We start from the raw sequence: 57,350 nt of genomic DNA, 5'->3' as shown, positions 1-57,350 counted from the left end.
ACCGCCATATGGGTGGTAAAGACCTTTCTGACCAGGTTGACGGCGTGGAATATTTAATAGAAAATCACGGAATAAACCCTGAAAAAGTCGGGATCTATGGTGGAAGTTATGGTGGTTTTATCACTTTAATGGGAATGTTTACCGAACCTGAAACTTTTAAAGCCGGTGCTGCATTAAGATCAGTAACCGATTGGGCCCATTATAATCATGGCTATACTTCTAATATTTTAAATGAACCGGCAGCTGATCCTATTGCTTACAGAAGGTCTTCTCCCATTTATTTTGCTGAAGGATTAGAAGGGGATCTATTGATCGCCCACGGAATGGTAGATGTAAATGTTCATTTTCAGGATGTGGTTAGGCTTTCTCAACGTTTAATTGAATTAGGCAAAGAAGACTGGGAAATGGCAATTTATCCCGTAGAAGATCACGGTTTTGTAGAACCCAGCAGTTGGACCGACGAATACAGAAGAATTCTTGAATTGTTCAACGAAAGCCTTTTAGACTAATGGATATTGAATTTGTAAGAAACCAATTTCCGGCGCTGGAAAGGGAATTCACTTTTATGGATAATGCCGGCGGGTCACAAACTTTAAAGAAAGTAGCAGAACGCATCAGTGGGTATTTGTTACATCATAATGTTCAATTGGGTGCGTCGTATAAAGTTTCCAGGGAAGCAGGAGAAAAACTCACCTACGCCACCAAACAGGTAAGTAAATACATAAATGCGGGCAGACCCAAAGAAGTGGTAATTGGCCCTTCTTCTTCTATGCTCTTACGAATTTTAAGTATTTGCATAAGCAAGCAATGGCAGGAAGGCGACGAGGTAATTGTCACCAACACAGATCACGAGGCAAATGTTTCTCCCTGGACAGATTTAAAGGAAAAAGGGATAAAAGTAAAAGTCTGGAAGGCAAATCCTGAAAGCCTTGAATTGGAAATAAGCGACCTCAACAAATTGTTGACCAAGCGCACTAAGTTAGTAGCCGTAACCCACGCTTCTAACATTTTAGGAAGTATAAATCCTATTAAAGAAATTGCAAAAACCGTGCATAAGGCTGGCGCGCTTATTTGTGTAGATGGAGTTGCTTACGCACCTCATAGACGTGTAGATGTTAGAAAACTGGATATAGATTTTTATGTGTTTAGCTGGTACAAAACCTATGGCCCACATTTAGCGGTGATGTACGGAAAGTACAATCAGTTGTATAAAATGGATGGTATAAACCATTATTTTTTTACGAAAAAAGATGTGCCTTATAAGTTCCAACCCGGAAATTTCAACTTTGAACTCACTTATAGTTTACTGGGAATTACAGAATATTTTGACCAGTTATTCAAGCACGAATTTCCCAGGGAGAAAAAGGTAGATTTTCAGCAAAAAATGGATAAGATCTTTGAACACATAGGGCGCCACGAAGAGCGAATTAGCAAACCCCTAATTAATTATTTAGCTGAACATCCAGACATTAAAATTATTGGTAAAGAGACTGCCGATAGGGAAAAAAGAGTACCCACAATTTCATTCGTACACCATAAAATGAAAAGCGATAAAATTGTTGAAAAAGTAGATGATTATCGTATCGGGATTCGGTTTGGAGATTTTTACGCTAAAAAATTAATTGAAGACGCAGGTTTAAAAGAAAAGAACGGCGTGGTAAGAGTTAGCCTGGTGCACTACAACTCTCTTGATGAAGTAAAAAGATTGATTTGGGTTTTAAAGAAAGTGATTTAGTACGTTTTTAAGATTTCGTCATTGCGATTCAAACCGGGATCGCAATGACAAACCTCTTCAATATTGAAACCACTAATTAAATATCTCTGAGAAAAGTCAAACTAGTCTAAAGCTTGCTTCAAGTCGTTTATTAGATCTTCTTCATCTTCAATTCCTACGCTTAACCTAATAAGGGAATCTACTACTCCGGTTTTTTCTCTTTCTTCTTTCGGGATAGAAGCATGGGTCATACTTGCAGGATGTCCGGCCAGAGATTCTACGCCACCAAGCGATTCTGCCAAAGTGAACACTTTTAAGTTTTCTACAATCTTTGTAGCACTTTCCAGGGTGTTTTCTTTAGTGGTAAAAGAGATCATTCCTCCAAAACCTTTCATTTGCTTTTTCGCGATATCGTGATTGGGATGATCTTCAAATCCGGGCCAGTAGACCTCTCCTACTCTTGGGTGTAATTTTAAAAATTTTGCCACTGTTTCTCCATTTTCACAGTGACGCTGAATTCTAAGATGCAGCGTTTTTATTCCGCGTAAAACCAAAAAGCTGTCTTGCGGCCCGCAAATAGCACCGCTCGCTTTTTGAATAAAGTAAAGTTTTTCAGCTAAGTCTTCATCTTTCACCACCAGGCTACCCATTACCACATCACTATGTCCGCCTAAATATTTTGTAGCGCTGTGCATTACAATATCGGCTCCCAGTTCTAGAGGTTGCTGTAAATAGGGAGTAGCAAAGGTGTTATCAACCGCCAGCAATAAATTGTTTGCTTTCGCGATTTTAGAAACCGCTTCAATATCAATAATATTCATCATCGGGTTAGTGGGCGTTTCTACCCAAAGCAGTTTAGTATTTTCGTTGATGTATTTCTCAATATTGCTAGCTTCACCCATCCCGATAAAGTGGAATTTAATTCCCATCTTTTCAAAAATGGAAGTAAATAACCGATAAGATCCGCCGTAAAGATCGTTTGTGGTTATAATTTCATCCCCGGGTTTAAAAAGCTTTAAAACTGCATCTATTGCCGCAAGACCAGAGCCAAATGCAATACCAAATTTACCATTCTCAATACTTGCCAAGGACTTCTCAAGGGCGGTTCTTGTAGGATTTGCACTTCGCGAATATTCAAATCCTTTATGGCCACCAGGTGTACTTTGCGAATAAGTAGTGGTTTGATAGATTGGCGGCATTACAGAACCGTATGCCGGATCTATATTTTCCTGGCCTCCATGTATTGTTTTGGTATTAAATTTCATAAGTCTTCGGTTTATAGCAAATGTAGCAGGCTCATTGTGTTTAAGCAAAATAGGTTTATCTTTATTCAAGTATTTAACAGCCTTTTATATGTTTCAAAAATTAGTTCCTATTATAGCGATTTTTCTCTTATTCACCTCCTGTCGCGACGAAAAAACGGACACCCGGGTAAAACAGGTTAAGGGTGATACCGAAGCTTTAAGCTTTTACGACGAAGGTCTCTTACCAAAAGATTTTGAAGCGTGTAAGAATGCAAAATGCCCTAAAATTAGGGTGAATTATTTACAGTTTAGGGAAGATCGTGAAGCTGCGCGGGCTATGAATCGATACAATGAAAAAATCCTTACTAAAATATTTAATAATACTGAAGAAGACACCAATGCCGAGAATATAAAAGCGGCGGTTCAGGAATTTATTAATGATTACCAGAATTTTAAAAATGATTTCCCATATTCTCAAGCGGGTTATGAAGTAGAGATCTCGCAAGCTGTAATAAGCCAAACCAAAGAGCTTTTAACGCTGGAAACCGATTTTTATATCTTTACCGGGGGCGCTCATGGGTATGGCGCTACCAGGTATGCAAATTTTAATATTAAGTCTGGCGAATTGCTAGAAAAAGACGATTTATTTTCTAACCTCGAGGCTTTTAAAGATTTTGCTGAAAAAGAATTCAGAAAAAAATATAAAATTCCGGAAGGAGAAAACATCAATGCTAAAGGATTTTTCTTTGAAAATGATAAATTTGCGCTTCCAGAAAATATAGCCGTTACCAAAAATCGGGTGATTCTGGTCTATAATCGCTATGAAGCTGCCAGTTATGCAGAAGGAGAATTGAAATTATCTATTCCGAAGAACAAAGTAGCACAATGGCTTATTTACTAAACTAAACCACCATGAATAAAGTTTATCACCTCTCAAGCTGCAACACCTGCCAAAAGATTTTAAAGGAACTGAATTTGCCAGCTTCTTTTGAGACTCAGGATATCAAAGAAGAAGAAATCACCAAAGAGCAACTGGAAGAGATGGAAGCGCTTGCAGGAAGTTATGAAGCTTTATTTAGCCGAAGGGCACGTCTCTATCGCGAAAGGGAACTGAATAAAAAAGAGCTTTCTGAAGCTGATTATAAAGAGCTCATTCTAGATCATTATACGTTTCTAAAAAGACCGGTGATTCTCAATAATGATGAAATTTTTATAGGTAATTCCAAGAAAACCGTTGCGGCGGCCAAAGCAGCCGTGCATGGATAACAAACGTATTTGGGCCATCTTCGCAGCCATTGGCGCAAGTGCGATCTACGGACTCAACCACACGATTGCCAAGGGCGTAATGCCTACTTATATTGAACCTTTTGGATTTATTTTTTTAAGGGTTTTTGGTGCAGCTATCCTATTTTGGGGAATTAGCTGGCTGGGACCCAAAGAAAAGATTGCTACTTCTGACTGGCCAAGAATTTTAGGCTGTGCCGTTTTTGGAATGGCAATTAATATGCTGTTTTTCTTTAAAGGCCTAAGCCTCTCTACCCCTATTAATAGTTCGGTAATTGTAACGCTTTCACCGGTTATGGTGCTTATTCTGGCTTCTATTCTAATAAAGGAGCGCATAACTTTACTCAAGACCCTTGGAATTATTGTTGGTTTAGCGGGTGCTTTGGTGTTGGTGCTTTTTAGCACCGATAGTACCGTAAGCGCGCCCAACATTCCTTTGGGTAATATTCTTTTTATAGTAAACGCATTTAGCTACGGACTTTACCTCATTTTGGTAAAACCACTTACAAAAAAATATCACGCGCTTACTTTAATGAAATGGTTATTTTTTATAGGAGTTCTTATAAATTTCCCTATTACCATTGGTGAATTCACCGAAGTAAACTGGGCAAGTTTACCATTTGATGCCATTTGGAAAATGGCTTTTGTGGTAGCAGGAACCACCTTTTCCACCTATTTACTTAATATTTATGCTTTAAAACAACTTTCGGCCTCCACCATAAGTGTATTTATTTATCTCCAACCACTAATCGCGATTACGTATGCGATTTTGACCGGCGCCGATGAGCTTAATATGGTAAAAGCAGTAGCAGCAATTTTGGTATTCGTAGGGGTTTATATGGTGACGAAAAAGAAAACCGAAGTTAGGGCATAGTTTAATCTTCCAGTTTTTTCGCTAGTTTACACAGGTAATTTTTATTGGCTTTTATTGCTGAAAGTGGCGCTGTAAAGGTGCTAACCCTACCTATCGCCGGAAAACTTACTTTTCCTTTCGCTATTGAATTGGCAAGGAGTATTTGCAGATAATTATAAGTAAGAATGAATTGTTGTAATAGATTAGTTTCTTTTCTACGGAAACCCAGTTTTTCTGCAGTCCTGTCGTTAAGAATATAGCTTGTGCCTTCCAGGGTGATTTTTTCTGCCTCTTTTTCGCTGAAGGATTCACTAAGCTTTACCAGCCCTAAAATATATTGGCTAAGAATAAATCTTATACGCTGCTTTCCCTTCCAATTTCTATCAATCATATAATAGTAATCAAACAAAGTTCCACCGTGAATAATGATTCTTCCATTTTTCTCTTTTTCAGTAATGAAAAGGGGAGTGTAATAGATAAGGTTACCTTTTTTTCTACCTTGAGGCATATCTATAAAAGGTGACAGGACCGTAAGGATTATTAGAGCTATAAAAAGTGGCAAATAATACCATTCAAGGAATAAAGCGATGAGTACAAATGCCAAAAATACCAAAAAAGCAATCCCGGAAAATCTAAGGATCTCCCGGGTTTGTTCTTTTTCTGATTTTATGTAAAAACTATGTTTTTTGATATGGAAATTTAAGTATTTCTAAAGAAGGAAACATTAAAATCCTATTTTTTCCGGATTTAAATGTTGTGGTTTTTTTCCAAACTTTCGGGTATCTTCTCTGGTCAAAATTTTAAAATCATCGGTATGGCTCAAGCTGTCCAAATTATCATGCAGGGCTTTTGGAAGTTTTGTGAGTTTTCTTTCTTTTAGATCTATCCACGCACCCATCATCTCACAGCTGGCAAAATTTTGACCATTTTCGTCATAAAAATTATGCAAAAATTCAAAGTACATCCCGTCTTCGGCAAGGCCTTTCAATTGTAAGGTTACTTTTATAGGTTTACCGGCAAAAACTTCTTTAAAATAATAGATATGCTCATAAAAAACAACCGGCCCAATATTCTCTTTAGCAAGATCCTCCTGGCCAAAACCGTTTTCCATTAAAAAAGCCATCCTGGTATGGCTCATAAAATTCACATAAGCCGTATTCGCCAAATGTCTGTTTGCATCTATATCACTCCAGCGTATTTCAAATTCTTTGGTATACATTTTCTTCTTATTTTTTAATAAAACTAAGCATAAATATTATGCATGCATAATTATTTCAAAATTTTAAGAGACCAAATGAAGGTTTAACGCGGTCTTTGGAAGCAAATTTGTTCAAAGTCAATTTGTAACAGATTTAATATCTCGCAGAATTATCAACAAGATTGTTCACTTAGCATAATACTGCTTAACTTTGCCCGCTATGCCTATACTCAAAACCGAATATAAAGCTCCCGGGATTTTTAAAAACCCTCACGTATCCAGCATTTATGCTGCCACTTTGCGAAAAGTAGACTTTAGTTTTCACACTACAGATCGCATAGAATTAGGAGATGGAGATTTTTTAGATTTAGAGCGTGGTTTCTATTCTCCTAAAAATGATAAAATCATTATCCTGCTTCATGGTCTTGCGGGAAATGCAAACCGTCCTTATATGTTGGGAATGGCAAAGCAATTCCAGAATAACGGCTGGGACGTGGCTTCTATGAATTTTAGAAGTTGCAGCGGGGAAATGAACCGGCTTTATCGCAGTTACCACGGCGGTGCAACCGAAGATCTTCAAGCGGTAATTAAACATCTTCAGCAGGAAAATCAGTATAAAGAAATCGATTTGATTGGTTTCAGTCTTGGGGGGAATTTACTACTTAAATATTTAGGCGAGCAAAAAGGTATTCCTTCAGAAATTAAATCGGCAGTGGCTATTTCTACGCCCTGCGATCTTGGTGCGTCCCTGGAAGAACTTAACAAAACACATAACTTCCTATATTCGAAACGTTTTCTAAAAAATCTGAAAAAGGAATTACAGCTTAGGCAAACCCATTTTCCTGAAAAAATTAGCAAAGAAGAAATCACACAGTGCAATTCACTGCTGGCCATAGATGAACTATACACCAGCAAAGCCCACGGATTTAAAAATGCTTCAGATTATTATAAAAAATGCAGCTGTATAGGTTTTTTACCAAATATCACTATTCCCACGCTGCTGTTAAATGCCAAAAATGATTCCTTTCTTTCCCCGAATTCTTACCCGACGGAAGTAGCAAAAAATTCGGAATTTCTTCATTTAGAAAGTCCTAAACACGGTGGGCACGTAGGTTATATTCAGCATAATAAAGCCTATTATCACGAAGAACGAGCCCTGGAATTTATCACTCAGGTTAAACTAGCATAAGCCCGTGGCAAAAGGCAAATTTCAAAATCAATAACTTCAGAATCTGCAAAATACCCTTTTCCCGGCTTTGCCCTGCTATAGAATTGATTATCTTTGCACAAGCTTAAAAATCACTCATGATTCAGTCAATGACAGGTTTTGGGAAAAGCATAACGCAGCTCCCATCCAAAAAAGTAACCGTTGAAATCAAGTCGCTAAACAGCAAAAACCTTGATGTAAACGCCCGAATTCCTTCGCAGTACCGCGAAAAAGAACTTCAGCTAAGAAATACAATTTCAAAATCACTTACTCGCGGAAAAGTAGACTTTTCCCTTTATGTAGAGGTGACCGGCGAAGAAACTACGGCCTCTGTAAACCGGGGCGTGGTAAAAAATTATATGCAACAGCTGAAAAGTATTGTTGACGGCGATGAAACTGAACTACTAAAAATGGCAGTGAGAATGCCCGATGCAGTTACTACCGAAAGAGATGAAATTGACGAATCTGAATTTAAAGCGATTGAAGACGCAGTGATTGAAGCTCTGGAAGAGATCAATCAATTTAGAAAAGACGAAGGCGAAGCTTTAGAGAAAGACCTGAAACTTAGAGTGAATAATATTGGCGCCTTGCTTCAGGAAGTTTTAAGAATTGATCCAGAAAGAGTTGATGCTGTAAAAGAACGACTAAGAAAAGGAATTGCCGATCTTAAGGAGAATGTAGATGAAAACCGTTTTGAACAGGAATTGGTTTACTACATTGAAAAATTTGATATTACCGAAGAAAAAGTAAGGTTAGAAAACCACCTTGCTTATTTTAACGAAAGCATAAATTCGCCGGATTCTAACGGTAGAAAACTTGGCTTTATTTCTCAGGAAATGGGCCGTGAGATCAATACGATTGGAAGCAAATCTAACTATGCACCAATGCAACAATTGGTGGTGCAAATGAAAGATGAGCTTGAAAAAATTAAAGAACAACTTTTAAACGTACTCTAAATGAGCGATGGTAAACTTATCGTCTTCTCGGCACCTTCAGGATCGGGAAAAACTACGATAGTCCAACATTTGTTGAAACATAAAGAGCTTAACCTTGAATTTTCGACCTCGGCTACTTCGCGTGCTCCAAGGGGAGAAGAAAAAGACGGACAGCATTATTACTTTCTATCTTTAGAGGACTTTAAAAAGAAGATTAAAAACGACGAATTCCTGGAATGGGAAGAAGTATATCGCGATAATTTTTACGGCACCTTAAAAAGCGAAGTAGAACGCATTTGGGCCAATGGAAAAAACGTGATTTTTGATATTGATGTAGTTGGCGGATTGGATATAAAAAACATCTATCCGGAGAAAACCCTGGCGGTTTTTGTAAAGCCACCAAGTATTGAAGAGTTAAAAATAAGATTGAAAAAGCGTAAAACCGAAACCGATGATAAAATAAGCATGCGTGTAGCTAAAGCCTCTATTGAGCTGGCTACAGCACCGCAATTTGACTTTATTATAGAAAATCATCATTTAGGCACCGCGCTTAAGGAAGCTTACGATCTTGTTGCAAGCTATGTAGGCGTAAAAAAGGAAGATAAAGATGAATAGGAAAGTAGGTTTATTTTTCGGGACCTTCAATCCTATTCATATTGGTCACCTTATTATTGCCAACCACATGGCCGAATTTTCAGATTTGGATGAGGTCTGGCTAGTGGTTACCCCCCATAATCCGCATAAAAAGAAAAATACGCTTTTAGAAAATCATCACCGCCTGGAGATGGTTTATAAAGCCTGCGAAGGTTATGAGCATTTAAAGCCTTCTAATGTAGAGTTTAGCCTGCCACAGCCCAATTATACCAGTACCACTTTGGTACATCTTCAGGAGAAATATCCCACTAATGAGTTTTGCCCAATTATGGGAGAAGACAATCTGAAAACCTTCCATAAATGGAAGAATTACGAGGTGATCTTAGAAAACCATGAAATATACGTGTATCCCAGAATTTCTGGAGGCAAGGTTGAAAATGAATTTAAAGATCATCCTAAAATTAAACGGGTAGCAGCACCGGTGGTAGAGATTTCATCTACTTTCATTAGAAAATCTGTAAAGGAGGGGAAATTCATTAAACCCATGTTACCAGATTCGGTTTGGAATTATATTAAACTGATGAATTTCTTTAAATAGTCGTTGAATCTTTAAAAAACAAAAGACTGTTTAAAAATCTCATTTTAGCTGTTCGGGTTAGCTGATTGAACCTACTTTTTTCATTGTGGAACTACAAGCTATAGGACGTCGACTGCCCTCAATATAACAACCTCAAAAACTTTAAACAGTCTTTAATCCTTATTTCTGCTCCAGGCGTGGAATTCGTAAAACCTGCCCGGGATATATCTTATCAGGATCTTTAAGCATTGGCTTATTAGCCTCAAAGATCAGCGTATATTTATTAGCATCACCGTAATGTTCTTTCGCTATTTTGCTTAAATTTTCGCCTCGTTCTACGGTGTGAAAACTAGCTTCTGGCGCTTCAATTTTTACAGCTAACCTGTCGTCTACCTTCGCGATACCTTCAGAATTACCAATTACAAGCACTATTTTTTCACGAATAGCCTGGGAATCTGCCAGTCCATAAACTGTAGCGGTATTTCCTTCAATATTAATTACAGGATTTTCTACGCTCAAATCAAGGCCTTTTATAGTTTCCAGAAGTTTCTCTGCCGCTTTCGCATTCTCCTTTCTTACTATTTCCTTTTTAGCCTCTGTTATTTCTATATGTTCTTCTTCCTTCTCTTTTTCCTTTCCAAAGATTTTCTCTCCGGCATCTTTTATAAATGAAAATATTCCCATAAGTCTGATTACTAAGTTAGTAAAAAGAAAAGTACGAAAGAATATTTGTGTTCAGCATATATGAAATCCTAAATTTTTGTTAGATTTTTCTTACGTGTAAGGAATAGAAAAACAAAAACCGCAAACAACAATTTAATTGTGTGTTTGCGGTTTTCAAACTAAATAACCAACCAAAAAAACTAAGAAAATCCGTCTTCTTCTAAAAGAAGGACTCGTCGTCTATAAGACAACGCTCAAAAACCTCTAGAATTGCCACAGATATAATTTATATATGTTAAATTTTTATCGGTATTTCTTAGATATTCTGCAAGAAATATGTTTATAAGCCCTGTCTCTTTAGATATACTTAGAAATTTGTTTATTTTTGAATTACAGAAAACCAACCTATGGATAAATCTCCAAAGTTTGCCGTGATTGGCGGAGGTAGCTGGGCTACCGCAATTGTAAAGATGCTGAGTGAAAATGTAGATACCATTTATTGGTATATGCGTAGTAATTATGCTATTGAGCATATTAAAAAACAGGAACACAACCCAAATTATCTTAGCTCGGTTGAGTTTGATATTAACCAGTTAGAACTTAGCAGTGATATTAATAAAACGGTAGCAGCAGCAGACTTTCTTATTTTCGCTATCCCATCGGCTTTTGTAAAGAGAGAGTTAGATGCTTTAACGGTTTCCCTGGAGGATAAGATTATATTTTCTGCTATTAAAGGAATTGTTCCTGAAAGCAGCCTAATTGTAGGAGAACATTTTGAAGAATATCATCACGTGCCGGCCGATAATATTGGGGTGATCACAGGGCCTTGTCACGCCGAAGAAGTAGCCCTGGAAAGGCTTTCTTACCTTACCATTGCCTGTACCGATGAGAAAAAGGCGAAGATCCTGGCTGATAATCTAAGCAGCGAATACATTAAGTGCAAATTAAGCGATGATGTAACCGGAACCGAATATGCAGCAATGCTGAAGAATATCTACGCCATTGCCGCCGGGATTGCACATGGATTGGGTTATGGAGACAACTTCCAGAGTGTGTTGATGAGTAACGCTATAAAAGAAATGAAACGCTTTATTAAGAAAGTACATAGTATGAAGCGTAACATAAACGATTCTGCTTACCTGGGAGATCTTCTGGTAACCGGATATTCTGTATTTAGCCGAAACCGTATGTTCGGGAATATGATTGGGAAAGGCTATACCGTAAAAAGCGCCCAAATGGAAATGAGTATGATTGCCGAAGGTTATTACGCTACCGAAAGTGCTTATAAAATAAATAAAGATAAAGGCGCTAAAACGCCTATAATTAACGCTGTATATGGGATTCTTTATGAAGGAAAAAACCCTAAAAAAGTAATTAAGAAACTGGCAGAGAAGCTTACTTAAACCTGTTATTCGGCTAAAACCCCTTTATTCGGGATGATAGGAATTTCACGTAAAGCTTTTTCGTTTACGGTATTTTTCCTGAATAAATATTTCTTTTCAAACATTTTACCATCAGCAAAAAAAGTAACCTGAAACTGGTTATTCAGGGCGAGTACTTCTTCCTGGATAAATTCAATTTTAGCAAAAGACTTAGAGGGAAGCTTTTCCAGCTTATGGCGTATAACAGAGGTTTCTTTCTTATTATCATAGCCTTTACTTACAATTAAAGCCATCTCAATAGCTTCGTCCCTATCGTTTATAAGATAAGCATTCCACTCATCTACTTTAAAAGACTCGTTATAGACCTTTACAGCCGCCACATAAACGTTTTCTACCTCAGGTATGTCAATATCTTTCTTCACTAATCTTCAATCTTATTTTTAGCCCATTTAAACAATCCCCATAAGATTAGTGCAGCAATGCCCAGTAAAATAGCACCCAGTGCTAATTCAATTATTTCTACTGCAACTAAAATAATAATAACCGCAAGGGCTAGAATGCCAAAAATGATCAATCCTGTTTTTTTCATAATTATAATTATTTATCGTTCCAGTTTTTGCAGAAATCGTCTTTTAGAATGAGGATTTAAATTGCTCCAAAAATCTAATATCGTTTTCATAGAACATTCTAATATCGCCAATTTGATAAAGCAACATCGCGATACGTTCTATTCCCATCCCAAAGGCAAAGCCTGAATACTCGGTAGGATCTATATTACAATTTCTAAGCACATTTGGGTCTACCATTCCGCAGCCCATAATTTCTAGCCAACCGGTTCCTTTAGTAATTCGGTAATCGGTTTCGGTTTCCAGACCCCAGTAAATATCTACCTCAGCACTTGGCTCGGTAAATGGAAAATAAGAAGGTCTTAATCGAATCTTAGATTTTCCGAAGAGTTGCTTTGTAAAATAAAGCAGGGTTTGTTTTAGATCTGCAAAACTTACGTTCTTGTCAATATAAAGTCCTTCCACCTGATGAAAAATACAGTGGGAACGTGAAGAAATCGCTTCATTTCTAAAAACCCGTCCCGGAGAAATTGTTCTAATTGGCGGTTTGTTATTTTCCATATATCGCACCTGTACTGAAGAGGTATGGGTACGCAGTAAAATATCTGGATCTGTTTGAATAAAAAAGGTATCCTGCATATCTCGCGCCGGGTGATATTCCGGCAGGTTAAGCGCGGTAAAATTATGCCAGTCGTCTTCCATTTCAGGTCCTTCAGAAACATTGAAGCCAATGTTAGAAAAGATCTCGATAATCTGGTTTTTAACGATAGAAATAGGATGTCTTGAGCCAATTTCAATAGGTTCTCCCGGTCTTGAAAGATCACCGTAAACTCCCTTTTCTTCCTGCTTGCTTTCCAGGTTTTCTTTTAAGTCAGTAACTTTAGCTTCAGAAGCCTTTTTAAGAGCATTAACCGCCTGGCCAAATTCCTTTTTTTGCTCGTTAGGCACTTCCTTAAAAGAGGCGAAGAAATCGTTTAAAATTCCCTTTTTTCCCAGGTATTTAATTCTGAAGGCCTCTACTTCTTTAGCCGATTCGGTTTTAAAAGCTTCTACTTCAGCTATATGTTGCTTAATTTTATCTATCATGAGATCCTTTTCTTTTCAGAAGGGCAAATTTAGTAAAAATGTAGTTTTAGGCAGCACGCGGCGCCTTTAATCTATGTACTCGTTATTGATAAAATAATTCACAATGGCTTCTTTCATTAAAACCGATTGCTCACCGGCTTTAAGCGTGGGTAATTGCTCTAAAATCTTATAATGTGGCCAGCCTTCTTCATCAAAATAATCAAATTCATAGTAACCGTATGGTTCCAGCAAACGGCAAATAGCAATATGCATTAGATCTATTTTATGGTCTTTTTTGAATTTTCTGTGAGGCTGCCCTAATTCCTGAACGCCAATTACATAAATTATCGCATCCAGATCCATTGATTCTCCATCGGCAAACTGGTTAGAAAGCTTTTTTTGCAAACCATCCCATCTACCTTTCAAATTTTCGTCTCGTGTCATGTCCGCAAAGATAATATCTTCCTTTTTGAATTTACCCCCTTGAGAGACTTAAAATGTTTAGCTAGCTTCTTAGTAAAACAGCAGTTCTTTTCACTTTAATCTACCCGAAATTTGCCACAGGTATTTTACTATATTTGAAACATGAATACAGTAGACATCGTCCTGGCCTTAATTCTGCTTTATGGGCTCGTTAGAGGATTTTTTAGAGGGCTTTTGGCCGAGATCGCTTCCCTGGTTGGCATTGTAGCCGGAATTTACGGCGCTATCCATTTCTCTTATATTTTAAGCGATTTCTTTTCTGAAAATATGAATTGGGATTCAGAATATGTAAACCTAATCGCATTTGCCATCACGTTTGTTCTTATTATTTTTCTAATCTCGCTGGCCGGAAAGATCTTAACCAAAATGGCCGGTTTTGCAGCGCTAGGTATCGTAAATAAACTACTAGGTGCCGGTTTTGGATTATTAAAAATGGCTTTTATAGCCAGTGTAATAATTATGTTTTTTGCAGCTACCAATGAGGAAATAGAACTGGTTAGCAAAGAAAAACTTGAAGAATCAAAACTTTACGCTCCGGTTAAAGTTATTGCGCCGGCAGTGCTTCCTTCAATTTTAAGAGAAGCCAGGGAAAGAGACCTACTGGATGATGAAAGTGAACTTTTTGAAAATAAAAAAGAGGAAGTCTAACCTGTAGACTTCCCCTTTATAAAAATTAACTTTTAGCTTTCAGGTTTAAAGTGGAACATCTAAGCCAAAATATCTCCTAAAGCTATCAGGATTTATAACTTCACCTTTACCGGAAACTAGTTTAATGGTAATATCCTTACGTTTTGCTTTTACAGCAAATTCATCTAGAATTTCCAAAACATCATAATCCAGTACCTTGGTCTTCCTAACATCAATTAATACGGTAGAACCATCTGGTATATCGTTTAATTCTCTTAAAATCGCACCTTTATTCAAGAAAGAAAGCTCCTCTGCAAGCGTAATTTTATAGTTACCATCGTTATTGTCATAACCTTCTTTATGTAAGAAGTGAGAGTTTTTATAGCTATTAATTAAAATAACACCTATACCAACTGCCAGACCAAGTCCAATTCCCATTAGAAGGTCTAAAAATACCACCCCAAGAATAGTGATTATAAAAGGAAGAAATTGTCCTTTTCCTAATTTAAACATTTGCTTGAATAAAGCCGGCTTAGCCAACTTGTAACCTACCAGCAGAAGAACCGCGGCAAGTACAGCCAAAGGAATCATATTCAATACAGTTGGAATAGCAATAATGGAGAAAAGGATAAGAAAACCGTGTAAAATGGCAGACATTTTTGTTCTACCACCAGATTGAGCGTTGGTAGAACTTCGCACAATTACCTGTGTAACCGGCAAACCACCAATAAGTCCAGATATCATATTACCAGCTCCCTGTGCATATAGCTCACGGTTGGTGTTGGTTGTTCTTTTTAACGGGTCAATTTTATCTATAGCTTCAACACTTAATAAAGTTTCCAAACTGGCAACAATAGCAATAGTTACTGCAACAACCCATACTTCAGAATTAGCTATCTCAGCAAAGTTAGGCATAGAAAATTGCCCAAAGAAAGAGGCGGCACTCTCTGGCACCGGTACACTTACTAACTGAAAATCCTGGATTCTAAAAGCTGGACCATCTACTACAAGATAGTAAACTACTCCCATAGCAACGGCTACTAGAGGTCCCGGAACAATGCTGAATATTTTACTCTTTTTTGTAAGAACTTTTTCCCATAATAGTAAGATTGCCAGGGCAACAAGAGTGATTAATATACTACCATAGTGAAGGTTATCAGCAATTTTACTTAACGCAGAACCAATTCCACCATCAATAGAAAAAATTTCTAGATCACTGGAAAAGCCCAAAACGTTTGGAATTTGTGAAATTGCAATGGTAATACCTATACCGGCGAGCATACCTTTAATTACCGAGGAAGGGAAATAATACCCAATAATCCCGGCTTTTAAAGCTCCCATTACTATTTGAAGAAGTCCGGCTATTACCACAGCTACCAAAAATATTTCATAGCTGCCAAGTGATTGAATGGCGCCTAAAACAATTACTGCAAGGCCGGCCGCGGGACCACTTACCCCAAGTTGAGAATTTGAAATACTACCTACTACGATACCTCCAACCATACCGGCAATTAAACCGGCAAATAATGGAGCTCCACTGGCAAGTGCAATTCCTAAACACAACGGAATGGCTACAAAAAATACTACAATACTTGCCGGGAAATCTTTATTAAGATGTTTAAACATATAAAACGCTTTATTAAGTTGAGATCAATTTCTTCAGGAGTTTATATTCCCTGAAGTTCTTTTTTGGATTGATCTCTGTAATCTAATTTTTAAATAATCGAATAGAATTTTTGACACACAAAGACATAAATGCCAAAGTGATTTCACTGCAAAATGTTGCCGAAAGTTTATAAAAATTCAGTAAAAGTTAAATTAGATTAAGCGCTTTTGGGCGGGGGGCAAATAATATCCAGAAATACTATTGGGTAGCTTTCTGTGTAAATGTCTTCGGTATGAGTATGTTCCTGTAGATAATGTATGCTGGCGTAATTAGAATGATGTTCCTCCAGATTAAATTCCAGATTGATCTCATTTTTTGAAGAACTTTCTTCTTCATTCACGTTAAATGCAAAAGAAACATCTACAGAATTATCAATATAGGCTACAATACTTGGCGTTGCTATAAACGCCATAAATACGAAGGTTAGTATGTAGGCCAATCTTTTCATAGCGGCAAAAATAATAAGAAATGCTTCTAATTAAAAAGAAAAACTCATACTTTAATGTTAAACTAATATCAATATTTCTTATAGTCGCTTCAAATTATTATTTTCTATCCATCCCTGTGTACCGTTTGGAAGCTCTATTTTCACCCATTCCTGGTAATCTTCCAACACCCTTGTTTTAGTACCGGCGTGAAGACTAAATGCAGCCTCTCCTCTTTGTGATGGCTCATTTTTTACCGGAGCTTCTTCAGCAAAAATTATAGCAAATTGATTATTAAACTGAATTTCCTGTTGCTGAAATGCAAAAAACACTGAAATACCACCTAGTAGAAAAGCAAAGATTGCCACTCCAAAGAAGATCCGCTTTTGTAAAGAATTTCGACTGAAATAATAAAGCAAAAATAAAATAACAAAAGTTATGGATAAGGCGATAGCCAGGTAAGCCCAGGTATTATAGGAAAAAGTAGAAATAAAACTATTAATCTTCTTCTGAAAACCGGTTTCTTCGTTCACCGGAATATCATCAATAGTCATGCTTCTTGCAAATTCTATGTTGTTTTGCACATCTTCATCGGTAGGATCTAACTGAAGCGCCTTCTCAAAATAATAAATGCTGGGGGCTACATTATTTAATTTATAATGTGCATTCCCAAGGTTATAATAAACCGCCACCGAGGTCTCCCCGTTCTCAAGGATCTTTTCATATTTGGTTATGGCAGTTTCAAAATCGTCGTTTGCATATGCATCATTAGCTTCTTCAAAAAGCTCTGGGTTTTGAGCCTGCGCCAAAGACGATAAAAATAGGAGTAATATAAATACCTGTTTTTTCATATTACAAATCTTTGTCAAGTTTGGAAATTACTTTCACTGCCTTATCGTAATCGTCGTGCTGTGCAGTATTTGATGCCGGGGTGTAGCGGGCAAATTCGCAACTCTTTAATACCTCGATAAATTCGGTTGAAGTTTCATCAGCAACATTTTTTTCTTTTAATATTTCTGAAATCCTTTCCTTACTCATTTCGGCAGTTTGGATATGCAATTTCGCCTTCAAATAATTATGCATTGCCCGTTCTAGCGACTCGTAAAAGCTTTGCTGATCGCCAAGGTTCTTCTTCGCTTCAGAAAGATATTTTCGCGCCAGCTTATCGGCTTTCTTTCTCCTGTTTCCGGTAACATCAGCTGCTTTAGCCTCTCTCCTTTTTCCGAATAAAATAAATAGCGGAATGGCTGCAAAAGGTAAAAACAAAGAACCCCAAAAAGTCCAGGACCTAAAAAATGCCTGCTGATCTAAAGGTTTTAAATTGGTATTTGTTTTTATAAACCTGAATTGCTCTGAAGGCAGGTTAACAGATTGCCTGGTATTACCAGCAACAGCATTTCCTCCAGTGGCTGGACCTTCTTCCACATCTATCACAATTTCCTGGGAAGAAAGGGTTTTATAGGTTTCGCTCTGAGGATCAAAATAAGAGAAATTAAGCGGTTTAATTGGATATTGGCCCTTACGTGTAGGCACAATAGTATAACTATCTATAATACTTCCCTGTTTCCCGTTAAGCGTTGTGGTAACGTTCTCTTTTCTTTCAGGACTATACATTTCTAAAGAAGATGGTACTTCTAAAGCCGGTAACTCAAATAAATTTAAATTTCCGTTTCCTCTAATTTCCACTTTAGCTTCCAAAGATTCTGAAGCTTTCAGCTTCTCCTTGGTGGTACTCACATCCATACTAAATTTGCCAACCGCACCGGTAAATCCCGCCGGTTTCCCATCTGGCAATGGTTTAACATCTATGGTCCTGGTGCCGGCAGCAACTGTTTTATTTATAGTTTTGTAAATTCTGCTTCCAAAAATATCTCTCCGGTCACTGGGCACATCTACCGAAACCGACAAAGTAAGTGGCTCCAGTTCCAGTTCTCCCGTTTTCTGCGGATAAAGCACTGCTTTTTTAAGTACTACATAACGATAGGGCTCTCCCCGATATTCGCCATTTTCCGGTCTTAATTCTCTTATTTCGATATTTTGACTCCAGAAATCTGAAAATTTAGGACTGTCTACTTCCCGGAAATTACTAACACTAATTCGCGGACTCACATATAGCTTATAAACTACTGTAATACCTTCGTTTAAATAAGGGGTCGCATCAGAAACCTCTGCCACCAAATGCAGATTATCTGAAGCTATTAATTCTGAATCATCGCCATCGGTAGGTTTTTCTACTGCAGCAGTAACTTCAACATCTACCGGTGTAGTTTTATAGATCTTATCGTCTACGGTTATTTCTGCCTGGGCAATGGTTTTTCTTCCCCGTGAATTTGGTTGCAGGTAATACGAATAGGTTTTGGAATACGTACGGTCGCCATTAATCCAACGGTTACTCACCGCCTGGTTAGGGCCGCCCACTACGGTAAACCCATCAAAAGAAGGTGGCCGGAAATTATCGCCGTCCTGGTTCATTTCAAAATCTACCCTAAGGCGTTCGTTCACCCCAAGTTTGTCCTTGCTCACTTTGGCCTCGAACCTCACCTGGGCCTGTAAACTAAGGCCGGCAAAAAATAAAATGCTAAGTATTAAAAATTTCAACTTCATCTATAAAATCCTTTTCTTTAAGATAAGTATGATTTTGGAAAGAAATGTATCAAAAATTTTACCAATCTTTTTCAGATTTCACTTTGGCACCTTTTTGTTTTTCTGCATTTATTTTATCCTGCACTTTTCTTTCTTCGTTATTCATAGCCTCTAACAAACTCTGTATTTGCTCTGGAGACAACTGTCCTTGCGTGGGTTGCGGCTGGCCTTGTTGTGGTTGTTTTTCCTTTTCTTCCTGGTCACCCTCGCCATCTGGCTGCTCTTTCTCATCCTGATCGCCTTCCTTCTCTTCCTGATCTTTCTCTTGCTGATCCTGATCTCCTTCATTCTCCCCTTCGCCACTTTGATCTTGTTGATCCTGGTTCTCTTTATTTTCCTGGTCCTGATTCTTCTGATCTTTGTTTTCCTGATCCTGATTTTCATTATCGCCACCATCCTGATTCTGGTCTTGCTGCTGTTCTTCCAGCATTTTCTTGGCTAGCGCCAGGTTGTAACGGGTCTCATCATCGGTAGGGTTATTCCTTAAAGCATCTTTATAAGCGTCTACGGCTTCCTGATACTTTTTTTGCTTCATATAAGCATTCCCAAGATTATGATTGGCCTGGTGTTTTGCCTCTTTAGTATCGGCAACCTCAGCAGCCTGCTTAAAACGTTGTGCGGCTTGCGGTGTATTTTCTCGGGTGTAATACATATTTCCCATATTATACCGCGCAGCACTACTCTCTGGATCTTTAGCTATCGCTTTTCTATAAGCGGCTTCTGCTGCCGGGAAATTATTATCTCCCAGCGCTTCATCGGCTTCCTGCATAAGTTGCAGTGCTTCTTTCTGGGCCTTTTCTCTTTCCTTATCATTTTGTTGCTGAGCACCAACTTGAAATGAAAATAACAAGCCAAAAATTACAAATAAACCACCCCGAAGAAAGCTCATTAAGTATTCCGAAAAAAAGGAATATTTGAATTTCGAAGCAAGCCCCGAAGCATTTAACCCACGATTATCGAGTAATATGTTTGCTGAAAAACCTCTCATTCTATCACTCTTCTGTTTTTCTCTTTTCGTTGAATAAATTAAGTCTTCTTATCCAGCCGGTTTTTCGTTCCAGCATAAATATGTCTAGCAACAGTAATAAAATTGCCAAACCAACAAACCACTGAAACTGCGATTTATAATCGGCAAATTGTTTGGCTTCAAATTCTGTTTTTTCAATGGTAAGCAACTCTTCCTGTACTTTCTCGGTGACTTCTGCGGTTACACTTCCGTCAATATACTCGCCATTAGCTTCTTCAGCAATTTCCTGGAGTATTGCAGGATCCAGTTTGGTAATAACCGTTTCTCCCTGGTTGTCTTTCTTATAATTCTGAACTACGCCATTTCTTTTTATAGGAATTGGTCCGCCTTTGGTTGTTCCTACTCCAATAGTGTAAATTCTAATCCCAGCTTCTGCAGCCTGCCTGGCCATGTCTTCAATGTTTCCACCGTGATCTTCACCATCACTAAGTATGAACATCACCCTATTGGTTTGCTGGTTATCGTCAAAAAAGCCGGTTGCAAGGTCTATCGCGTCTCCAATTGCCGTTCCTTGTGAGGAGATCATATCGGTATTCAAACTCTCCAGGAACATTTCAGCCGAGCCGTAATCTGTGGTAATTGGTAACTGCGGAAAAGCACTGCCGGCATAGGCGATAATCCCTACACGGTCACTTCCTAAATTGCCAATTATTTGCCGAACTAATTGTTTAGATTTTTCCAAACGATTTGGCGCAATATCTTCGGCCTCCATACTTTTAGAAACATCTACAGCAAAAACAATATCTACACCTTCACGCTTTACGGTTTCTAATTGCGATCCTATTTTAGGGTTAACGAGTGCTAAAACCAAACCAGCCAGAGCAAATACAATAAATAAAACCTTTAAAAATGGCTTAAATGAAGACCTGTTTGGTGATAAATAACCTAGAAGTTCTGGCTTAGCAAATTTAGAACGGGCACGTTTTTGCCATATTCTAAAAACAAGATACAACAGCAGTACCGCCGGAATAAGCAGTAAAAGCCATAAATATATTTTCTCTTCTAAGATCATTAAACTTCCTTTCAGATTTTAAATAAAGCCTTTAAATACAGTATATCTCAAGACCACTTCAAAAAGTAGCAACCCAAGCGCCAATAGCACATAAGGCCTAAATTTTTCGGTATAATTATAATATCTGAATTCTTCAATTTCAGATTTTTCGAGGCTGTCTATTTCTTCATAGATCTCCTCCAGTTTTTCGTTATTGGTAGCCCTAAAATATTCTCCGCCGGTATCTGCGGCAATTTGCTGTAATAGCGCTTCGTCAATTTCTACTTTTTGCACGCCATATTGAAATCTTCCGTTAGGCAAAATTCCTACGGGAGTTAATGCATTACCATTACTTCCCACCCCAATAGTATAGGTTTTAATCCCGAATTCTACTGCCAACTCACTGGCAATTTTAGGATCTATAAACCCTGAATTATTCACCCCATCGGTCAATAAAATAATCACCTTGCTTTTGGCATCACTATCTTTTAACCTGTTCACAGAAGTTGCCAAACCAGAACCAATTGCCGTACCGCTTTGCAGAACATTACTGTATTCAATTTCTTCTATGGCCCTTAAGGCTATACTTTTATCGCTAGTAATTGGAGTTTTGGTGAAACTCTCACCTGCAAATAGCACCAGGCCGATTCTATCGTTAGGCCGATTTTCAATAAATTCTGCGCCAACTTCTTTTACAGATTCGAGTCGGTTTGGCTCAAAATCCCGAGCCAACATACTTGCTGAAACATCTATAGCCATCACGATATCTATCCCTCGAATATTGCTGCTTTGGGTAGTAACATCTACTGTTCTTGGCCTGGCCATAGCGGTAATTAACAGCGCTAAAGCCAGTAAGCGCAGCACAAAAAGCACGGGTTTTAATTTTGAAAGCAGCGATTGCTTTACTTTAAAACCTTTTACGCTAGACATTTTAAGCTCTGGAGTTTGCTGCTTACGTTTCCAGAAATACCAGGCCGTTGCCGGCAAAAGCAGCAATAACAGCCAGAAAAACTCCGGATTTTCGAATGTATAATTAGCAAACATTAATTAGCCTGATTTTTTAATTGAACCGAACTCTCTATACGTTGTGAAATCTCTTCGGCATATTCATCATCTTCATTAAACACTACCATAATTTGCTGAAAACCGCCGTTCGCAGCAAAATTTAGAATGGCATATTCCTTTTTAATTGGCCCGCCGGTTAACGGATTCTCAAGATCAAAAGTTCCAAAAACCTTTATTCCTTCAGTATTATTTATAGTAGAAAAATCTTCCTGTTTCATTATGATATTTCGGGCGCCCTGGGCTTCTAAAGACTCATAAATACCATCTACTGCTTTTTGCAAATCAAAATCAGCTTGCGGATTCACCGGACCGGTGATCAATAAAGTATATAAATTACCTTCCAGGGTTCCCGCGTCAAAAGTCTCGCTTCCCAGCAACATTTCCTGGAGTTCGTCATCACGATCTACCGTTTTTCTTACCAAAACTTCAGGCGTAGTGATGGTCACTTGTGGCGTACCGTATTCACTTCTAATCCAATCGCCTTCCAGTAATTCTTTGGTTTCATTCCCTAAAACTGAATCCTGTACATAGTCAAAGCCTTTGGTATTCACCAAAACGGTAATAACTATAATGGCTAGGACCACAATTCCGCCAAGGACAGCGATAATCTTATTTCTTCTTTTTCGCCTTAATTTTTCCTTTCGGTAATTTTCATCCTGCATCAATTCCTCCTCTGTCGGTTCGGGAACCACCTGCCTAATGTCTTTAATAAGATGCTCTACTTTGGTACGATCGCTTTTTGCAGTGATCACATCGGGTCTTGAATTGGCAAATTTGGCCAAATCGGCACGTTTTAATAACTGCTGAAGATTATCTATAGATTTATCCTTCAAGCTTAATTCGCCAGCTTGTTTTCTTAATTCTAAATAGACGATAAGTTCTGACGTGGTGCTTTCTAGCGCCCTGTCATAAATCTTTCTATCCAGGTATTTTCTAACACTAAACGTAAGCTGAGAATAATACTCTTTAATTTCTCTATTTGGCAGTAAAGAAGAATTATCTAATTGCTTTAGTTCAAGCATAGCCTGCTCATATGGCGGCAATTCCTGTTCCTCTTCTTTCTTTTTCTTCTTTTCTCTGAAGAAATAAAAGGCAATCGCAAGAACAACCAATGCAGCAAGCAGCCACCAAACCCAGTTTGGCACCTCAAAGGGTTCTGGCACATCTACCGCCGGTTTTATAGGATACATTTTCTGGCGAGTAGTATCTACTTTTACATCGGCCACCTCAACTCTAAAAGAATCGGTTAAGTATTCCCGGTTTTGTATTATAATTTTCTGCTCAGGAATAGTATAGGAACCGGAATCAAATTGGGTAAGCGAGTATTTCTTTAAAAGTTTAAACCGATCTTCAATCGTGGTGGTATCAGCTCCTAGAGACTCCACCATTTCCATAGGATCAAAGGTTTGACCTTCCGGAAAAACCACCAAATTGGTAGAATCGGTCTCCACTTCAATTCTATAAATAACCTGTTCTCCAATTTTGATCGAAGTAGAATCTATTTCGGCATCTACTTTTGGTTGCTGGGCAAAAGACTGAAAAGACAACAACAGAAAAAGCAGCAAGGTTGCCGCTTTGGAAATAGTAATTGTTGTTAAAGACCTATTTTTCATTCTTCTTAACCTCTTCTTTTAAAATAACCCAGTAATTTTTTTACGTAGCTTTCATCTACGCGATTATTGATAACGCCGGCTCCACTAAGGGTGAAACTTTCATTAAAATAAGCCGCCCGGCTACGATAATATTCAGCGTAATTTTTTCTAACCGATTTTGAACCGGTGTTTACAGTGACAAATTCTCCGGTTTCCTCATCCAACATTTGTACCAATCCTAAATTTGGAATTTCCTCCTCGGCGGGATCAAAAACTCTAATCCCGGTAACATCGTGTTTATTACCTGCAATTTTTAAAGTTTGCTGATAATCGTCGTCCATAAAATCTGAAAGCATAAAGACTATCGCCTTTTTCTTCATCACGTTAGAAAGGTATTTTATGGCTGCCGCAATATCGGTTTTTTTAGATTCTGGCTTGAATTCTATTAATTCTCTAATAATCCGAAGCACATGATAACGTCCTTTTTTAGGCGGAATATAAAGCTCTATTTTATCTGAAAAAAGCATCAGCCCAATCTTGTCGTTGTTTTGTGTAGCCGAAAAAGCCAAAGTCGCCGCAATTTCGGTGATCACATCTTTTTTTAGCTGATCTTTTGTTCCAAAGAATTCTGAACCTGAAACATCTACCATAAGCATCATGGTAAGTTCGCGTTCTTCTTCAAAAACCTTTACAAAAGGTTCGCTGTAACGCGCGGTAACGTTCCAGTCTATATTTCTAACATCGTCTCCAAACTGGTATTGCCTAACTTCACTAAAAGTCATTCCGCGGCCTTTAAAAGTAGAATGATATTCCCCGCCAAAAACGTGATCGCTCAAACGCCGGGTTTTTATTTCAATCTTTCTTACTTTTTTTAAAAGCTCTTTAGTATCCATTAGGAAACGATTGTGTTTTTACACAAATTATTGGGAAATGCGAAAATTAGTGGAAATCAATAGTTTAAGGCACCTCTATCTCGTTCACTATTTTGTGTACAATATCTTCTGAAGTCACATTTTCTGCTTCGGCTTCGTAGGTAATTCCAATTCTATGGCGAAGTACATCTAAAACCACTGCCCGCACGTCTTCAGGGATTACATATCCGCGGCGTTTTATAAAAGCATAGCATTTTGAAGCCCGTGCAAGGTTAATACTTCCCCTTGGCGAAGCACCAAAACTAATTAGTGGTTTAAGCTCTTTTAAATTATATTTTTCAGGATTACGGGTAGCAAAAATAATATCCAGGATATATTTTTCAATCTTCTCATCCATATAGACTTCCCTGGCCACTTGCTGAGCACGCAAAATTTGCTCAATGCTTACCACAGGATTTACTTTTGGAAATTCTCCCTTTAAATTTGCGCGCATAATTAACTGCTCGTCGTTAAATTCGGGATAATCTATTACGGTTTTCAGCATAAAACGGTCTACCTGGGCTTCAGGCAAAGGATAAGTTCCCTCCTGCTCTACCGGGTTTTGAGTAGCCATTACCAAAAACGGCTTATCTAAAATAAAAGTTTCTTCCCCAATGGTTACTTGCTTTTCCTGCATAGCTTCCAGCAAAGCCGATTGTACTTTGGCCGGGGCACGGTTAATCTCATCTGCAAGCACGAAATTTGCGAAAATGGGTCCTTTTTTAATGCTGAAATCATTCAGCTTCATATTATAAATCAAGGTTCCAACAACGTCTGCCGGTAAAAGATCTGGCGTAAACTGGATCCTGCTAAAACTACCGTGAACTGCCTGGGAAAGTGTATTAATAGCAAGAGTTTTTGCCAAACCGGGAACACCCTCAAGCAAAATATGGCCTTGCCCTAATAACCCAATAAGCAAACGCTCCATCATATGCTTTTGTCCTACTATCACCTTATTGACTTCAGTGTTTAGTAAATCTACAAAAGCACTTTCCCTCTCAATTTTCTCGTTTAAACTTGCAATATCTACAGAGGCGTTATTATCTATCATTTTATAAGTATTAAAGACCTTAAATTCGTGGCCGCAAATTGGAAAATTATTAGCGTATAGGCTGTTAATGTATGGTTAAAAAACAAAAAGCGGCCTTTTACAGCCGCTCTTTTTTTTATATAGGAATTATTTAAATTATTCCAAATAAATTGTTTCAAGATCTACAGCAGCATCTTCTTCTACCTCAATGTTATCTTCTGTTTTTACTTCTAAACCAGTTGTAGCCTCTGGAGTAACAGTCACCTGGTAAGTTCCTGCCGGAACCCCGTGTAAAACAAAATTTCCAGATTCATCTGTATACGCAGAAATGGTATGACTCGCATTTTGTGCTTTCACCAAACTTTGAAAATTTGTTGGATGTACTTTACCCATAATAGAACCCGTACTGGCCATAGCCGACATTCTAATTACAGGCTTTAAAATATAGCCCGCATTACCGGTGATCACCACAGATTCGTCTACATCAAAGTCCAGAAGATATTCATAGTGCTCTCCTGCTTCAAGTTCCTGTTGTACATTTAGTTTTAAGCCAGATTGTTGAGCACTTGGCGTAGCAAGGGCAATTTCTTCGCCAGCAATGTCAACTACATTATCGGGGCCTAACACCAATCTTATTTGATCAAGATAACCTGCAGGAATTTCTGCCTCTACCAATAATTGAGAAACTCCGCCGGTTAATTGTAACAGATCATAACGGCCGGTTTCAACATTAGCAAGGCTTTCCCACTCAGCCTCTTCTTCTCCCACGGCGGCTTCGGTTTTAATCATCACATCCTGTACATCTACCCAAACGTGATCATAATCACCGGGAGCATCTGTCATTCTCACGGTTAATTGGGCATTACCCTCTGCAACGTTATTTTCATCGTCATCACTACAACTTGTAAATCCAAAAGCGATTACTGCGGCAAGCAGTAAGCTTTTTAACTTTAGGTGCTTCATCGTTCTTTTCATAAATAGGTTTATTAATTGTTTAGACAGGAAAACGCAGCATAGTCGATTAAATTTTATGAAAGACCCCAGATTAATTAAATTTAACAAGACTTTAAATTGCATATGTAAGCCTAAGCTACTTACTTGTAGACACTTTAGCAATAGAAAAATAATTTATGAAAACTGCATTTATTACAGGAGCAACGAGCGGAATAGGGAAAGCTACGGCGAGTGCCTTGGCAAGGGAAGGGATTAATCTTATTCTCTGCGGAAGAAGAGAAGAGCGATTAGCTGAGTTAAAAAAAGAATTATCAAAAAGAGTCGCGGTGTACACGCTTTGTTTTGATGTTCGGGATAAGGAAGTGGTTTTTGAAAAAATCAATAGCCTTCCTGAGAAATTTCAAAAAATAGATATTCTTATCAATAATGCCGGAAATGCGCACGGTTTGAACCCAATCCAGGATGGAAATATAGACGATTGGGACGCTATGTTAGATATTAATGTAAAAGGTTTACTATATGTAAGTAAAGCGATCTTTCCGCTAATGATAAGCCAGGGAACGGGGCATATCATCAATATTGGGTCTACCGCCGGGAAAGAAGTTTATCCCAACGGCAATGTTTATTGCGCCAGCAAATATGCAGTAGATGCCTTAAACCAGGCCATGCGAATAGATCTCAACAAACATGGAATTAGAGTTGGTGCCGTAAACCCCGGACTTACCCAAACCGAATTCAGCGAGGTAAGATTTAAAGGAGATACAGAAAAAGCTAAAAGTGTTTATGAAGGTTTTCAAGCTTTACGCCCGGAAGATATCGCTGATATTATTCGATTTGTGGTTACCAGACCTTATCACGTAAATATTGCAGATTTAGTGGTGATGCCAACCGCGCAAGCGAGTAGTGTTACGGTGAATAAAGAATAATATTTCTTGAGATTTACTTCCTGCAAGGTTTTAAAAACCTTGTAGGTTTAGTTTTTGGAACACCTTAGGCAAAAAGAATAGAAAATAACTAAATAGAGATTTCCGCCTTCGCGGAAATGACAAGGTTAGTATGATTAACAAACGGCTTTTAATAAAAAACCTGCTCGCTCATAACGACGAGAACAGCTTTTACGACAAAAAGCTGAAGCTCAATATTGGTGAAAGAGAAGGGAAAGCCAAGTTTTTAAAGCACGTTTGCGCACTTTCAAATTCCAACCCTGAAAACAATTCTTATATAGTAATTGGAGTCCAGGATGAAGATAACAGTATTATAGGCACCGATTTTTTTGACGATAGTAAAATTCAAAACCTGGTGAATGCTTACTTGAGCAATCCGCCGTTAATTTCTTATGAAAATATCCCTTTTCCTCATTTGCCGGGAAACCTGGTGGTTGGTTTGGTGAGTATTAGGCCGAATCACGGGAAAATATGTTCGCTTAAAAAGAATATCTGGAAGTATTACGGAGGTTCGGTTTTTCTTAGAGATGGCAGTATTAGTATGCCTAAGGTTTTTGGTGTGGAGATCACCGATGTGAATTCAGAAATAGTGAATTCTATAGAAAAACATTCTCATAATAATATTGAATTGACGCTGGATGGAGTGTTCGATTTTCTTCAGAAAAGAAAAGATTATAACGCTACTTATAAAGTTTTTAAAGAATATTTTGTGGTTTGTTGGGCCGGAAAAAAGATTCAGGCAAAACACGAAACTTTCTATTCCAGGGTAGATATAGAGCTCATCAACGAACAGGTAAAATTGTTTTATTCAGATTTAGACCAGGTGAGCATTAGCCTGACCGATGAAGAGTTCAAAATTCTGGAATACGTTCAATTGGGATTACACGATAAATACCAGTTTTACCCGTTGGAGGAGGTCACCATCAGTTTTAAAGATAGCGTAAGTTACGATATTGAAAGCAAGTTGTTATTTGAGCCACCCGAATTCGACAAAAAAACGCTTTACCATATTTACAACATAAACAGCAAGCTGGTAGAAAGGCTTAAAAAAAAGCTTCCACTAGATAAACAACAAAAAAAAGACCTAAAAAATTTGCCTTCAACTTATTTACTTTGCTATTTAAATAACTTTGAACAGGCAATAGACAAACTGGAAGAAGCAAAACCGTATTTAAAAGAATACAGCCAGGAAGTTTATAATTATTACAAAGAAAGTATGCGAATTTTAAGAAAAGTAAAATACAATTAATATGGGCCGAAGTATTGCTATTGGAGACATTCACGGCGGATTAAAAGCTTTAATACAACTCCTTGAAAAAATAGAGGTAACCCCGGAAGATGAACTTATTTTCCTTGGAGATTACGTAGATGGCTGGAGCGACTCAGCCAATGTAGTTTCATACCTAATAGATCTCGCCAAACAAAATACCTGTATTTTTCTACGAGGGAATCATGACGATCTCACCCATCGTTGGTTGGCAACCGGGGAGCTTAATGAAAAATGGTTGGAACATGGCGGGCAATCCAGTATTGACGCCTATAGAAATTTTTCGTCGGAAGAAATAGAATCGCATATCGAGTTTTATAACCAGATGCTAAATTACTATGTCGATAAAAAGAACAGGCTTTTTGTACACGCCGGTTTTACAAGCCAACATGGCCCCGAGCAGGAATATCATGAAACTGGCTTCTATTGGGATAGAACTTTATGGGAAATGGCGCTTTCTTTAGATAAAAATATTGAGCCTGGCGACACAAACTATCCAAAACGCCTTCAAATTTTTGATGAAATTTTTATAGGGCATACACCGGTAACCCGAATTAATGCAGAAGCCCCCGTAAAACGGGCAAATATTTGGAATGTAGATACCGGCGCTGCTTTTATGGGAAAATTATCCGCTTTAGAGGTAAATACAAAGGAAATTTGGCAAAGTGAGCCTGTATTTAAACTCTATCCCGAAGAAGAAGGTAGAAATTAAGACGATTTTACCACAAAACGCATTTTCTCTTTATATCTTTGTAATTCAGGGATTTTGACTTTTATTTATGTTCAAAATTCCCAAACAGAATATTTTTAGCACAATTCTTTCTTAAGAGTTGATTAATATCGGCAGATTTTTTAGATTTCTGCTCCAAAAAAAAACTAGAATGGCCCTCGACAATATTAGATTAGAAGTGATGAATACCGTTGAAAAACAGGTAGACGGTTTCATTAAAGAATACCTTATTCCCGTAGAAGATATTTGGCAACCCACCGACCTTCTTCCTAATTTACAGGGAGAAAATTATATGGATGAAATCAACCAAATTAGGGAAGAAGCCAAAGAGCTTGAATACGATTTTTGGGTAGTTTTAGTTGCAGATATGGTTACTGAGGAAGCCCTGCCAACCTACGAATCCTGGCTTATGGATATGGAAGGTGTAGAACAACACGGGAAAAGCCGCGGCGAGGAAAATGCCTGGTCTAAATGGGTTCGCCACTGGACGGGAGAAGAAAATCGCCACGGAGATACGCTTAACAAATATCTTTACCTTTCTGGCCGTGTAAATATGCGAGAAGTTGAGAAAACCACACAATATTTAATCAATGATGGTTTTGATATTGGAACAGGTCGAGATCCATATAGGAACTTTGTTTATACTAGCTTCCAGGAATTAGCTACTAATATTTCACACAAGCGTGTAGGGCAATTAGCTAAGAAAAAAGGAAACAAAATGCTTGGGAAGATGTGTAATATCATCGCCGGCGACGAGATGAGACATTATATGGCTTATCGTGAATTCGTGAAAACTATTTTTGAACACGATCCTAGTGAAATGATGCTGGCTTTTCACGATATGATGAAGAAAAAAATTGTAATGCCGGCCCAGTTCTTACGTGAAAGCGGACAGGGAATTGCTGAAGCTTTTGAAAATTTCTCAAATGCAGCACAGCGTCTTGGCGTTTACACCACCTACGATTATATAGAAATCCTGGAGAAACTTAATGGCTACTGGGAAATAGACAAAATGCGCTCTTTAACAGATGAGGCCGAAAAAGCAAGAGATTATCTAATGAAATTACCAGACAGAATGCGAAGAATTGCAGGAAGAATGGCTATCCCAGAAGATCAACACACCTTTAAATGGGTTGAGGCCAACGGAAGACTATAATTTCTGGAAAAATTGATAAAATAAGAGGCTGTCTGAAAGTTATAAAATCGTCATCCTTAATTCATTTCAGGATCAAATATGTTAATAATTAAATTACATGTTAGAAGCTGAAACGAGTTCAGCTTGACGAGAACAAACTTTTCAAACAGCCTCTTTTTATTGACCTATATAATTAGTGATCAAGAGCTTAAGCAGCATTTCTCTTCCAGACCTTATAAGAGATCAGGTCTTTTTCAATTAGGTTAAGACAAAAAGCAATTACAGCCGCGTCGTCTAAATAACCAACTATCGGAATAAAATCTGGGATTAGATCTAATGGCGAAAGCACATATAGTAATGCTCCTCCAATAGCCGCAACCACGTTAAAAGGAACTTCCCTATAATTTCCATTGGCATAATCTCTTAGCAAATTAAAAAGTAGTTGTGCATCGTCTACATAACGCTGCAGCTTTCCTTTATTTTCAAACTTAGACTTTATCTCTTCTTCATCTTCCAGCACATTATGCACATCTTCCTCTTCAAAATCTTCCTGGCGCTTTTTATGCTCTTTCTTAATTGTTTCGTTATCGATTTTACTCATTGTCTATTTTTTTGATGACCACAAAATATAAAATTATTATTGAAGGTTTAATTAGGGAAATGCTAAAATCTGAGAAAAAACAAACCTCACAGATTTTAATGCTGTGAGGTTTGTTTGGTTTATAACTCCAATCAGGATACTCCGTCATTCTGTCCCGAAGCTCCGGGATTATTTCAGAATCTAAGTTATTTTTATGTACATATTAGACCCTGAAACGAGTTCAGGGTGACGGCAATAACTTTTCAAAAAGTTCCTGAAAATATTTACAAATCGAATTTAATACCTTGTGCCAACGGCAGTTCAGTAGTATAATTAATAGTATTTGTTTGTCTGCGCATATAGATCTTCCAGGCATCAGATCCAGATTCTCTTCCGCCTCCGGTTTCTTTTTCACCGCCAAAAGCGCCACCAATTTCAGCTCCGGAAGTTCCTATATTCACATTTGCAATCCCGCAATCTGAACCTTCTACAGAAAGAAAACGTTCGGCTTCCCTTAAGTTATTGGTCATTATTGCTGAAGAAAGTCCCTGCACTACTCCATTTTGTAATTCCAAAGCGTTAGAAACATCTCCAGAATATTTCATAATATAAAGTACCGGTGCAAAAGTTTCGTGCTGTACGATCTTAAACTCATTTTTTGCTTCGGCAATGGCCGGTTTTACGTAGCATCCGCTTTCATAACCTTCGCCTTCTAAAACACCGCCTTCAACTAAGATCTTACCGCCTTCTTCCACAACTTTATCTAAAGCGTTTTGATAATTTTTTACCGCATCTTTATCGATAAGCGGCCCCACGTGATTATTTTCATCTAATGGGTTTCCAATTCGCAATTGCTTATAAGCTTTTACAATCGCATCTTTTACTTTATCGTAAATAGATTCGTGAATTATTAATCTTCGGGTAGAAGTACAACGCTGCCCGCAAGTTCCCACAGCTCCAAATACCGCGCCGATTACCGTATTTTTAATATCGGCATCTGGGGTTACGATTATGGCGTTATTTCCTCCTAATTCAAGAAGAGATTTTCCTAATCTTGCGGCAACTGCCTGGGCAACTATTTTTCCCATTCTAATAGAACCGGTAGCCGAAATTAACGGCACTCGTTTATCGTTGGTCATCATTTCACCCACTTTATAATCGCCGGTGATCAATGAAGAAATTCCTGCCGGAACATTGTTTTCAGCAAAAACTCTAGCGGCAATATTCTGACAGGCTACAGAAGTTAAAGGAGTTTTCTCTGATCCTTTCCAAACGCAAGCATCTCCACAAACCCACGCCAAAGCCGTATTCCACGACCAAACCGCAACCGGAAAGTTAAATGCCGAAATAATCCCAACCACACCAAGCGGATGGTACTGCTCGTACATTCTATGTCCTGGGCGTTCAGAATGCATGGTTAACCCGTGTAACTGGCGGGAAAGTCCCACTGCGAAATCGCAGATATCTATCATTTCCTGAACTTCGCCCAAACCTTCCTGGTAAGATTTCCCCATTTCGTAGGAAACCAATTTCCCCAAAGGTTCTTTTAATCTTCTTAATTCATCATTGAACTGGCGAACCACTTCACCACGCTGAGGTGCCGGCCAGGTGCGCCATTCTTTAAAACCTGCGGTGGCAGTAGTAATTACTTTTTCGTAATCTTCTTTGGTGGTCGCTTTTACTTTTCCAATTAAAGCGCCGTCTACAGGAGAATAAGATTCAATTACTTCACCACTACTAAAAAAATCTTTTCCGGTAGAAGTTCCATTATTGGTTTCCTGCAAACCAAGATCCTTTAAAGCTTGTTTAATTCCGAATTTCTCTGCTATTTCACTCATTAATTTGTAAATTTTATCTGTTCTTTTGTGTGTTTCCTGCTAAAATACTAAATTTTTAACGCTAATCTGTCCCGGCAACATAACGTTCGTCTACCGGCATCACTTCCCCGCAGTTATCGCAGGTTCGCAAGTCTTTGCTTCCGTAGAAATGCTTAAAATGTTTTAGAAAATCTTTCTCGATATCGGTTAAGGGAAAATAGACCTCATACAATTTATGGCTACAATTATCGCAAAACCATAAAAGTCCGTCCTTACCCTCTAATTGAAGCCTTTTTCTCTCCACAACCAGGCCAATCGAACCTTCTTTTCTCACCGGCGAGTGCGGTACTTTTCCGGGATGCAGGTACATATCTCCCGGGCCTAATTGCATTGTCTTTTTTTCACCATCTTCCTGAATATGCACTTCTATTTCACCTTCTAACTGGTAAAAAAGCTCTTCTGTCTCGTTATAATGGTAATCTTTACGGGCGTTGGGCCCGGCCACAACCATTACAATATAATCTTCAGATTCTTTATAAAGATTTCGGTTACCAACCGGCGGCTTAAGCGATTCGCGGTTTTGCTCAACCCATTTATTAAGGTTAAAAGGTTTATTTACTGCCATGATTTCAAAATTATATTGCTTAAAATTACAACTTAAAGCTCGAAAAAAAGGACGATTTCATTATCTTTTTGGGCGCCTTAACGGGCTATTCGCTGCAATTCCTCGTCGCCTGTTGGCGCCTGCGGGATTTACACTGCTATCCCCGGCGCAAGATCAAAAAATTATACAAATGCTTATCTTCGGCTGAAAATCACACTTTTTATGAAAAAAATATTCCTTTTATTCAGTTTATCACTTTTTTTAGCCTGTAATACTTCTGCTGAAAAAGAAACTCAAACAAATGAAACTACCGAAACCAAAAAAGATCAGGATTCCGTAGAAAACTTTGGCATTGTAATTCACGGCGGCGCGGGTACAATTTTAAAGGAAAATATGAGCGATTCCCTTGAACAAGCCTATAAAGCCAAACTGGAAGAAGCCATAAGAACGGGGCACGAAATTCTCGCCAATGGCGGAACTGCAATTCAAGCTGTGCAGCGAACTATAAATATCATGGAGAATTCACCACTTTTCAACGCCGGGAAAGGAGCTGTTTTTACAAACGAAGGCAAAAATGAGCTCGATGCTTCAATAATGGATGGGCAGACTTTAAATGCAGGAGCAGTTTCTGGAGTAACCACCGTGAAAAACCCAATAAATTTAGCCTGGGAAGTCATGGAGAATTCAGAACACGTAATGCTTTCGGGAAAAGGAGCTGAACAATTTGCTGAAGAACGAAATTTGGAAATAGTAGATCCTGAATATTTCTATACCGAAAACCGATTTAAAAGTTTAGAACGCTTAAAGGAAAGAGATTCAGAAAAAACAGAGCTTGATCACGATGGGAAGACTGCTTTTGTAGATCCGTTTATCAAAGATTCTAAATTTGGCACTGTTGGTTGTGCCGCTTTAGACAAAAATGGAAACCTGGCGGCAGGAACCTCAACCGGCGGAATGACCAATAAAAAATGGGGGCGCATAGGCGATGCTCCAATAATTGGCGCTGGAACTTACGCTAATAATAAAACCGCAGCGATATCTGCAACCGGCTGGGGAGAATTTTTTATTCGTGGAGTCGTAGCCTATGATATTTCAGCATTAATGGAATATAAAGAAATGAGTCTTGCCGAAGCTACTAAAGAAGTGATCCAGAATAAAAACCCCGAACTTGGCGGTAGTGGCGGAATCATCGCAATAGATCACCAGGGAAATGTTTCAATGGAATTTAATACCGCGGGAATGTACCGCGCAAAAATGAATAAGAATGGCGACCTGGAAATAGGAATTTATAACAACTAGTTACATACCAACCTATTAGATTAAAAAACCCAACTAAAAAGTTGGGTTTTTTCTTTTAACGGAAATTTAAAGATTGTTAGTTCGGGAGATTCAGAACTAAGCATACTTTTGCTGGTTCTTATAAAATGTACAAAAATGATAAACAGGGCTTACTTTCTCCTTTTAATAATTTTCACTTTAAGTATCGGTGAAGCTACTTCTCAAAGATTATCCCGAGAAAAGATAAATGATACTCTAGAGAAAATGCCCGTATTTTCTATACACAAGGATAATTATTTTATAAGCGGTATTTCAACAGATAAAGAAATCTCATCAGAAACCGCCGATGCAAAATATCAAATTAGCTTTAAAGCTTTACTTACCCGAAATACTTTACCGTTTGATACGCATTTGTTTCTTACCTACACTCAAAAGGCTTTTTGGAATATTTATAAATTCTCAAGTCCTTTTCAGGAGATTAATTTTCAACCCGGTCTTGCTCTAGGGAAACCGATTTACAACCGAAACGATCATTTAGCCGGGATGGCATATTTGCAATTAGAACACGAGTCTAACGGGCGAGACAGTATATATTCCAGAAGCTGGAATAGAATTTCCCTGGGCTATCACACCGCTATTAACGAAAATTTCTTGGTTAGTATTAAAGGCTGGTCCCTTTCAGATACAAAAAAGATAACCCAGATTTGATCGAATATGTTGGCTATGGCAAATTAAACCTTACCTACAACATTATACCTAATGAGTTTCTTGTAGATGTTATGTTGATGAAAGGCACTAAAGATTGGAACGGTACATTGAGAACACGTTTAATGTATAAACCTTTTAATTCTTCTAATATTTATTTAATGCTGGAATGGTTTAAAGGAAATTCTGAAAGTCTTCTCAATTATGAAGAAAACAGGAGTATGGTTCGTGCCGGATTTGTGCTAAAATCCGATGAACTCAATTTCCTGAAGTCCCTGCCGGACGCGCTTTAACAAATATTTAAACTTATTTAGTTCGGTTTATCCGGAACCAAACATTAATTTCGCAGCTTCAAAAGAAAAGAATGAATAAATCTGACTTAGAAAAAGAAAAAACCCGCCTCATTGAAAAACTGGGCGTTCAGTTTGAAAAAGAATATCAATTAGCGCCAGTGGCCGCAAGGATCTTTGCCACCGCCATAGTTACAGGAAAAAAAGGAATCACTTTCGATCAATTGGTGATGGATTTAAATGCGGGGAAAAGTACCGTATCCTGCCATCTAGAACACTTACAGGCAACCAACAGAATAGAGTATTATACAAAAACGGGAGACCGCAAACGCTATTTTGTAGTAAAGCCAGATCTTATGGAAAAATACATTGATGAAATGACGGCCAAATGGGAAGCGCAAAGATGCATTCATAAAGAAGTGCTTGAATTTAAAATACAGAGTAACGAATTGAACAAGGAAGATCCTCCTTTTGACCTGGAGTTTCAAAAAAGCCTGCTAGACTTTCTGGATGAAGCGACTGCAGCAGTTAATAAATTAAAGAAGAACATAGACAACCAATAATTCATAGTAAAAGCAATGAGAAAGATAATCTATTTTAGTCTCCTTATAAGCGCAGCAGTTTTCACTTCGTGCTCAGACAGCAAAAAGGGACAGCCAGCTCAAGAGGCCCAGGGCCCACAACCTTTCCCGGTAATAGATGTACCTACCAGGACGGTTACCGGATATACTTCATACCCCACCAGTATTGAAGGTGTTGTAAATAGTGAAGTGAGAGCAAAAGTTTCTGGCTATGTTACCGATGTTTTGGTTGATGCAGGTGAAAAAGTAAAGAAAGGGCAGCTACTCTTTAAGCTTGAAACCGAATCTTTGTCTGGTGATGCTGAAGCCGCAAAAGCAAATGTAAATGCAGCCCGCGTAGAAGTTGAAAAACTAAAACCCCTGGTTGAAAAAGATATCATTAGCGAAGTTCAATTAGAAACCGCGAAAGCGCAGCTTTCACAAGCTGAGGCAAATTACAACAGTATTGCAGCCAGTATTGGCTACGCTAAAATCAAAAGCCCGGTAGACGGTTATGTAGGAGACATTAATTTTAGAAATGGCGCTTTGGTTTCACCCGGCGATCCCACTCCCCTTACCACGGTTTCCCAAACCGATGAGGTTTACGCTTTCTTTTCTATGAATGAGAAAGACTTCCTAAGCTTTATGAGTAATACCGAGGCTAATAGTATGGAAGAAAAAATAAAAAATCTTCCTGAAATTAATTTGATTCTGGCCAACGGAAATGAATATGAAAAGAAAGGAACTATAGAAACAATTTCCGGAGAAATAAATCAGCAGACCGGTACCGTAACCTTTCGGGCTAAATTCGATAATCGCCAGGGTTTGCTTAGAAATGGAAGTAGCGGTACAGTTAAAATACCTAATGTATATGAAGATGCATTAATAGTTCCCACCCTTTCCACCTTTGAACAACAGGGAAAAACTTTTGTTTACAAAGTAAAAACCGATTCAAGCCTGATTGCTTCTTCTCTAAATATTATTGCAGAAATAGATAAGGTTTATGTAGTGAATGAAGGCGTAGAAAAAGGAACCACTATTCTGGCTAAAGGAGCTAACAAAGTAAAAACGGGTACCAAAATACAACCTCAGCCTATCGCTTTAGATAGTATTGTAAATTCCTTCAACACAGTTTTTAAATAAAAAGCTATGCTAAAAACCTTTATAGAACGTCCTGTATTATCTACAGTAGTATCTATTATCATTGTGATTTTAGGTGTTTTAGGACTATCAGAATTACCGGTAACTCAATATCCAGACATTGCACCACCTACGGTGCAGGTAAATGCATCTTATCCCGGGGCTAATGCAGAGACAATACTTGAAAGTGTAGTTGTACCTATTGAAGAGCAAATTAACGGGGTGGAAGGAATGACATACCTTACCTCCAGCGCAAGTAATAATGGTAGCGCCAGTATAACAGTTTTCTTTGAACAGGGCTACGACCCAGATATTGCCGCCGTAAACGTTCAAAACCGGGTTTCCAGGGCTAATGCAGTGTTACCCGATGAAGTTATTCGGGCCGGTGTAACGACTACAAAAAGACAAAACTCGGCTTTATTATATGCCGGTTTATACTCTACCAATCCAGATTACGACGATACATTTATTCAGAATTATTTGAATATTAATGTAAAACCAGAACTACAGCGAATTAACGGTGTTGGTGAGGTTAATGTATTTGGAGGAAAAGACTACGCAATGCGAGTTTGGTTAGATCCCGCTAAAATGGCGAACTACGGTTTGGTGCCAAGGGATGTAACCTCAGCCATTGGAGAACAAAGTTTAGAAGCAGCCGCGGGAGCTTTAGGACAAAACGCAGGCGAGTCTTTTGAATATGTATTGAAATACAAAGGCCGTTATAAAACTGCTGAAGAATATGAAAACATTATTATTTCTGCCCAGGATAATGGTCAGTTTTTAAGAGTTAAAGATGTTGGAAAGGTAGAACTGGATGCGTTCTCCTACTCTTCACTTTCCAGGTCTAAAGGGCATCCGGCTATTAGTTTTGGTGTTTTTCAAACTCCGGGTTCAAATGCCCAGGAAGTTATTGAAGAGATCTATGTAAAACTGGATGATCTAAAAGAAGATTTTCCGGAAGGCGTAGATTATATTATTAACTATGACACCAACAAATTCTTAACCGCATCTATAGGAAAAGTAAAAACCACTTTAATTGAAGCATTCTTGCTGGTTTTCTTAGTGGTATTTGTATTTCTTCAGGACTTTAGATCTACATTAATCCCGGCGATTGCTGTTCCTGTTTCGATTATCGGAACATTTTTCTTTCTTGGGGTTTTAGGATATTCAGTTAACCTGCTTACTTTATTCGCACTGGTCCTCGCCATTGGTATTGTGGTAGATGATGCTATTGTAGTTGTTGAAGCCGTCCATGCCAAGTTGGAAGATGGCGCCGAAAGTGCCAAAAAAGCTTCAGTTTCAGCAATGAGTGAAATTGCTGGTGCTATTGTTTCCATTACCCTGGTAATGGCAGCGGTTTTTATTCCTATTACTTTTATACAGGGACCATCTGGAGTATTTTATGAGCAATTTGGTGTGACACTTATTGTTGCGATATTAATTTCAGCAGTAAACGCGCTAACCTTAAGTCCCGCCCTATGTGCATTATTCTTAAAACCACATTCTGAAGAACATAAAAAGAAAAACTTTTTACAAAGGTTTTATAGTGCTTTTAATGCAGGGTTTAAAGCTACAACGAGAAAATATACAAGCTCATTAGGCTTTTTAGTAAAACACAAATGGATTACTTTTCTAATCCTGGCGATTGCCGCGGCAGGTATCTTTTGGGCAGATAGCTCTATTCCTAAAGGTTTTGTCCCTACCGAAGACCGGGGAGTAATTTTCGTTAATGCCGAACTTCCTCCTGGTTCTTCTTTGGACCGCTCCTATGAGGTTTCCCAAACACTTTACGATCAAATGGAAAGCGTTGAAGGAGTACGTACCGCAACAGTTATTGCCGGGCGTAACTTTTTCTCGGGTGCAGGTAGTTCTAATGCTATGGGCTTTATTATTCTGGAAGACTGGGGAGACAGGGAAACAGAAGCAACTTCGGTAGACGGAATTATCGCTCAGCTTAATAAAAAGGCTGCCTCTATCAACGACGCTCAGATCATTTATTTCACTCCGCCCAGTGTTCCCGGGTTTGGTAGTGCAGATGGTTTTGAAATGCAATTGGTAGACAGAGCATCGGGTGAGCTAAAAGCTTTAGACGAAACAGCTACCCAGTTTGTAGGAAATCTAATGCAGCGACCTGAGATCGCCTTTGCTTCTAATCCTTTTAGCACAAATTATCCGCAGTTACAAATGGATATTGATGTGCCTAAGGCAAAAGAAGCCGGAGTAAGCATTAGTGATATTTTAAGTACCCTACAGGGATATATTGGAGGTATTTATACTGCTAACTTTAGCCGATTTGGAAAACAATATCGTGTTTTTGTACAGGCTCTGCCCGAAGATCGTGTAAATAAGGAAAGCCTTAATAGCATGTTCCTTAAAACTCCCAGCGGGGAAATGGCACCGGTTTCACAATTCGTGACTTTAGATCGAATCTATGGTCCACAAACCGTAACCCGTTTTAATCTGTTTAATGCGGTAACACTTACCGGTTCTTCAGCTCCGGGTTATAGCTCGGGAGATGCAATTACGGCCATTCAGCAAACTGCAGAACAAAGTTTACCTAACGAATATGACGTGGCTTTCTCCGGACTTACCCGGGAAGAAATCGCTTCTTCAGGCCAGGCGGGAATAATCTTCCTCTTAAGTATTGTATTTGTTTACTTTTTACTGGCAGCGCAATACGAAAGTTACCTCTTACCATTTTCGGTAATACTCTCTTTACCTATTGGAATTGCAGGAGCATATTTCACCACCTGGATGGCAGGTTTACAAAATAATATCTACTTCCAGATAGCCCTAATAATGTTGATTGGCTTACTGGCCAAAAACGCTATTCTTATTGTAGAGTTTGCCATACAGCGGCGTAGGGAAGGAATGCCTTTAACCGAAGCTGCAGTAGACGGCGCGCGTGTTAGATTGCGACCTATTTTAATGACCTCTTTCGCATTTATTTTAGGACTAACTCCTTTGGTACTTGCTACAGGTGTAGGAGCCGAAGGTAACAGGTCTATTGGTACAGGAGCTGCCGGTGGATTGCTAATTGGAACGGTTGTAGGTGTTTTTGTAATTCCTATTCTTTATATCATATTCCAATGGTTACAAGAAAAAATTTCGGGCGCTCCTGAAGCAGCTCAAACAGAAAAGAAATCAATTTCTGAAAAAGCATAATGATGAGAAGAAAAAGTATATATAAATTTTTGCTTGCGGGTGCCGTACCATTTTTACTGGTTTCCTGCTTTGCCGCTAAAGAATACGAACGTCCTGAACTGGAAGAAATTTCAGAAGAACTTTATAGAACAGATAACCTTCCGAAGGATTCCCTAAGTATGGCGGTGATTTCCTGGAAAGAAATTTTTACCGATCCTATTCTGAAAGACCATATTAAAGAAGGCCTAGAGAATAATATTGATATTCGAATTGCCATACAGCAAATGCTGGCAGCAGAAGCTTACGTAAAACAGGGGAAAGCAAGCTATTTTCCTACTTTAAATGCGGGGCCGTCTGTGAGCCATCAAATCTTATCTCCAAATAGCCAGTTCGGGTCTTTCTTTGATGGAAGTATTACCCAATACGATGTAACCGGAAATCTTTCCTGGGAAGCCGATATCTGGGGAAAAATAAGAAGTAACGATCGTGCTTTTACCGCGGCTTATTTACAAAGTGAAGCGGCTCACAAAGCGGTGAAAACTCAGCTTATTGCCAATATTGCCAGTAACTACTACCAATTGCTGAGCCTGGATGAACAACTTAGAATTGCTGAACAAACTCTTGAAAACAGGGAAAGCAGTTTGGAAACTACCGAAGCTTTAAAGACAGCCGGGAATGTTACCGAAGTTGGGGTACAGCAAACCAAGGCCCAATTGCATACGGCCGAAGCCTTAGTGGTACAGCTTAAAAATCAAATTCGTTTACTCGAAAATGCTTTTTCTATTCTCCTGGGCGAAGGTCCGCAGGAAATAGAAAGAACCGAGCTTTTTAAGCAGAATATTATCACCCCACTTAATACCGGTGTGCCTTCTCAATTGCTTAGAAACCGGCCAGATGTTATCGCCGCAGAGTACGGGCTTATAAATGCTTTTGAGCTTACTAATGCTGCCAGGGCAAATTTCTATCCTTCCCTTACACTAACCGCGTCGGGAGGTTTCCAGAGTTTAGAATTAGATAAATTATTAAACGCAAACTCTCTCTTTGCTAATTTAGGTGCATCTTTATTACAACCTATAATTAACAAAAGGCAAATAAGAACGCAGTATGAAGTTTCACAGGCAGAACAGCAACAAGCCTTGCTAAATTTTAAACAAGCGATTCTGGTGGCCGGCAGGGAAGTTTCTGATGCGCTTTCTAACTATAAAGCAAGTACAGAACGTAAAAATATTCTAGAAAACGAATATCAAGCCTATAATAAAGCTTCAGATTTTTCTGAAGAATTGCTTAATAATGGACTCCTAAATTACCTGGAAGTTTTAACTGCCAGGGAAAATGCACTAAACTCAAGGCTTAATTTGATTAGTGCTGAATACAATAAATTGAATTCCATCGTAAACCTTTATAAAGCCCTTGGTGGAGGCTGGCAATAATTTTTGTTGAATTTGTTTTATTAATTGTTGAAGAGGCAGCCACGGAATTTTATTTCGTGGCTGTTTTTTGTTGGAAGAGCAATTTATTTTCGACTAAAGCAGGAAATTCAGTAACTTTAAGAAAGCTTAATTTAATTATTATGAAAAGCAATTTTAGCGAAATTATAAAAGATGAAATAGCCGTTTTAGTAGACTTTCATGCCGATTGGTGTGGGCCTTGTAAAACATTGGCTCCAATTCTAAAAGAGGTAAAAGCCGAATTAGGCGATGCAGTAAAAATCGTAAAGATAGATGTAGATAAAAACCAGGAGTTGGCAGGAAAATATCAGGTGCGTGGTGTGCCTACTATGATTTTATTTAAAAACGGGCAACAACTTTGGAGACAATCTGGAGTTTTGCAAAAGGCAGAAATTATTGAAGTGATCAATTCTAAATCATAATTAAATAACGCCGGAACATTTAATCTTTATCGAGTAAAGAAGTTCGTCATTGCGAGGCCGGATCTGTGGCAATCTATTGAATTATAAGATCTATTTCAGAAAATATTATCTTGCTGAAAACAGATTGCTTCAACCAAAAACGGGTTCGCAATGATGTATTATAATTAGCATTTTACCTTCTACAGTTTATCGAGATCTGGCACTTTTAAGTCTTCAATTGGCCATCCTGCAAGCTCAGCACCGGCCTGGTAAGCACTTTCCATAAAATCCAGTAAAGCCTTTCTTGGATTTTCTTCTTCTCTAAGATTAGCATAAGTTAGAATAGCCATGGGGCTGCCGTTGTTCATTTCCCAACTTGCAGATTTAGGTTGAAGTTCTTGACTTTCCAAACCTTCAGGATTAGGAAAAGTATAGGAATAAAATGCCGGCTCCTGCACTTTGTCATCACCCGGCCAAAAACCGAAGCTTATACATTCGTGAGTATAAGCATCTTTGTCTGAAAGTCTGGCTTCAGCAGGCATTTTTGGAGCTTTTTTGCCCGAAAACCTGGTAACGGCAAGATCCATAGAATGCCAGTATAAATGCACCGGACAGGTTTTTCCGTAAAATCTTCCGCTAAATTCTTTAAAAACTCCGTCTGTCCATAACAGGCTTTTCCAAAGTTTTTCAGCACAAGATTTATCGTATTGATGGATTTCAGAAATGTCTGAAAATTTCTTATCGATACCCAGATCAAAAGGCTTGTCAACAATATTTACCTCTATTTTCAATGATTTTAAAATCGTAAAAACTTCTTTATAAAAATCGGAAATGCTTAATCCACTTTCAAGCTTTACAAGCTCAAAATCCCCTTCGCTTGTTGCTATTTCCAGTTGATGCTTAATAAAATTAAAATCTATAGAAAAACTGCTAAACCCATTGTTATAAGAAATAGCGCCAGTGGTAAACCCATGTTGATTGAGGTAATGAGTTATATACCACCAGTGATTTTTTCTAGGCGAAAGCTTCATCCTGATCTTTCCCACTACCTGCAGAAAAAGGTGAAGTGTGAGTTTCTCTTTTTCGAAACCTACATATCTTAAATCGGGAAGTGAGAATTTTTCCATAATTACTGAATTAAAAATTAAGCAAGCACTTCCTGAAATTCAGGGGTTTTTTCTATCACGCTTTTAGCAAAAGGACATAGTGGAATCACTTTTAGTTTATTTTCTTTTGCAAAATCTACCGTTGCTCTCACCATCTTCTTCCCAACACCTTTACCTTTAAATTCAGGATCAACTTCAGTATGATCTATTATAAATTTACTCTTCCCAGCCCAGGTATATTCTATCTTCCCGGCTTGTGTTTCATCCTCTAAAACTTGAAAAAATCCTTTGGTTACCTCATCAATTTGCTCAATCTTCATAATTCAAATATTTAAAATTTCTGTTTGCTTAACTCTAGTTCAGTTTTCCCCCTTTTGCGGTCCACCAGGGATTAACTTCAACTTTCAGTCTACCGGCTTTTACCATAGGATCCTGCCTGGCCAAACTGTCAGCTTCTTCCAGGGTTGCGGTATTATAAACCGCAATTCCACGAATATCACCGTCGCCACCAAAGGGTCCAATTAAGCTGGCATAACCTTCTTCAGCCATCCGGCTTAAATAGGCCAGGTGTTCCTTCTGCAAACGAGCAGCTTCAGTAGAATCCTGACTTCTATTGGCACCACTCTTTAGAAAAACCATATAATATTGTTGCATTAAATAAGTGGTATCGCCGTCTTTATATCTAAAAGTTTGATAGCCCTTTTCCTTTAGATCATTTTCTACGGAATCAATATTCATTTTAGGTTTTTCTACCGCAACTTTTTCGGGACCAGGGATGCCTCGTTCCTGCTCGGGAATATCTTTACAGGAAATTAATAATAGAGGAAAAACGAGTATAAAAATTAGTTTTTTCATTCTTTAGAATTACCAGTCTTTAAAAGGGTTTTTACTTAGTTGCGAATTGTAATATTTTATTTCCCCGGTTACTTCTGTTCCGAGCCACTGGGGCTTTTCAAAGGTATCGGTTTCTTTATTGAGTTCGATTTCTGCCACCTTTAAGCCTTCGTTCTCACCATAAAATTCGTCAATTTCAAACACAAAATCTTCTGCTTTTACCAAATACCGGGTTTTCTCTATAATTCCGGGTTCACAAAGTTCAAATAGCGCTTCTGCTTCTTTTACATCAATTTCCTTTTCCCACTCAAAACGGGATAATCCGTTTTTAGAAGATTTCCCTTTAATGGTTATAAAAGCTTTATCACCGGTAATCCTTAAACGAACAGTTCGCTCTGGATGGGTATTTAAAAATCCTTGTTTTATACTGAAATTCTTAAAAGCCTCTTTTTTAAAATCCTCTGAAACTACAAGGAATTTTCGTTCAATTTCCTGCATCTAGTTATTATGTGCTATGTTTTTAATTTCGTCTGAAGGGATTCTTTGCACGTCCAACTCGGGTGAATTGGCAATGGCTACCATTGCTTTGGCAATACTTTCAGCTGAAATAGATTTGTATTTTCTTAAAGTTCCAAGGAAAAAAGGATTGATGAAATTCAACATTATTTTTCCTACTTTTTCAAAACTCCTGCTTTCCTTCCGCTCGCCGGTAATAAGGGAAGGTTGTAGAATATAAGTATGTTTTATTTCCTGATCTAAAACTTCCTGTTCCATCTTACCCTTGGTCCGGTTATAAAACACGCGACTTTTAGGGTTAGCCCCAAGCGCAGAAACCACAAGAAAAGTTTCTATATTATTTTCTTTACACAGTTTCGCGGCAGCAATTGGGATCCCACGGTCTATCTTGGTATAGGTTTCATGATCTGGAGTTTTGCTTTTAGTAGTACCTACGCAACAAAAAACCTCATCTGCTGTAAACTTATCTTTGTGCTCTTCCAGTTTAAAAAGGTCTATTAAATGTTCCTCGAGCTTAGGATCTTCAATTTTCACCGAATTTCTTGAGAAGAGTTTGATCTTTTCATACCTATCGTCATCCAGTAATTGCTGAAGTAACATCCCACCGGTAAGGCCGGTAGCTCCTAAAATTATAGCTGTTTTTGGCATTATCTTTTATTTTTTTTGATCGGTTAATAATTGTTTGTTTAACAATATTAGCTTTCAGTAAAGAATATAAACAAAATAACCCGTCCCACTATGAACCGTAACTAAATTTTAAGAAGCTTACCTAAGTTAGGATTTACAAGGTTTGGAGTTGACCTCATATTAATCCTTAACATATAAGAATTCGCCATACAGTTAGTTTTTAAAAAGAGATCCCGGCCTGCCCCTTTGTCATGGCAACAATTATAATCTTTGCAATAAAAGCGAATCAACTTGAACCTGATTTTGGATAAAGGGATCCCGGCCTGCGCCGGGATTAGTGAAACTATTCAATTTGCCTGCGCCCTTGTCTTGGCAAATTGAAGTTTCACTAACTTTGTAAAGTGAATCAAGAACTTCCACTTCGCAAAATCATTCATATAGATATGGATGCATTCTATGCCTCGGTAGAACAACTGGACAATCCCGAATTACGCGGTAAGGCCATTGCGGTGGGCGGAAGTTCAGAAAGAGGTGTAGTTAGCGCAGCAAGCTACGAAGCGCGTAAATACGGCGTTAAAAGCGCTATGAGCAGCGTGATTGCCAAACGCAATTGCCCGCATCTAATATTTGTAAAAACCCGTTTTGACCGTTACCGCGAAATCTCGCAACGCATAAGGGAAATATTTTATGAATATACCGACCTGGTGGAACCGCTTTCTTTAGATGAGGCTTACCTGGACGTTACCGAAAATAAAAAGGGAAATCCCAGTGCAAGCCTTATCGCAAAAGAAATACGGGAGAAAATTAAAGAAAAAACTGGCTTAAATGCTTCGGCAGGAATTTCTATCAACAAGTTTATTGCAAAAATAGCCAGTGATTTTAATAAGCCCAACGGACAGAAAACGGTAAATCCTGAAGAAGTTGAAGAGTTTTTAGAGGTTTTGGATATCCGAAAATTTCACGGTGTGGGAAAGGTGACTGCAGAGAAAATGTATATGCTGGGTATTTTTACCGGAAAAGACCTAAAAACCAAAAGCCTGGATTATCTAACCGAAAAATTCGGGAAAAGTGGTGCGCATTATTTTAATGTGGTTCGCGGCATTCATTTAAGCGAAGTAAAACCAAACCGAATACGAAAATCCCTTGGTGCCGAACGCACTTTTAATGAAAATATCTCTTCAGAAATTTTTATGCTGGAGAGACTGGAAAATATCGCCGAAGAAATAGAACGCCGACTCAAAAAGAGCAAGGTTGCCGGTAAAACTATTACCCTGAAGATAAAATACAGCGATTTTACTTTACAAACCCGCAGTAAAACTGTTTCGTTCTATATTTCCAGCAAAGAATTGATCCTGGAAAATGCCAGGGAATTATTATACCAGGAAAAAATGAAAGATTCGGTTCGACTTTTGGGAATTTCGCTTTCAAACTTAAATACCGATAAAAGCGAAAAGAAACCAAAAGAGGAAAAGGAAATTGAAGTGCAGTTGAAGTTTGAATTTTAAAATAGAAACTTTTTATTTTTAGATCCCCGATAAAGAATCGGGGCAGGCTCTGAAACCAGTTCAGGATGACGTGAGAAAGTTTTTAAAATAAAAACGCCACGAATTCACTAATTGTGTATTCGTGGCTTAGTCTTTATAAAAATATAAATTATTCTATTTCAGAAACTCTTAAAGTGTTTACCATACCTTTTTCACCAATTGGCATTGCTGCCAGGTTAATGGCAAAATCTCCCGTTTCAACGAACTTTTTCTCTTTTGCAATTCTGTTAATATCATCAATAGTTTCATCGGTACTTACAAACCTGTCGTAATGAAAGGCTTTCACACCCCAAAGCAAACTAAGCTGCGATAAGATTCTATTATTTGATGTAAACACCAAAATATGCGCTTCCGGTCTCCAGGCTGAGATCTGGAATGCGGTGTACCCACTATTGGTTAAAGTACAAATAGCTTTGGCTTTAATTTCATTAGCCATATGCGCCGCGTGATAACAAACTGCTTTTGTAATGTAGCGCTTGGTACGAACGTGTGGCGGATCGTGAGGAACTTTAATCAAAGGCGAGTTCTCTACACTTTCTAAAATTTGAGCCATTTTTTGAATAACCTGCACCGGGTACTGCCCTACTGAAGTTTCTCCACTAAGCATTACCGCATCTGCTCCATCCATAACAGAGTTTGCCACATCATTAACCTCTGCCCTGGTTGGGGTAAGGCTTGTGATCATGGTTTCCATCATTTGGGTAGCGATAATTACCGGAATTCTGGCTTTTTTAGCCGTAAGTACCAATTTCTTCTGAATAAGTGGAACTTCCTGAGCAGGAATTTCTACTCCTAAATCTCCACGAGCCACCATTAAACCATCACAGTAAGCCACGATCTTATCGATGTTGGCCACACCTTCCGGCTTTTCAATTTTGGCTATGATTGGGATTTTATATTCGCTGTGCTTCTTAATTAAATCCTGAAGCTCTTTTAAATCCTCGGCGTGACGCACAAAAGAAAGAGCCATCCAGTCTACCTGCATCTCACAAGCAAAAATCGCATCTTTCACATCCTTTTCAGTTAAAGCAGGAAGTGAAATATTAGTATTTGGAAGGTTTACACCTTTCTTAGACTTTAAAGGTCCACCCTGAATTACGCGAGTTTTAACTTCATCTTTTTTATTAGAACTTACTACCTCAAAAATAAGTTTTCCATCGTCTAAAAGAATACGCTCTCCCGCAGATACATCTTGCGGAAAAGTTTCGTAATTCATATAAACGCGTTCTGCAGTTCCTTTAAATTCCTTTCCTGTGGCAAAAACGATCTCATCACCTTCAGCTACAACCACTTCATCTTTCATCACTCCAACACGAAGCTTTGGGCCTTGTAAATCTCCCAAAATCGCGGCATTATAGCCTTTTTCCTTATTCAGGTCTCTAATCATTTGGATGCGTTCTTTTACATCGTCATAATTAGCGTGGGAAAAGTTCACTCTAAAAACGTTTACCCCGGCCTGGAGCATTTTATCTAAAGTTTCTTTGGAACTAGTTGCCGGTCCTAGGGTTGCAACTATTTTAGTTTTCTTATTTGTTGGCATTATTCAAAAATTAAATTTTGTTTGGATTTTAATAAATCTGTATCAATTTTATAAACTGCTCTAACCTGCGGTATCTGGCTTATGGCGTTAACGAGCAAATTGAGGTCTTTTTGATTAAGTTCCTCATCTATCTTAAGAAAGAAATCTACCTTTTTATATTCAGGTACCAGGTTTACCTGTAAGGGTCTAACTTCTTCTTCTTCAAATAAAGAACCCGCACTTAATATTTTTTTGGATTCTCCTTTAAATTTGTTGGCTACCAGGTGATAAGATCTGAAATTTTTCAGGTCTTTAAAGGAATAATGAGCGTAGTAAGCTTTTACCGATTTATGGTTGAAGTCTAAATCCCTACGTTCTCTTTTTAATTGAAGTTTTAGATACTTATTTAGCAAATAAGCCATCTTATATTCTTCTAAATCACCATAAAGCGCTATGAGCCCGAATTCATCTTCCTCAACATCTTCCAGCAGCGTTTTATGCAATTGCATAGCTTTCAATTTAAGGTTAAAGATAAGATAAGATTGAGAAAAATGAAGCTTTACACCTTCAAAAATTCATATTTATCTACGAAAACGTTATAGTTTGCGCTAATTTCACAATTTTAAGTGATTTTATTTTGAAGTGCGTAATAAGCTCTTTTTGCGGTTTTTTCTTCAGCTTTCTTTTTTGAGGTAGCTCTTGCTTTTGCCACAACTTTATCATCTAACCGCAATTTCACAGCGAAATGTTTTACTTCATCATTCCCGGTGTCTTCATAAACTTCAAAGTCGAATTCTCGCTTCTCTTTCTGACACCATTCAATAAAAAGACTCTTGTAACTTATTACCCGGCCTTCTAATTGCTCTATATCTACGTAAGGTTCAATCACCCTCTCGTGAATAAAACGTTTACAGTATTTATAACCTCTGTCCAGATAAATCGCGCCTATTAAAGCTTCAAATAAATTACCGTGAATGTTGGAACCGAATTGATCTTTTGGAATATTAGTTTGTACGTGATCTATAAGATTAAGATCCTTGCCCAGTTCATTTAAATGCTTTCGGCTTACCACTTTAGATCGCATCTTGGTAAGATAACCTTCATTTCCGCCGGGAACCGCTTTAAAAAGATGGGAAGCGATAACCGCACTAAGCATTGCATCACCTAAGAATTCCAGGCGTTCAAAACTTATAGCATTTCCTTTTTCATCTTTAATATTAAGAGAACGATGGGTAAATGCTTTTTGGTAGTGAAGCAGGTTTTTAGGCTTAAAACCCAGCATTTTGTATAAAACAGAAAAAAAATTCCCGCCTTTACCAGAACGGGAATTTAATATATTTCGAATAACGCCCATATTACATTTGGTTATTCATCGTACTTTTTAAATAATACACAGGCATTATGCCCTCCAAATCCAAAAGTGTTACTCATAACAACTTTCACATCACGTTTTTGAGCCTTATTTAAAGTAAGATTCAACTCAGGATCAATATTTTCATCCTTATGTTCGTGATTAATGGTAGGTGGTACAATACCATGTTGCATAGATAGAATTGCTGAAATCGCTTCTACCGCACCGGCAGCACCAAGTAAGTGCCCGGTCATAGACTTTGTTGAATTGATGTTTATGGTTTTGGCGTGTTCACCAAAAACCTTGCTTATCGCTTTCAACTCGGCTACATCACCTAGTGGTGTTGAAGTTCCGTGCGTGTTAATGGCGTCTACATCTTCGGGCTTCATTTCTGCATTACTAAGACAGTTTTCCATTACCGCCACAACTCCATTTCCTTCAGGATGAGGCGCTGTCATGTGGTAAGCATCAGAAGATAAACCTCCTCCAAGAACTTCAGCATAAATTTTGGCTCCCCTGGCTTTTGCGTGCTCGTATTCTTCAAGAATAAGTGCTCCACTACCCTCTCCTAGCACGAAACCATCTCGCGTAGCATCAAATGGTCTTGAAGCTGTTTGAGGATTATCGTTTTGTGTAGATAAGGCATGCATGGCATTAAAGCCACCCATTCCCGCCATAGTTACCGCTGCTTCTGAACCTCCGGAAACAATAATATCACTATGCCCCAGCCTAATATTATTTAGCGCATCTATCATGGCATTAGCCGCAGATGCACAAGCTGAAACAGTAGTGTAATTTGCTCCCATAAACCCGTGACGAATAGAGATATTACCCGGGGCAATATCAGCAATCATCTTAGGAATAAAGAAGGGGTTAAACCTTGGTGTACCATCGCCTTTCGCGAAATTTAGCACTTCATTCTGAAATGTTTCCAATCCGCCAATTCCGGCCCCCCATATTACACCAACCCGATACTTATCTACGGTATCCAGATTGATGCCGGAATCTTTTATGGCTTCATCTGAAGCTACAATGGCATATTGGGCAAACCTGTCCAGCCTTCTTACTTCCTTGCGGTCAAAGAAGTCCAGCGGGTCAAAATTTTTGAGTTCACAAGCGAATTTGGTTTTGAATTTTTCAGTATCGAAATAGGTAATAGGTGCACCACCACTTTTTCCGGCTACCAAAGCCTCCCAATATTCTTCAATATTGTTACCAATGGGGGTTAGGGCTCCCAGGCCCGTTACTACAACTCGCTTTAACTCCATATGGTCTATACTCTTTTTATTTTTTTGCGTCTTCAATATAAGAAATTGCCTGACCTACTGTGGCAATGTTCTCAGCCTGGTCATCAGGAATCTGGATGTCGAATTCTTTTTCGAATTCCATGATCAATTCCACAGTGTCCAATGAATCAGCACCCAGGTCGTTTGTGAAGCTCGCTTCGTTAACTACCTCGTTCTCGTCAACACCTAACTTGTCAACGATAATCGCTTTTACTCTTGATGCAATGTCTGACATAATACTTTTATTTAAATTTTGATTAGGTGGCAAAAATAAAAAACTTTATTTTAAAACCGATTTTTACTTTAAAAATGTGCTCGTAATTTACATAAATTTCGTTGAAAGGACTTAATTTTACATTCTAATAATTGTTAACAAGCTTATTTTGAGCACTCCAGCACATATTGATCAAAAAAAAATAGTTGTCTTTGCTTCCGGCTCCGGAACCAATGCTGAAAACATCATTAAATTTTTTCAAAAATCACCCAATGCCAGTGTTGTAGCGGTTTTCTCGAACAAAAGATCGGCAAAAGTGCTAAAAAGAGCTCACGATCTAAATGTTAAAGCCCTTCATTTTGATAAGGATGCACTCTATAATAGTTACGATGTTCTGCATATTTTAGAGGATATAAATCCAGATTTAATTGTTTTAGCCGGATTTATGTGGATTTTTCCCGAAGACATTTTAAAAAAATTCCCGGGTAAGATTGTAAATATTCATCCGGCCCTACTTCCAAAATATGGTGGCAAAGGAATGTACGGTATGAGAGTGCACGAAAGCATTATCCAGAATAAGGAAAAAGAAAGCGGGATCAGCATTCATTTTGTAAATGAAAATTATGATGAAGGCGAAATAATCTTTCAGGCAAAAACAGATATTTCAGAAGAAGACACGCCGGAAAGTCTCTCAGAAAAAATTCACAACCTGGAATACAAACATTTCCCCGAAATTATTCAGCAATTGCTTCAAAAGAAATCCCAATAGTGCAAACAGCCCAGGTACACATTTATACCGATGGCGCCGCGAGAGGAAATCCCGGCCCCGGCGGTTACGGCATTGTTATGGAATGGGTAGGTAAATCCTATCGTAAAGAATTCGCAAAAGGTTTTAAACACACTACCAATAACCGGATGGAGTTGATGGCGGTAATTGAAGCGCTAAAAAAATTAAAAAAACCAGGTGTTTCTGCCATTGTTTTTACCGATTCAAAATATGTAGCCGATGCGGTAAACAAAAAGTGGGTCTTCGGCTGGGAAAAGAAAAATTTTAAAGACCGAAAGAATGCCGATCTCTGGATAGAGTTTTTAAAGGAAATTAGGAAACATAATGTAAGTTTTAGGTGGATAAAGGGACATAATGACCATCCGCAAAACGAACGTTGCGACGCTTTAGCGGTGGCTGCCTCAAAAGAAAAAAGGCTATTAATAGACGAAGGTTTTCAGCAAAGTTAGATTCACCTTCCTATTAACATTTAAATCTCGATTATCGAGTAATTTTGATTGAGCCCTTGAAAAACAAACTGTATATTTGCAGCACATTTTTTAAACCAAATTATGAGTAAATTACTGATTGTAGGCACTGTAGCCTTTGATGCTATTGAAACCCCATTTGGGAAAACAGATAAAATTCTTGGAGGTGCAGGAACCTATATTGGGCTTTCGGCCTCGCAGTTTAATGTAGATAGCGCGGTGGTATCTGTTGTAGGAGACGATTTTCCACAGGAATACCTTGACCTACTTACCAAAAACAATATAAATATAGAGGGAATTGAAGTGGTTCCCGGCGGAAAAACCTTCTTTTGGAGTGGCCGCTACCATAACGACCTTAACTCGAGGGATACTTTAGACACACAGCTAAATGTACTTGCCGATTTTAAGCCAGTAGTTCCAAACGAATATAAAGACGCTGAAATTGTGATGTTGGGGAACCTGCATCCTTTGGTTCAACTTAGCGTTTTAGAACAGCTTGAATCTCCAAAACTTGCCATACTTGATACCATGAACTTCTGGATGGATAATGCCCTGGAAGATTTAATGAAAGTGATTAGCAAAGTAGATGTGATCACTATTAATGATGAAGAAGCCCGCCAACTTTCTGGCGAATACTCTTTAGCAAAAGCCGCCAAAAAGATCGCAACTATGGGTCCTAAATATGTGGTAATTAAGAAAGGAGAACACGGCGCATTATTATTCCACGAGGAGCAGGTATTCTTTGCACCCGCCCTCCCCTTAGAAGAAGTTTTTGACCCAACCGGGGCCGGAGATACTTTTGCAGGAGGTTTTGCAGGATATATTGCAAAAACCGGCGACATAAGCTTTGCGAATATGAAAAACGCCATTATTTATGGTTCCAATCTTGCCTCCTTCTGCGTTGAAAAATTTGGCACCGAGAGGATGGTAGAACTTTCAGGCGAGGAAGTTGATTCGCGCCTCGAAGAGTTTAAGAAATTAACTCAGTTTGAAATAGCATTAACCTAAACCTATGCCCTGAATTTTCAGGGCATTTTTTATATAAAACAGGATTGAAATCCTTTTATTATGAGTGACGCCTTAAAACACGAATGTGGGATTGCCCAAATACGATTGTTAAAACCCCTGGAATACTATAAAGAAAAATATGGTACTGCCTTTTACGGGATTAATAAGATGTATTTAATGATGGAAAAACAGCATAACCGCGGCCAGGATGGCGCCGGTTTTGCTAACATCAAATTAAATACCGCCCCTGGAGATCGCTATATAAGCCGAATTAGATCTAACGCGGCACAACCAATTCAGGATATTTTTGAACAGATCAATGGGAGAATTAACGACGAAATTAAAGCAAACCCGGAATATGCCGATAATGTTGATCTGCAAAAAAAGAACCTTCCCTATGTAGGTGAAGTTTATCTTGGGCACGTTCGCTACGGGACTTTTGGTAAGAATAGTATAGAAAGTGTACACCCATTTCTTAGACAGAATAACTGGATGCACCGTAACCTGATTGTGGCTGGGAATTTTAATATGACCAATGTAAACCAGCTTTTTAATAGTTTGGTGGAATTAGGGCAACATCCAAAAGAAAAGGCCGATACCGTTACGGTAATGGAAAAAATTGGCCATTTCCTGGATTCTGAAGTAGAAAAGCTATACAGGAAGTTAAAGAAAAAAAGTTTTAGTAAAGTACAGGCTTCGCCTATAATTGCTGAAAAATTAAACGTCGCAAAAATTCTTAGAAAATCATCTAAAAGCTGGGATGGCGGCTATGCTATGGCAGGATTGTTAGGTCACGGAGATTCATTTGTTTTACGTGATCCTGCAGGAATTCGTCCCGCATTTTATTACAAAGACGACGAGGTGGTTGTAGTGGCATCAGAAAGGCCGGTAATTCAAACTGCTTTTAATGTAGACTTTAATGATGTTCACGAATTACCGCCGGGACACGCTATTATTACCAAAAAAAGCGGCGAGGTAAATATTAAAGAAATCCTTGAGCCATTAGAGCGAAAAGCCTGTTCTTTTGAACGTATTTATTTTTCCCGCGGAAGCGATGCCGAGATCTATAAAGAACGTAAAATGCTTGGGCGCTTATTGATGCCTGAAGTTTTGAAATCTATAAACCACGACACCATCAATACGGTATTCTCTTTTATTCCGAATACCGCGGAAACAAGTTTCTACGGAATGGTAGAAGCCGCACAGGATGAATTAAACAAGCAGAAGAACGATGCAATTCTAGCTGAAAAAGATACTTTAACCGATGCGCGACTTCAGGAAATACTTGCTCACAGGTTACGCACCGAAAAAATTGCGATCAAAGACGTAAAGCTTAGAACTTTTATTACTGAAGATAGCAGCCGGGACGATCTTGTTGCCCACGTTTATGACGTCACCTACGGGGTGGTTAAACCGGAAGACAGCCTGGTAATTATAGATGATAGTATTGTTAGGGGAACCACTTTAAAGAAAAGCATCATAAAAATGATGGACAGGTTAAATCCAAGACAAATTGTAGTAGTTTCTTCGGCTCCACAAATTCGTTATCCAGATTGTTATGGTATAGATATGGCGCGCCTGGAAGGTCTTGTTGCTTTTAGGGCAGCCCTGGAGCTTTTAAAAGATAATAACCAATACGATATTGTAGAAAAGGTTTACGAGAAATGTAAACTGCAGGTAGATCTTGCCGATGAAGAAGTGAAGAATTTCGTTAAGGAAATCTACGAACCTTTTACCGATGAGCAGATCTCAGATAAAATTTCAGAATTGCTTTGTGACACTGATGTAAAGGCAGATGTGAAGGTGATATACCAAACGGTAGATAATTTGCATAAAGCCTGCCCTAAAAACCTGGGTGACTGGTATTTTACGGGTAACTATCCAACCAATGGAGGTAATCGCGTGGTGAATAGAGCTTTTATTAATTTCTACGAAGGAAACGAAGGAAGAGCCTATTAAGTGCATTTAAACAAATTTTTCTGCCTTTCATCTAAAATGATTTTTAGCAGGAATAAGTTTATATACTTTAGCAGAACCATAAACATAAGTAGGTTAAGTTCATGGTAGATTTGGGGCAAAAAAAGGTGGATCTAACGATCTGCCTTTTTTTATTTTTATCCGAACCTCAAACTTCTTCAAAAGGAAATCATTCAGGTGAATTGTAAGTAAACAATTTCGAAGCAAGCTCACACAGAATTATTATTGGAAAATAAATTTGATTTCGAGGCATCCCGATTCTTCGGGACGGAGGATTTAATCTCGATTATCGAGTAAAATCAAAATTATCTTACATTATTTTTTGATTTTCAATACTTTAACAAATAAATATGCCATTGGTCTAAAAAAGTTGCGAGCAAGGTTTATTCATTATACTTTAGAGTCACCATAACATAAGTAGGTTAAGTTCATGGTAGATTTGGGGCAAAGAAAGGTGGATCAATGATCCGCCTTTTTTTATTTTAAACATTCTGATAAAAAAAGAGGCTGTCTAAAAAGTATTTAGATGGCCTTTTTTTATTGATAAAAGTTTTGTGAGATGAAGCACTTCTTCTTTTTGTAAATTTTCTTTCTGATGAAAAAAGGCAATGAGCCCCCATCTCTTATGCTATACTGAATTTTCTTAAGTTGTGCGCCATAGCTATTAATCCTATTTCAGTAGTTACTTTATCCATTCCCCGCAACATAAACCGCTTAAAGCCCATGTTTTGCTTGATGTTTCCAAACACAGCTTCTACATCCCAACACCTTCTTTTGCGATGTGCTATTCCCGCTTCACTTAGTAGTAGGTTCCTGGCCTTTTCCTTGTGGCGAATCAGGTTGTGATTACGTTCGATAGTCCTGTTCCCTTTAGCTTTATGGCAGCTGCCCCGCAAAGGGCACCCCTTGCAGTTGGCGGCCTGGTAACGATGGATCTGCTGCTTAAAACCGGTAGTGGTTTCACTCTTATAACTTTTTACTTTCTTCATCGCCTGGCCCATCGGGCAATAATACGTATCGGTTTCTTTATTATAGAACAGATTGTCTGGATGAAATAGGTTTTCTCGGTGCTTTTTATCGCGTTGCTCTTTGTGGAAGTAGTTGTATTTCACATAAGCAGTAATTTGCTTTTCTTCTAAATCGGTATAATTCTCTTCACTGCCATAGCCGGCATCTGCGGTAAGGCTTTGAGGTGTTTGATCGTAGGAGTTTATGTGATCTTGCAAGTGGTCTTTTAAGGTAGTGGTATCGGCGGTGGTTTGGGCTAAGGTATAATTGGTGATGAACTGATTATTGGTGGAGGCCTGAAGGTTATACCCGGGTTTTAATTGCCCATTTTGCATATAATCATCTTTCATCCGCATAAAAGTAGCGT

Annotated in this window: 60 protein-coding genes and 1 pseudogene (1 of these 61 running past the window's edge); 28 read left to right on the top strand and 33 right to left on the bottom strand. The window is 38.4% G+C overall.

What is annotated here, in order from left to right; all coding sequences use genetic code 11:
- Together B5440_RS02780 and B5440_RS02775 are read left to right on the top strand one after the other, a co-directional pair.
- Positions 1-509 carry the 3' end of a S9 family peptidase gene (locus B5440_RS02780; RefSeq protein ID WP_070054472.1) on the top strand. It extends 1,885 nt beyond the left edge of the window, so the window shows 509 of its 2,394 coding nt (coding positions 1,886-2,394); the start codon falls outside the window, past its left edge; the stop codon is at positions 507-509.
- The gene (locus B5440_RS02775) at positions 509-1,735 is read left to right on the top strand and encodes a cysteine desulfurase-like protein (RefSeq protein WP_070054471.1); all 1,227 of its coding nucleotides are present in this window, start codon (positions 509-511) and stop codon (positions 1,733-1,735) included. Before B5440_RS02780 ends, B5440_RS02775 begins: the two co-directional genes overlap by 1 nt.
- A gap of 101 nt (positions 1,736-1,836) precedes the next feature.
- On the opposite strand, the gene B5440_RS02770 is transcribed toward B5440_RS02775, so the two are convergent.
- Positions 1,837-2,979: a cystathionine gamma-synthase gene (locus B5440_RS02770; protein WP_070054599.1), complete on the bottom strand. Its 1,143-nt coding sequence runs from the start codon at positions 2,977-2,979 to the stop codon at positions 1,837-1,839.
- An 88-nt stretch (positions 2,980-3,067) separates the two neighbouring features.
- On the opposite strand from B5440_RS02770, the gene B5440_RS02765 reads away from it, so the two are divergent.
- Genes B5440_RS02765 through B5440_RS02755 form a run of 3 tightly spaced genes read left to right on the top strand, consistent with a single transcriptional unit; the run spans position 3,068 to position 5,116 of the window.
- Entirely contained in the window at positions 3,068-3,859 is a 792-nt protein-coding gene (locus tag B5440_RS02765; RefSeq protein ID WP_070054470.1) for a DUF3298 and DUF4163 domain-containing protein, read from the top strand.
- 11 nt (positions 3,860-3,870) lie between these two features.
- Positions 3,871-4,224, top strand: coding sequence for an arsenate reductase family protein (locus B5440_RS02760; protein WP_070054469.1), 354 nt, complete (start codon positions 3,871-3,873; stop codon positions 4,222-4,224).
- The gene (locus B5440_RS02755; RefSeq protein WP_070054468.1) at positions 4,217-5,116 is read left to right on the top strand and encodes a DMT family transporter; all 900 of its coding nucleotides are present in this window, start codon (positions 4,217-4,219) and stop codon (positions 5,114-5,116) included. Before B5440_RS02760 ends, B5440_RS02755 begins: the two co-directional genes overlap by 8 nt.
- A gap of 1 nt (position 5,117) precedes the next feature.
- Here the strand turns inward: B5440_RS02755 and B5440_RS02750 are convergent, their stop codons facing one another.
- Both B5440_RS02750 and B5440_RS02745 read right to left on the bottom strand, forming a co-directional pair.
- A complete protein-coding gene (locus tag B5440_RS02750) occupies positions 5,118-5,699 on the bottom strand; it encodes a hypothetical protein (protein ID WP_141728131.1) in 582 nt (193 codons plus the stop codon).
- Between the two features lie 120 nt (positions 5,700-5,819).
- Positions 5,820-6,350 (bottom strand): annotated as a pseudogene (locus B5440_RS02745) (acyl-CoA thioesterase); the annotation flags it as partial.
- Between the two features lie 163 nt (positions 6,351-6,513).
- Here B5440_RS02745 and B5440_RS02740 point away from each other — a divergent pair.
- The 4 genes from B5440_RS02740 (at position 6,514) to nadD (ending at position 9,627) form a co-directional block, all read left to right on the top strand.
- The gene (locus B5440_RS02740; protein WP_070054465.1) at positions 6,514-7,482 is read left to right on the top strand and encodes a YheT family hydrolase; all 969 of its coding nucleotides are present in this window, start codon (positions 6,514-6,516) and stop codon (positions 7,480-7,482) included.
- 116 nt (positions 7,483-7,598) lie between these two features.
- Positions 7,599-8,456: a YicC/YloC family endoribonuclease gene (locus B5440_RS02735; RefSeq protein WP_070054464.1), complete on the top strand. Its 858-nt coding sequence runs from the start codon at positions 7,599-7,601 to the stop codon at positions 8,454-8,456.
- The gene (gmk, locus tag B5440_RS02730; protein ID WP_070054463.1) at positions 8,457-9,050 is read left to right on the top strand and encodes a guanylate kinase; all 594 of its coding nucleotides are present in this window, start codon (positions 8,457-8,459) and stop codon (positions 9,048-9,050) included.
- Positions 9,043-9,627, top strand: a complete 585-nt coding sequence (gene nadD, locus B5440_RS02725) for a nicotinate (nicotinamide) nucleotide adenylyltransferase (RefSeq protein ID WP_070054462.1) — start codon at positions 9,043-9,045, stop codon at positions 9,625-9,627. The genes gmk and nadD overlap by 8 nt, the downstream gene beginning before the upstream one ends.
- 159 nt (positions 9,628-9,786) lie before the next feature.
- Here nadD and lysM read toward each other — a convergent pair whose 3' ends face one another.
- Positions 9,787-10,290, bottom strand: coding sequence for a peptidoglycan-binding protein LysM (gene lysM, locus B5440_RS02720; RefSeq protein ID WP_070054461.1), 504 nt, complete (start codon positions 10,288-10,290; stop codon positions 9,787-9,789).
- Between the two features lie 386 nt (positions 10,291-10,676).
- Here lysM and B5440_RS02715 point away from each other — a divergent pair, with 386 nt between their 5' ends.
- Positions 10,677-11,672, top strand: coding sequence for an NAD(P)H-dependent glycerol-3-phosphate dehydrogenase (locus B5440_RS02715; RefSeq protein ID WP_070054460.1), 996 nt, complete (start codon positions 10,677-10,679; stop codon positions 11,670-11,672).
- 5 nt (positions 11,673-11,677) lie between these two features.
- On the opposite strand, the gene B5440_RS02710 is transcribed toward B5440_RS02715, so the two are convergent.
- The 4 genes from B5440_RS02710 to B5440_RS02700 all read right to left on the bottom strand — a co-directional run bounded on the left by B5440_RS02710 (position 11,678) and on the right by B5440_RS02700 (position 13,726).
- Positions 11,678-12,073, bottom strand: a complete 396-nt coding sequence (locus B5440_RS02710; RefSeq protein ID WP_070054459.1) for a hypothetical protein — start codon at positions 12,071-12,073, stop codon at positions 11,678-11,680.
- Positions 12,073-12,240: a hypothetical protein gene (locus B5440_RS15545; protein WP_157823645.1), complete on the bottom strand. Its 168-nt coding sequence runs from the start codon at positions 12,238-12,240 to the stop codon at positions 12,073-12,075. The genes B5440_RS02710 and B5440_RS15545 overlap by 1 nt, the downstream gene beginning before the upstream one ends.
- A 43-nt stretch (positions 12,241-12,283) precedes the next feature.
- A complete protein-coding gene (gene pheS / locus B5440_RS02705; protein ID WP_070054458.1) occupies positions 12,284-13,303 on the bottom strand; it encodes a phenylalanine--tRNA ligase subunit alpha in 1,020 nt (339 codons plus the stop codon).
- A gap of 66 nt (positions 13,304-13,369) precedes the next feature.
- Positions 13,370-13,726: a hypothetical protein gene (locus tag B5440_RS02700; protein ID WP_070054457.1), complete on the bottom strand. Its 357-nt coding sequence runs from the start codon at positions 13,724-13,726 to the stop codon at positions 13,370-13,372.
- 141 nt (positions 13,727-13,867) lie between these two features.
- Between B5440_RS02700 and B5440_RS02695 the strand changes: the two genes are divergently transcribed.
- The gene (locus B5440_RS02695) at positions 13,868-14,413 is read left to right on the top strand and encodes a CvpA family protein (protein WP_070054456.1); all 546 of its coding nucleotides are present in this window, start codon (positions 13,868-13,870) and stop codon (positions 14,411-14,413) included.
- 45 nt (positions 14,414-14,458) lie between these two features.
- Here B5440_RS02695 and B5440_RS02690 read toward each other — a convergent pair whose 3' ends face one another.
- From B5440_RS02690 to B5440_RS02640, 11 genes are all read right to left on the bottom strand, one after another.
- Positions 14,459-16,018 carry a SulP family inorganic anion transporter gene (locus tag B5440_RS02690; RefSeq protein WP_070054455.1) on the bottom strand — a complete coding sequence of 520 codons (1,560 nt, stop codon included), beginning with the start codon at positions 16,016-16,018 and terminating at the stop codon, positions 14,459-14,461.
- Between the two features lie 197 nt (positions 16,019-16,215).
- Complete coding sequence (locus B5440_RS02685) at positions 16,216-16,470, bottom strand: hypothetical protein (protein ID WP_141728130.1); 255 nt, start codon at positions 16,468-16,470, stop codon at positions 16,216-16,218.
- Positions 16,471-16,584: 114 nt separating this feature from the next.
- Positions 16,585-17,334: an SH3 domain-containing protein gene (locus B5440_RS02680; RefSeq protein ID WP_070054453.1), complete on the bottom strand. Its 750-nt coding sequence runs from the start codon at positions 17,332-17,334 to the stop codon at positions 16,585-16,587.
- Position 17,335: 1 nt separating this feature from the next.
- Positions 17,336-19,087, bottom strand: a complete 1,752-nt coding sequence (locus B5440_RS02675) for a BatD family protein (protein ID WP_070054452.1) — start codon at positions 19,085-19,087, stop codon at positions 17,336-17,338.
- Positions 19,088-19,145: 58 nt separating this feature from the next.
- Complete coding sequence (locus B5440_RS02670) at positions 19,146-20,114, bottom strand: tetratricopeptide repeat protein (RefSeq protein ID WP_232756011.1); 969 nt, start codon at positions 20,112-20,114, stop codon at positions 19,146-19,148.
- Positions 20,115-20,118: 4 nt separating this feature from the next.
- Complete coding sequence (locus tag B5440_RS02665; RefSeq protein WP_070054451.1) at positions 20,119-21,165, bottom strand: VWA domain-containing protein; 1,047 nt, start codon at positions 21,163-21,165, stop codon at positions 20,119-20,121.
- An 18-nt stretch (positions 21,166-21,183) separates the two neighbouring features.
- A complete protein-coding gene (locus B5440_RS02660; protein WP_070054450.1) occupies positions 21,184-22,188 on the bottom strand; it encodes a vWA domain-containing protein in 1,005 nt (334 codons plus the stop codon).
- Entirely contained in the window at positions 22,188-23,822 is a 1,635-nt protein-coding gene (locus B5440_RS02655; RefSeq protein ID WP_070054449.1) for a BatD family protein, read from the bottom strand. Before B5440_RS02655 ends, B5440_RS02660 begins: the two co-directional genes overlap by 1 nt.
- Positions 23,823-23,827: 5 nt before the next feature.
- Entirely contained in the window at positions 23,828-24,694 is an 867-nt protein-coding gene (locus tag B5440_RS02650; protein WP_070054448.1) for a DUF58 domain-containing protein, read from the bottom strand.
- A gap of 64 nt (positions 24,695-24,758) precedes the next feature.
- A complete protein-coding gene (locus B5440_RS02645; protein WP_070054447.1) occupies positions 24,759-25,763 on the bottom strand; it encodes an AAA family ATPase in 1,005 nt (334 codons plus the stop codon).
- A gap of 135 nt (positions 25,764-25,898) precedes the next feature.
- Entirely contained in the window at positions 25,899-26,717 is an 819-nt protein-coding gene (locus B5440_RS02640) for a DUF4382 domain-containing protein (RefSeq protein ID WP_070054446.1), read from the bottom strand.
- 155 nt (positions 26,718-26,872) lie between these two features.
- Here B5440_RS02640 and B5440_RS02635 point away from each other — a divergent pair, with 155 nt between their 5' ends.
- From B5440_RS02635 to B5440_RS02620, 4 genes are all read left to right on the top strand, one after another.
- On the top strand, positions 26,873-27,622 hold the full coding sequence (locus B5440_RS02635; protein WP_070054445.1) for an SDR family NAD(P)-dependent oxidoreductase: 750 nt from the start codon (positions 26,873-26,875) through the stop codon (positions 27,620-27,622).
- Positions 27,623-27,752: 130 nt separating this feature from the next.
- The gene (locus B5440_RS02630; RefSeq protein ID WP_070054444.1) at positions 27,753-28,889 is read left to right on the top strand and encodes an ATP-binding protein; all 1,137 of its coding nucleotides are present in this window, start codon (positions 27,753-27,755) and stop codon (positions 28,887-28,889) included.
- Position 28,890: 1 nt separating this feature from the next.
- Entirely contained in the window at positions 28,891-29,619 is a 729-nt protein-coding gene (locus tag B5440_RS02625; protein ID WP_070054443.1) for a metallophosphoesterase family protein, read from the top strand.
- Positions 29,620-29,788: 169 nt separating this feature from the next.
- Positions 29,789-30,793, top strand: a complete 1,005-nt coding sequence (locus B5440_RS02620) for an acyl-ACP desaturase (protein ID WP_070054442.1) — start codon at positions 29,789-29,791, stop codon at positions 30,791-30,793.
- A 187-nt stretch (positions 30,794-30,980) separates the two neighbouring features.
- Here B5440_RS02620 and B5440_RS02615 read toward each other — a convergent pair whose 3' ends face one another.
- From B5440_RS02615 to B5440_RS02605, 3 genes are all read right to left on the bottom strand, one after another.
- Positions 30,981-31,373, bottom strand: a complete 393-nt coding sequence (locus B5440_RS02615; RefSeq protein ID WP_070054441.1) for a YkvA family protein — start codon at positions 31,371-31,373, stop codon at positions 30,981-30,983.
- 263 nt (positions 31,374-31,636) lie between these two features.
- Entirely contained in the window at positions 31,637-33,190 is a 1,554-nt protein-coding gene (gene amaB / locus B5440_RS02610; RefSeq protein WP_070054440.1) for an L-piperidine-6-carboxylate dehydrogenase, read from the bottom strand.
- Positions 33,191-33,251: 61 nt separating this feature from the next.
- Entirely contained in the window at positions 33,252-33,794 is a 543-nt protein-coding gene (locus B5440_RS02605) for a 3-hydroxyanthranilate 3,4-dioxygenase (RefSeq protein ID WP_070054439.1), read from the bottom strand.
- Positions 33,795-33,995: 201 nt separating this feature from the next.
- On the opposite strand from B5440_RS02605, the gene B5440_RS02595 reads away from it, so the two are divergent.
- The 8 genes from B5440_RS02595 to trxA all read left to right on the top strand — a co-directional run bounded on the left by B5440_RS02595 (position 33,996) and on the right by trxA (position 42,760).
- On the top strand, positions 33,996-35,072 hold the full coding sequence (locus B5440_RS02595) for an isoaspartyl peptidase/L-asparaginase family protein (protein WP_070054437.1): 1,077 nt from the start codon (positions 33,996-33,998) through the stop codon (positions 35,070-35,072).
- Between the two features lie 135 nt (positions 35,073-35,207).
- On the top strand, positions 35,208-35,759 hold the full coding sequence (locus B5440_RS15785; RefSeq protein ID WP_262506385.1) for a phospholipase A: 552 nt from the start codon (positions 35,208-35,210) through the stop codon (positions 35,757-35,759).
- Entirely contained in the window at positions 35,756-36,049 is a 294-nt protein-coding gene (locus B5440_RS15780; protein ID WP_262506384.1) for a phospholipase A, read from the top strand. The genes B5440_RS15785 and B5440_RS15780 overlap by 4 nt, the downstream gene beginning before the upstream one ends.
- A 71-nt stretch (positions 36,050-36,120) precedes the next feature.
- A complete protein-coding gene (locus B5440_RS02585; protein ID WP_070054436.1) occupies positions 36,121-36,609 on the top strand; it encodes a GbsR/MarR family transcriptional regulator in 489 nt (162 codons plus the stop codon).
- A 15-nt stretch (positions 36,610-36,624) separates the two neighbouring features.
- Positions 36,625-37,749 carry an efflux RND transporter periplasmic adaptor subunit gene (locus B5440_RS02580; protein WP_070054435.1) on the top strand — a complete coding sequence of 375 codons (1,125 nt, stop codon included), beginning with the start codon at positions 36,625-36,627 and terminating at the stop codon, positions 37,747-37,749.
- 6 nt (positions 37,750-37,755) lie between these two features.
- Complete coding sequence (locus B5440_RS02575) at positions 37,756-40,911, top strand: efflux RND transporter permease subunit (protein WP_070054434.1); 3,156 nt, start codon at positions 37,756-37,758, stop codon at positions 40,909-40,911.
- Between the two features lie 2 nt (positions 40,912-40,913).
- A complete protein-coding gene (locus tag B5440_RS02570) occupies positions 40,914-42,320 on the top strand; it encodes an efflux transporter outer membrane subunit (RefSeq protein ID WP_070054433.1) in 1,407 nt (468 codons plus the stop codon).
- Between the two features lie 140 nt (positions 42,321-42,460).
- Positions 42,461-42,760, top strand: coding sequence for a thioredoxin (gene trxA / locus B5440_RS02565; RefSeq protein WP_070054597.1), 300 nt, complete (start codon positions 42,461-42,463; stop codon positions 42,758-42,760).
- A 179-nt stretch (positions 42,761-42,939) separates the two neighbouring features.
- Here the strand turns inward: trxA and B5440_RS02560 are convergent, their stop codons facing one another.
- The 5 genes from B5440_RS02560 to B5440_RS02540 are packed head-to-tail and all read right to left on the bottom strand — an operon-like array spanning position 42,940 to position 45,843.
- On the bottom strand, positions 42,940-43,866 hold the full coding sequence (locus tag B5440_RS02560; protein ID WP_070054432.1) for a DUF5996 family protein: 927 nt from the start codon (positions 43,864-43,866) through the stop codon (positions 42,940-42,942).
- Positions 43,867-43,883: 17 nt separating this feature from the next.
- Positions 43,884-44,165, bottom strand: a complete 282-nt coding sequence (locus tag B5440_RS02555) for a GNAT family N-acetyltransferase (RefSeq protein ID WP_070054431.1) — start codon at positions 44,163-44,165, stop codon at positions 43,884-43,886.
- A 34-nt stretch (positions 44,166-44,199) separates the two neighbouring features.
- Positions 44,200-44,700: a YciI family protein gene (locus B5440_RS02550; RefSeq protein ID WP_070054430.1), complete on the bottom strand. Its 501-nt coding sequence runs from the start codon at positions 44,698-44,700 to the stop codon at positions 44,200-44,202.
- A 9-nt stretch (positions 44,701-44,709) separates the two neighbouring features.
- A complete protein-coding gene (locus B5440_RS02545; protein WP_070054429.1) occupies positions 44,710-45,177 on the bottom strand; it encodes a CYTH domain-containing protein in 468 nt (155 codons plus the stop codon).
- A complete protein-coding gene (locus B5440_RS02540; protein ID WP_070054428.1) occupies positions 45,178-45,843 on the bottom strand; it encodes an NAD(P)H-binding protein in 666 nt (221 codons plus the stop codon). It lies immediately after the preceding gene.
- A 380-nt stretch (positions 45,844-46,223) separates the two neighbouring features.
- Here B5440_RS02540 and dinB point away from each other — a divergent pair, with 380 nt between their 5' ends.
- Positions 46,224-47,327: a DNA polymerase IV gene (gene dinB, locus B5440_RS02535; RefSeq protein WP_079711051.1), complete on the top strand. Its 1,104-nt coding sequence runs from the start codon at positions 46,224-46,226 to the stop codon at positions 47,325-47,327.
- A gap of 148 nt (positions 47,328-47,475) precedes the next feature.
- On the opposite strand, the gene pyk is transcribed toward dinB, so the two are convergent.
- From pyk to B5440_RS02510, 5 genes are all read right to left on the bottom strand, one after another.
- Positions 47,476-48,906, bottom strand: coding sequence for a pyruvate kinase (pyk, locus tag B5440_RS02530; RefSeq protein ID WP_070054427.1), 1,431 nt, complete (start codon positions 48,904-48,906; stop codon positions 47,476-47,478).
- Complete coding sequence (locus tag B5440_RS02525; RefSeq protein WP_070054595.1) at positions 48,906-49,394, bottom strand: IPExxxVDY family protein; 489 nt, start codon at positions 49,392-49,394, stop codon at positions 48,906-48,908. The genes pyk and B5440_RS02525 overlap by 1 nt, the downstream gene beginning before the upstream one ends.
- A 113-nt stretch (positions 49,395-49,507) precedes the next feature.
- Positions 49,508-50,239, bottom strand: a complete 732-nt coding sequence (gene rnc / locus B5440_RS02520) for a ribonuclease III (RefSeq protein ID WP_070054426.1) — start codon at positions 50,237-50,239, stop codon at positions 49,508-49,510.
- A gap of 11 nt (positions 50,240-50,250) precedes the next feature.
- The gene (gene fabF / locus B5440_RS02515; RefSeq protein WP_070054594.1) at positions 50,251-51,504 is read right to left on the bottom strand and encodes a beta-ketoacyl-ACP synthase II; all 1,254 of its coding nucleotides are present in this window, start codon (positions 51,502-51,504) and stop codon (positions 50,251-50,253) included.
- Positions 51,505-51,520: 16 nt separating this feature from the next.
- Positions 51,521-51,757 (bottom strand): acyl carrier protein, encoded by a 237-nt coding sequence (locus B5440_RS02510; RefSeq protein WP_013069791.1) that lies wholly within the window; start codon positions 51,755-51,757, stop codon positions 51,521-51,523.
- A 148-nt stretch (positions 51,758-51,905) separates the two neighbouring features.
- Here B5440_RS02510 and purN point away from each other — a divergent pair, with 148 nt between their 5' ends.
- From purN to B5440_RS02490, 4 genes are all read left to right on the top strand, one after another.
- Positions 51,906-52,505, top strand: a complete 600-nt coding sequence (gene purN / locus B5440_RS02505) for a phosphoribosylglycinamide formyltransferase (RefSeq protein WP_070054425.1) — start codon at positions 51,906-51,908, stop codon at positions 52,503-52,505.
- Positions 52,505-52,972: a ribonuclease HI gene (gene rnhA, locus B5440_RS02500; RefSeq protein ID WP_070054424.1), complete on the top strand. Its 468-nt coding sequence runs from the start codon at positions 52,505-52,507 to the stop codon at positions 52,970-52,972. Before purN ends, rnhA begins: the two co-directional genes overlap by 1 nt.
- Before the next feature lie 102 nt (positions 52,973-53,074).
- Positions 53,075-53,998 carry a PfkB family carbohydrate kinase gene (locus B5440_RS02495; protein WP_070054423.1) on the top strand — a complete coding sequence of 308 codons (924 nt, stop codon included), beginning with the start codon at positions 53,075-53,077 and terminating at the stop codon, positions 53,996-53,998.
- 60 nt (positions 53,999-54,058) lie between these two features.
- On the top strand, positions 54,059-55,957 hold the full coding sequence (locus B5440_RS02490) for an amidophosphoribosyltransferase (RefSeq protein WP_070054422.1): 1,899 nt from the start codon (positions 54,059-54,061) through the stop codon (positions 55,955-55,957).
- Between the two features lie 641 nt (positions 55,958-56,598).
- Here the strand turns inward: B5440_RS02490 and B5440_RS02485 are convergent.
- Positions 56,599-57,350 (bottom strand): transposase (locus B5440_RS02485; RefSeq protein ID WP_143533299.1); only part of this gene is annotated, 752 nt, incomplete at its 5' end.

It is taken from the genome of Salegentibacter salarius (genome assembly GCF_900168265.1).
Taxonomy (GTDB): domain Bacteria; phylum Bacteroidota; class Bacteroidia; order Flavobacteriales; family Flavobacteriaceae; genus Salegentibacter; species Salegentibacter salarius.
The sequence above is the reverse complement of the archived record's forward strand: the minus strand, read 5'-3'. Positions and strand labels throughout refer to the sequence as shown.

What these genes read in the sequence shown, in the direction of transcription:
- B5440_RS02635 (WP_070054445.1), top strand. Translation starts at nt 26,873, where the DNA reads ATGAAAACTGCATTTATTACAGGAGCAACGAGCGGAATAGGGAAAGCT.
- fabF (WP_070054594.1), bottom strand. Translation starts at nt 51,504, where the DNA reads ATGGAGTTAAAGCGAGTTGTAGTAACGGGCCTGGGAGCCCTAACCCCC.
- B5440_RS02495 (WP_070054423.1), top strand. Translation starts at nt 53,075, where the DNA reads ATGAGTAAATTACTGATTGTAGGCACTGTAGCCTTTGATGCTATTGAA.
- B5440_RS02570 (WP_070054433.1), top strand. Translation starts at nt 40,914, where the DNA reads ATGAGAAGAAAAAGTATATATAAATTTTTGCTTGCGGGTGCCGTACCA.
- B5440_RS02525 (WP_070054595.1), bottom strand. Translation starts at nt 49,394, where the DNA reads ATGCAATTGCATAAAACGCTGCTGGAAGATGTTGAGGAAGATGAATTC.
- B5440_RS02620 (WP_070054442.1), top strand. Translation starts at nt 29,789, where the DNA reads ATGGCCCTCGACAATATTAGATTAGAAGTGATGAATACCGTTGAAAAA.
- B5440_RS02555 (WP_070054431.1), bottom strand. Translation starts at nt 44,165, where the DNA reads ATGAAGATTGAGCAAATTGATGAGGTAACCAAAGGATTTTTTCAAGTT.
- trxA (WP_070054597.1), top strand. Translation starts at nt 42,461, where the DNA reads ATGAAAAGCAATTTTAGCGAAATTATAAAAGATGAAATAGCCGTTTTA.
- nadD (WP_070054462.1), top strand. Translation starts at nt 9,043, where the DNA reads ATGAATAGGAAAGTAGGTTTATTTTTCGGGACCTTCAATCCTATTCAT.
- B5440_RS02665 (WP_070054451.1), bottom strand. Translation starts at nt 21,165, where the DNA reads ATGATCTTAGAAGAGAAAATATATTTATGGCTTTTACTGCTTATTCCG.
- B5440_RS15785 (WP_262506385.1), top strand. Translation starts at nt 35,208, where the DNA reads ATGATAAACAGGGCTTACTTTCTCCTTTTAATAATTTTCACTTTAAGT.
- B5440_RS02715 (WP_070054460.1), top strand. Translation starts at nt 10,677, where the DNA reads ATGGATAAATCTCCAAAGTTTGCCGTGATTGGCGGAGGTAGCTGGGCT.
- B5440_RS02605 (WP_070054439.1), bottom strand. Translation starts at nt 33,794, where the DNA reads ATGGCAGTAAATAAACCTTTTAACCTTAATAAATGGGTTGAGCAAAAC.
- B5440_RS02545 (WP_070054429.1), bottom strand. Translation starts at nt 45,177, where the DNA reads ATGCAGGAAATTGAACGAAAATTCCTTGTAGTTTCAGAGGATTTTAAA.
- B5440_RS02735 (WP_070054464.1), top strand. Translation starts at nt 7,599, where the DNA reads ATGATTCAGTCAATGACAGGTTTTGGGAAAAGCATAACGCAGCTCCCA.
- B5440_RS02550 (WP_070054430.1), bottom strand. Translation starts at nt 44,700, where the DNA reads ATGAAAAAACTAATTTTTATACTCGTTTTTCCTCTATTATTAATTTCC.
- B5440_RS02580 (WP_070054435.1), top strand. Translation starts at nt 36,625, where the DNA reads ATGAGAAAGATAATCTATTTTAGTCTCCTTATAAGCGCAGCAGTTTTC.
- B5440_RS02775 (WP_070054471.1), top strand. Translation starts at nt 509, where the DNA reads ATGGATATTGAATTTGTAAGAAACCAATTTCCGGCGCTGGAAAGGGAA.
- B5440_RS02770 (WP_070054599.1), bottom strand. Translation starts at nt 2,979, where the DNA reads ATGAAATTTAATACCAAAACAATACATGGAGGCCAGGAAAATATAGAT.
- rnc (WP_070054426.1), bottom strand. Translation starts at nt 50,239, where the DNA reads ATGGGCGTTATTCGAAATATATTAAATTCCCGTTCTGGTAAAGGCGGG.
- B5440_RS02645 (WP_070054447.1), bottom strand. Translation starts at nt 25,763, where the DNA reads ATGATAGATAATAACGCCTCTGTAGATATTGCAAGTTTAAACGAGAAA.
- B5440_RS02655 (WP_070054449.1), bottom strand. Translation starts at nt 23,822, where the DNA reads ATGAAAAATAGGTCTTTAACAACAATTACTATTTCCAAAGCGGCAACC.
- B5440_RS15545 (WP_157823645.1), bottom strand. Translation starts at nt 12,240, where the DNA reads ATGAAAAAAACAGGATTGATCATTTTTGGCATTCTAGCCCTTGCGGTT.
- B5440_RS02640 (WP_070054446.1), bottom strand. Translation starts at nt 26,717, where the DNA reads ATGAAAAGAACGATGAAGCACCTAAAGTTAAAAAGCTTACTGCTTGCC.
- B5440_RS02675 (WP_070054452.1), bottom strand. Translation starts at nt 19,087, where the DNA reads ATGAAGTTGAAATTTTTAATACTTAGCATTTTATTTTTTGCCGGCCTT.
- B5440_RS02755 (WP_070054468.1), top strand. Translation starts at nt 4,217, where the DNA reads ATGGATAACAAACGTATTTGGGCCATCTTCGCAGCCATTGGCGCAAGT.
- B5440_RS02660 (WP_070054450.1), bottom strand. Translation starts at nt 22,188, where the DNA reads ATGTTTGCTAATTATACATTCGAAAATCCGGAGTTTTTCTGGCTGTTA.
- B5440_RS02650 (WP_070054448.1), bottom strand. Translation starts at nt 24,694, where the DNA reads ATGGATACTAAAGAGCTTTTAAAAAAAGTAAGAAAGATTGAAATAAAA.
- B5440_RS02560 (WP_070054432.1), bottom strand. Translation starts at nt 43,866, where the DNA reads ATGGAAAAATTCTCACTTCCCGATTTAAGATATGTAGGTTTCGAAAAA.
- B5440_RS02595 (WP_070054437.1), top strand. Translation starts at nt 33,996, where the DNA reads ATGAAAAAAATATTCCTTTTATTCAGTTTATCACTTTTTTTAGCCTGT.
- amaB (WP_070054440.1), bottom strand. Translation starts at nt 33,190, where the DNA reads ATGAGTGAAATAGCAGAGAAATTCGGAATTAAACAAGCTTTAAAGGAT.
- B5440_RS02585 (WP_070054436.1), top strand. Translation starts at nt 36,121, where the DNA reads ATGAATAAATCTGACTTAGAAAAAGAAAAAACCCGCCTCATTGAAAAA.
- B5440_RS02615 (WP_070054441.1), bottom strand. Translation starts at nt 31,373, where the DNA reads ATGAGTAAAATCGATAACGAAACAATTAAGAAAGAGCATAAAAAGCGC.
- B5440_RS02490 (WP_070054422.1), top strand. Translation starts at nt 54,059, where the DNA reads ATGAGTGACGCCTTAAAACACGAATGTGGGATTGCCCAAATACGATTG.
- pyk (WP_070054427.1), bottom strand. Translation starts at nt 48,906, where the DNA reads ATGCCAACAAATAAGAAAACTAAAATAGTTGCAACCCTAGGACCGGCA.
- B5440_RS02510 (WP_013069791.1), bottom strand. Translation starts at nt 51,757, where the DNA reads ATGTCAGACATTGCATCAAGAGTAAAAGCGATTATCGTTGACAAGTTA.
- B5440_RS02690 (WP_070054455.1), bottom strand. Translation starts at nt 16,018, where the DNA reads ATGTTTAAACATCTTAATAAAGATTTCCCGGCAAGTATTGTAGTATTT.
- B5440_RS02760 (WP_070054469.1), top strand. Translation starts at nt 3,871, where the DNA reads ATGAATAAAGTTTATCACCTCTCAAGCTGCAACACCTGCCAAAAGATT.
- B5440_RS02695 (WP_070054456.1), top strand. Translation starts at nt 13,868, where the DNA reads ATGAATACAGTAGACATCGTCCTGGCCTTAATTCTGCTTTATGGGCTC.
- lysM (WP_070054461.1), bottom strand. Translation starts at nt 10,290, where the DNA reads ATGGGAATATTTTCATTTATAAAAGATGCCGGAGAGAAAATCTTTGGA.
- B5440_RS02680 (WP_070054453.1), bottom strand. Translation starts at nt 17,334, where the DNA reads ATGAAAAAACAGGTATTTATATTACTCCTATTTTTATCGTCTTTGGCG.
- B5440_RS02685 (WP_141728130.1), bottom strand. Translation starts at nt 16,470, where the DNA reads ATGGCGTTTATAGCAACGCCAAGTATTGTAGCCTATATTGATAATTCT.
- B5440_RS02575 (WP_070054434.1), top strand. Translation starts at nt 37,756, where the DNA reads ATGCTAAAAACCTTTATAGAACGTCCTGTATTATCTACAGTAGTATCT.
- B5440_RS02540 (WP_070054428.1), bottom strand. Translation starts at nt 45,843, where the DNA reads ATGCCAAAAACAGCTATAATTTTAGGAGCTACCGGCCTTACCGGTGGG.
- B5440_RS02700 (WP_070054457.1), bottom strand. Translation starts at nt 13,726, where the DNA reads ATGACACGAGACGAAAATTTGAAAGGTAGATGGGATGGTTTGCAAAAA.
- pheS (WP_070054458.1), bottom strand. Translation starts at nt 13,303, where the DNA reads ATGATAGATAAAATTAAGCAACATATAGCTGAAGTAGAAGCTTTTAAA.
- B5440_RS02740 (WP_070054465.1), top strand. Translation starts at nt 6,514, where the DNA reads ATGCCTATACTCAAAACCGAATATAAAGCTCCCGGGATTTTTAAAAAC.
- B5440_RS02630 (WP_070054444.1), top strand. Translation starts at nt 27,753, where the DNA reads ATGATTAACAAACGGCTTTTAATAAAAAACCTGCTCGCTCATAACGAC.
- B5440_RS02670 (WP_232756011.1), bottom strand. Translation starts at nt 20,114, where the DNA reads ATGAGAGGTTTTTCAGCAAACATATTACTCGATAATCGTGGGTTAAAT.
- B5440_RS02625 (WP_070054443.1), top strand. Translation starts at nt 28,891, where the DNA reads ATGGGCCGAAGTATTGCTATTGGAGACATTCACGGCGGATTAAAAGCT.
- B5440_RS02765 (WP_070054470.1), top strand. Translation starts at nt 3,068, where the DNA reads ATGTTTCAAAAATTAGTTCCTATTATAGCGATTTTTCTCTTATTCACC.
- gmk (WP_070054463.1), top strand. Translation starts at nt 8,457, where the DNA reads ATGAGCGATGGTAAACTTATCGTCTTCTCGGCACCTTCAGGATCGGGA.